Source organism: Chromohalobacter sp. 296-RDG (assembly GCF_029889885.1).
GTDB lineage: Bacteria > Pseudomonadota > Gammaproteobacteria > Pseudomonadales > Halomonadaceae > Chromohalobacter.
Window position 1 is genome coordinate 115,101 of sequence record NZ_JARANY010000002.1, and the last position, 54,892, is coordinate 169,992.

Genomic DNA, 54,892 nt, shown 5'->3' on the forward strand with positions numbered 1-54,892 from the left:
AAGGTTACGATATAACGAAGTTCTGTTAGAGTCATAGTCTGGGCCTTTTCGGGCCTCCTGGGCACGCGATGGATTCACTAAGGTATTCGATGCAAGGGACTTTTTGCCAAGGACTTTTTATCAAGGACTTTTACCAAGAGGCTAGGGAAAGGTGAAGAAAACGACTCTGATTATTGGTTGCGGCGACATTGGTATCCAGCTAGGTAAGCGGCTGATCGACGCTGGCCAACGGGTGATCGGCGTGCGCCGCCAGGTCGCGCCGCTCGCGGAAACCGGCATCGAGGCCTTGGCACTGGACGTTACGGACACTGCGGCGCTGGCACGCTTGCCTGACGCAGATACCGTCGTCTATATCCTAAGCGCTGCGCGCTTCGACGAAAACGCCTATGCCGAAGCGTATCCCAAGGGGCTCAAGGCCGTGCTCGGCGAACTCGAGACGCGAGCCACGTCGCCCAAGCGCGTTTTTTTCGTCTCCTCGACCAGCGTCTATGCCCAGCAAGCGGGCGAAATGGTCGACGAAACCTCCGAGACTGCGCCCACCGGATTCTCGGGGCTGCTGATGCGCGAGGCCGAACAAGCGCTGCTCGATCACTCCATGCCTGGCACCGTGGTACGCTTTTCGGGGATCTACGGCCCGGGGCGCGATCGATTGATTCGCCAGGTCAAGGAAGGGCGCGTCGCGGCAGCGAACCCGCCGATGTATTCCAACCGCATCCATCGCGACGATTGCGCGGGTGTGCTGGCGCATTTGATCGCCTTGAGCCTCGATGACAAGCCGGTGGAGGCGCTTTATCTGGCCAGTGACTGCGAGCCGACGCCTTTGCATGAAGTGATGACATGGATGGCTGGCAAGCTCAAGGTCGAGCTCACCGAGACCATTCAATCACCGTTGCGGCGACGTGCCAGCAAGCGCTGTGACAACTCACGCGTGCGCGACAGTGGCTATCGCTTTCAGTATCCCACTTTCCGTGAGGGCTACGCCGAGGTGATCGAAGCACAGCGGCAGGCGCCCGAGTCCGTTTGAACCTACTCGTTTGCCGGCGTCGCAGAACTCTCGGCCAGCACCCGATAGACGGGCCGCGTGCCGTCGAGAATCGACTCGACTAGCGTCAGTCGCATCAACGGCCAATTCCATTCGGGCGCCTCGAGCATTGCGGGTGGCGCCTTCTTGGTGTGGCGCAGTAGCGTGATGTGAGGTCGGAAGTCATGTGAAGCTGGCAGTGACCGGCCGCTGGCTTGCAAGGCCTCGCCAAGACGTGCGCGCCACAGGTTCAATGTGGGCGTCGGCGGCCCGCCGCGCCATGCCAGGCGCGGTTTATAGAAATAACCGTAGCGGTCGAGCGTCCACTCGCCCGCAGGCAGCGTCAGGCGCTCGGTCAATATCTGCAGGGCCGCAATCTCCGCCGTGGGCACATTCCCTAGAAACCCCAGCGTTAGATGCAGGTTGTCGATAGCCGGCGTGCGCCCCCCGCAATGGCGTTGGAGGCGCGACGCCAGTGACGCCAGACGCTCGCGCAGGGCGGCGTCGGGCCAGGCGGCGAAGAACACACGCCGCGTGGTGCGCCTCTCAATCACCGAGGACCATGACGGCTTCGGCTTCCACCTGGCTGCCTTTGGGCAGTTCCCTGACGCCGACTGCTGCGCGGGCCGGATACGGGGCCTGGAAGTACTCTTCCATGATCTGGTTGACCACGGCAAAGTGGCTCAGATCGGTCAGGTAGATATTGAGCTTGACGATGTCCTGTAGCGAGCCGGCAGCTTCCTGGCAGACGGCCTGCAGATTGGTGAAGACCTGGTGCGCCTGGGTGTCGATATCCTCGGCGACGAGCTCCATGTTACCGGGGTCCAGCGGGATCTGCCCGGATATGTATACCGTGTTGCCGGCCTTGATGGCCTGCGAGTAGGGTCCGATGGCGGCCGGCGCCTGCTCGGTATTGATGACGGCTTTGTTACTCATGGCATGGCTCCTTGTCATTATGCGTGTGCGCATTGCGATGGACAAAAATAACGGCACCGCCGCGTCCGCGTTAGCGGGCGCGCCGGGCATCGTAAAAACGAAACGACCGACCCGCCGCTCTGGTGGGCGGCAGGTCGGTCGCCATGGTGTCAACTGCGAACGCGAGTGATCTTGCCGACGTGGGGCAGGTTGCGCAGTCGTTTCATGATACTTGCTAGATGCACGCGGTCGTGGACGGCCAACGTCAGGTTGACGATCGACAGGCGTGCATCGCGTTCCTCAATGCCGATGCGTTCGATATTGGCACCGGCATCGGTCACCAGGCCGGCCAGTTCGGCGACCAGGCCGCGCCGCGTCTCGACATGCAGGCGCAGCGCCACCGGGAAATCTTGATCGATCTGCTGAGACCACTCCAGAGCGAACAGCTTGTCGGGGTCGCCGCGCAGTTCCTGCAGGTTACCACAATCGTGGCGGTGTACCACGATTCCCTTGCCGACCGAAAGATGACCGACAATGGGATCGCCGGGCAGCGGATAACAGCAGCGCGCGAAGCTGATGATCATGCCCTCGGCACCGTTGATCACGATCGGCATTCCGGAATGCGACGCCGTGGCGACTTCCTCGGCGGTTTCCGGGGCGTTACATTCCAGCAGGCGGCGCGCGATGACGTAGGCCATGCGCGTTCCGAGCCCGATCGATTCGAGCAGATCGTCCTCGTGCCTGAAATCGAGTTCTTCGAGTACCGCCGTCAAGCGATGCTCGGGCAGCTCCTCGAGGCTGGTCTCGAAGGCGCTCAGTGCACGGTTGAGCAAGCGCCGTCCCAACTGCACGGACTCGGTGCGCTGCTGATGCTTGAGGGCGTGACGGATCGCTGAGCGCGCCTTGGCGGTGACCACGAAGTTGAGCCAGGCCAGGTTGGGGCGGGCACCGGGCGCGGTGATGATCTCCAGCGTCTGGCCGCTTTCCAGGGTCGATGACAGCGGCGCCAGATGGCGGTCTATGCGGCAGGCGATGCAACTGTTACCGATATCGGTGTGCACGCTGTAGGCAAAGTCCACGGCCGTGGCGCCGCCAGGGAGCTCCATGATGTCGCCTTTGGGCGTGAATACGTAGATATCGTCGGGGAACAGGTCGTTCTTGACGTGTTCTATGAACTCCAGGGAGTTGCCAGCGTGGCGCTGCATCTCGAGCAGCCCGCGGACCCATTCGCGGGCGCGAGCATGGCTGCCGGCGCCGATGGGGCGCGCGGTCTGACCAGCCTTGTACAGCCAATGCGCGGCGATACCGTTGTTGGCCATCGCTTCCATCTCGCGGGTGCGAATCTGCACCTCGACGGGCATTCCGCTGGGGCCGAACAGCGTCGTATGCAGACTCTGGTAGCCGTTGGCCTTGGGGATGGCGATGTAGTCCTTGAAACGCCCCGGCACGGGCTTGTAGAGATTGTGCACCGCGCCGAGAATGCGGTAACAGGTGTCGACGTCATCGGTGATGATGCGAAACCCGAACACGTCCATGATCTCGGCGAAGGGTTTGCGCTGGTCACGCATCTTGCGATAGATCGACAACAGGTGCTTCTGGCGGCCCACTACGCTGCCGCCCAGCGCGTCGTCATCGAGGCACTTCTGCAGGCTGTCCTGAATCTGGCGCATCATCGAGCGGCGATTGCCGCGCGCCTTGGTGACCGCGCGCTTGATGCGCTCGGCACGCATCGGGTGGATCGCCTGGAAGGAAAGATCCTCGAGTTCGACGCGAATGGTATTGATACCCAGACGCCCGGCAATACGCGCGTAGATTTCCAACGTCTCGCGGGCAATGCGGCGCTTCTTTTCGGGACGCAGTGCCCCGAGGGTGCGCATGTTGTGCAGGCGGTCGGCGAGCTTGACGATGATCACGCGGATGTCCTGGGACATCGCCAGAACCATCTTCTGGAAGTTCTCCGCCTGGGCGACCGCCTTGTCCTCGAAGGTGATCTGGGTAAGCTTGGAGACGCCATCGACCAGTTCGGCCACGGGGCCGCCGAATTGCTGGGTCAACGCCTCCTTGGTCACGCCGGTATCTTCGATGACGTCATGCAGCATGGCGGCCATCAGGCTTTGATGGTCCATGTGCATATTGGCGAGGATATTGGCGACCGCCAGCGGATGCGTGACGTAGGGTTCGCCGGAGCGCCGCCGCTGGCCGTCATGGGCCTGCTCGGCGTAGTAAAAGGCGCGCTTGACGTGCAGAATCTCCTCGGGGGGTAGGTAGCCGCCGAGTCGGTCCGCGAGATCGTCGATGGTGAACATAGTGCGCGCCTTCGAGAATGGAGAGAACTTAGTCGTTGTACTCTCGCTCGGGACGCGGCTTGGGAGCGGGCGGATCGACGACTTCGTCGAGGACGTTGACATCGACCAGGCCAGCCGCGATTTCGCGCAGTGCCATGACCGTGGGCTTGTCGTTTTCCCAGGCCAGTTGGGCATCGCGCGAGCCGCGAGCGAGCTGACGTGACCGCTGCGTGGCGATCATCACCAACTGAAAACGGTTATCGACGTTGTCGAGGCAATCTTCTACGGTAACGCGTGCCATGAGTGTGAACCCTGATCGAGAAATAAAAACGGCGTAAGCCGGACCTGCGGAAGGGCCTCCGAGTCTACTCGACGTCTTCCACGCGTGACAAGAGTGCCGCCAGCAGTGGCGCGTGAGCGGCTCGAACGCGTGTCACGCGGGTGCGTTCGGTATGCACCAGACAGCTCAGCTCGTCGAGCGCGCGGGCGAAGGTGTCGTTGACGATGATATGTTCGTATTCAACGTAGTGCGACATCTCGTCGATCGCATCGCGCATGCGTCGGGCGATGGTTGCCTCGTCATCGGTGCCGCGCCCCGAAAGTCGCGCGTGGAGTGCTTCCCGGGAAGGCGGCAGGATGAACACCGAGACCGCCTCGTCGAAGGCCTCGCGCACTTGGCGGGCACCTTGCCAGTCGATTTCCAGAACCACGTCCTGGCCGGCGTCGAGCAGGGCCTGCACGGCGGCTCGCGAGGTGCCGTAGTAGTTGTCGAAGACCCGCGCATACTCGATGAAATCGCCGCTTTCGATCAGGCGCTCGAAGGTCGTGACGTCGACGAAGTGGTAGTTGACGCCGTTGTGCTCGCCGGGGCGCATGTCGCGCGTGGTGTGCGAGACGCTGACCTGGATGCCCGCGATGCGTTCGAGCAGGGCACGTACCAGGCTGGTCTTGCCCGCGCCTGAAGGCGCCGAGACGATGTAGAGTGTCCCTTTTGACGGAAGCTGAGTGGGCATGGGGCGTGTCCGATTGAGCCGCTTCTGGGGAAACGAGCATTATCGCATACACTTTGTGTCCTGCCGACATCGCGCAGGGCGCGCGCCACCTGACAAGGAACCTTTTACATGTCCCCTACGGGTATGTCACCCAATGAATCGACGACGCGGCTGGGTTTTGCCGGGGTCGCCTTTGCGTTTCTCGTGACCATGCTGGGCACGACGCTGCCGACGCCACTCTATCCGGGCTATCAAGCGACCTTCGGTTTCTCGCAGCTCGTCATCACGGTGATCTTCGCCGCCTATGCCGTAGGCGTCATCGCCGCGCTGTTGATCACCGGACGCTGGTCGGATCAGTTGGGGCGCCGTCCGCTACTGTTTGCGGGTTTGGCGGCAGCGGCGCTTAGCGATGTCATCTTCCTGGCGTCCGAGGGGCTTTCCACGTTGCTGGCCGGGCGCGTGTTATCGGGGATCTCGGCTGGTATCTTTACCGGCACGGCGACAGTGGCCGTGGTCGAGTCGGCGCCCGAGGCTTGGAAGCGCGCGGCGACCTTCGTCGCGACCGCCGCCAACATGGGGGGCCTGGGTTTGGGGCCGGTCGTCGCGGGCGCCTTGGGTGAATACGCCGTGTGGCCGTTGCATCTGGCGTATGCCGTACATCTGGGGCTTTTGGCGATCGCCGTGCTGGGCGTCGCCGTGGCATCGGAAACCGTGACGCCCCCGCCCCGGATTCGCCTGCGCATACAGCGCCTGAAGGTGCCCGCCGAGGTGCGCGGCGTGTTCGTGCCGGCGGTGATCGCTGGGTTCGCCGGCTTTGCGGTGCTGGGATTTTTCACCGCCACCGCACCAGCCTTCATGAGCCAGGTGCTGGGGCATTCGAACCTGCTGGCGATCGGTCTGGTGGCTGGCTGCGTGTTCTTCGCCTCGACCCTGGGACAGCTCGTGCAGGGGCGTCTGCCCGAGGCGCATCGCTTGCCGCTGGGATGTGGCGTGGTGATCGTCGGCGCATTGACCGTCGGGGCCGGATTGGCGTTGGTGACGCTGGCGGTCTTCCTGCTGGGAGCGCTGATCGTCGGGTTGGGTCAGGGCATTGCCTTTCGCGCCGGGCTGGGCGCCGTGGCGGCGGCCTGCCCGCTGAATCAGCGTGGCGCGGTGACCTCGACCTTCTTCGTGATCGCCTATGTGGCGATTTCGATTCCCGTGGTGGGCATCGGGCTAGTGGCGCGACTCGTCGGCCTGCAAGCCACCGGGGTGGGATTCGCCATCGGTGTCGCCGCGCTGGCAGGCGTCGCTTTGGTATCATTGCAGCGTCAGCGTGCCGCCACGGCGGTGCGTTAAGCGTTTTCGTCAGCTTTTCCGTCCGTGCCCAGGAGCCTGAGAATGTCCGAGTCCCCCACCCGTCTTCGCCTCCGCCGTCCCGACGACTGGCATCTTCACTTGCGCGACGACGACGTGATGCGCCTGGTACTGCCCGCCACCAGTCGGGTCTATGGACGGGCCATCGTGATGCCCAATCTGATGCCGCCGATCACTACGCTGGCGGAGGCCGAGGCCTATCGCGCGCGCATTCTCGAAGCAGTGCCGGCGGGTCATGATTTCACGCCGCTGATGACCTGCTACCTCAACGAGAGCGTCTCCGCCGAGACACTCGAGGCGGGTCATGCCAGTGGCTTGCTGACGGCGGCCAAGCTCTACCCGGCCAATGCCACCACCAATTCGCAGCATGGCGTCAAGCAGGTCGCGGACATCTACCCGCTGCTTGAGGTAATGGAGCGAATCGGTATGCCGCTGCTGGTGCATGGCGAAGTCACGCGCGGCGAGATCGATATCTTCGATCGGGAAAAGTTCTTCATCGACGAGGTGATGATCCCGCTGCGCCAGCGCTTTCCGGCGCTCAAGGTGGTGTTCGAGCACATTACCACCGGTGACGCCGCGCAATACGTCTTGGAAGGCGATGCCAACCTGGCCGCAACGCTGACGCCGCAGCATCTGGCGCACAACCGCAACGACATGCTGGTGGGCGGTATTCGTCCGCACCTGTATTGCCTGCCGATTCTCAAGCGGGCCGAGCACCAGCGGGCGTTGCGCGCGGCGGTGGCCAGCGGTCATCCGCGATTCTTCCTGGGCACCGACTCGGCGCCGCACGTGGTCGCCGCCAAGGAAACGGCCTGCGGTTGCGCCGGGGTGTTCAACGCCCAGGCGTCGCTGGCCGTCTATGCCGAAGTGTTCGAAGAGGAAGATGCGCTCGAGCATTTCGCGGCATTCTGCTCGGAGAACGGGCCACGCTTCTATGGTCTGCCGTTCAACGAGGAGGAGATCGAACTCGAACGTCACCCCTGGACGATGCCCGAGCGCACCGCCGGCTATGGGGAGACGCTGATGCCCTTTAAAGCCGGCGAGACGCTGGCGTGGTCGGTCAATGCCGGACGCGAGTGACGCGCATCAGGTTGTCGTCGACAGGTGCGGCAAGTGCGCCATGTCTGGCTCACGCAGTGGGCGGATCTCCCAGCCGCGTGTTCCGTATGGCGCCACCCATTGCGGCACGGCGTTATCGGTGCGCGGCCCTTCCGGCGTGCCGCTGTCGAGATAGCGGATTACTCGGATCAGCCCGGAATGGCCGACGATCAGTGGCGTCTCGTGCTCGACGAGCAGGGCATTGAGCGTGGCGATGATGCGGGTCACGAAATCCGCCCAGCTTTCCCCGCCTTCGGGCGAGAGCAGGTAAGGCATCGTCTCGGGAATGAGCTGCTCTTCGTGCTCGCCCCAATGGCGTTCCTTGAGCCCACCGATCAGACAATGCGGGGCACGCCCGGTGGCGAGTTCGGCCGTGCGTTGGGCACGCTCCAGGGGGCTGGCGACGATCAATGGCCAGGCGACGTCGCTGAGCAGCACAGATGCCTGGCGCGCTTCCTGTTCGCCTTGCGCAGTGAGAGGGACATCGCGCTGGCCGGCGATCCGACGGCTCAGGTTACTGGTGCTCTGGCCATGGCGCAGAAAGACGAAGGGGCGGCGAATCAGCTCGGGCATGGCGATGGCTCCATGGAAATCCTATATCGATCCTATCAGGCCAAACGCGGCGGAGCGCGTGCAATGTAGCATTGTGGTCGATAAACGGAGAAAAGAAGGCTTGTATTTTAGACTTAAGTCTAAATCTGAGATAATTGATCGCTTCGGCCTACAGGTTGCGAATTAGGGCGCGACACGTTGTCTTCGGGGCACGTTCTTCTCGCCACGTTCCTCACGATCAGTACCTTAAAGACAGGAAATTGCCCATGAGCGAATCCACAGACGCGTCGACGCCTTCTGGCGCCGCTCACCCACGCCTGGCGGAGTTGGCCCTGGCGCTGGGCGGCTTCGGTATCGGTACCGGTGAATTCGTCATCATGGGATTGATGAGCCGCGTTGCCGATGATCTTCAGGTGGCGGTTCCCGATGTCGGCTATGCCATCAGCAGTTACGCGCTCGGCGTCGTCGTCGGCGCGCCAATCATCTCGGCCCTGGCGGCACGGCTGCCCAAGCGGGCATTGCTGATCGGGCTTATGCTGCTATTCGCTCTCGGCAACTTTGCCAGCATCATGGCGCCGCATTTCGGTATCTTCGTCGGGTTACGCTTCATCGCCGGCCTGCCGCACGGCGCGTACTTCGGCGTCGCGGCGCTGGTGGCGGCCGCAGCGGTGCCCGTCGATCAACGCGCCCGAGCGGTGGCGCGCGTCATGACCGGGCTGACCGTGGCGATTCTGGTTGGTGCACCGTTGGCTACCTGGGTGGGCAATATGATCGGCTGGCAGGCGGCTTTCGCCGGTGTGGGCGGCATCGCGCTGCTGACGGCGCTGATGGTGCGCCTATGGGTGCCGTATCAGCCCGCCGATCATAAGGCCAGTCCCAAGCGCGAGTTGAGCGCGATGATCAAGCCGCGTGTGCTGTTCACGCTGGGCGTGGCCTGCTTCGGATGCGGCGGTATGTTCGCAGTGTTCAGTTATGTCATGCCCACGCTTACCGAGCAGGCCGGCATGGCTGAGTCGCTGGGGCCGCTGGTGCTGGCGATTTTCGGGGTGGGCACCATCCTGGGTAATTTCGCCGGTGCGCGTATCGCCGACTGGAACCTCCTGCGCGGCATTCCGATCATCCTGCTGTGGGTGGCATGCGTACAAGGTGGCTTTTACTTCGCCGCCAACTCGGTGTGGACAGGCTTCTTGTTCGTAGCGCTGGTCGGGACCAGCATGGCCGTCGCCCCCGCCATGCAGACGCGGTTGATGGACGTCGCTGAAGACGCCCAGACCATGGCCGCCTCGCTCAATCACGCCGCTTTCAACATGGCCAACGCGCTCGGCGCCTGGTTGGCCGGCGTGACCATCAAGGCGGGTCTGGCGTGGTCATCCACCGGCCTGGTGGGCGCCTCGCTCGCCTTGTTGGGCATCGCGATCTTCGCCACCGGCCGCTGGCTGGAAAAGCGCGAGGCGTTGCAGCAGCCCGCTGCCTCGTCATAAGGCAGGCCGCAAGTGGCATGTGTACATTGCTTGCGGTCGCCACACTCCTCGAATTACGGCTTTCTCGATCAGATTAATTTTTCGGTAACACTTAAGTTTTTTCTTATTTTACCGATAATTATTCAGGGGCTGTGTCACCCAGCCGCATAGCAAGGTAACCGTGCTTGAGATACTGCACGAGGCTGGGCCATTGAAACCGCCAGAATGGACGTCGTGGAGAAAGCGCTATGTCGGGGATGGAAGATGGGGGCGGAGTACGGGAAAAGGGTGAATTTGCGGTGCTCGGGTTTGTGTTGTCCTGCCGTTTGCAGGAGGTCGGAACAGAGGATGCGACGCGGGTGCTCGACGCCTTGGAAGCAGAACTCGAATCGCGCGGTTTGATCATGGGTGGTGGGGTCGACACGGATCGGCTGGATGTCTTCGTGTTGCCGCATAAAAACGCCAGCGCTACGGACAAGGACCGCCTTGCGCTGGCCGAGTGGCTCGATCAACAACCGCTTTGCACGGAAGTGGTGGTGGGCGATTGGATGGATGCTTACGGGGTGGAGTGACAAACGCGGCGGCCATGCATGGACCTGTATTAATCGCGGTTCAAGAGCCTTTGCCTCAGCGCAGGGCTCTTGGGCAGTAATCCCACACTCAGCCCGAACGGTCTGAAGGCACTATTCAGGAGCGTGAGCGACTGGCTGCCTTTGTCGGTCTCGATATCCGAGAGCGTGCGGCGGCTGATTCTGGTCAGCGTCGCTTTGGCGTAGAGGTTCAGTATTGACCAACTCATAGATGGCCTCATGTAATTCAAGTAGCGACGGGCTTTGCGTCGTTTTGCTTGAGTCACGACATGTTCTCGGGCGCATCATCCTGCCCCAATTCTACGGCCGTGATCTTCAACTCCTCGGCCAACTCGTCCATGAAGCGCAAGGCGACTTCGAACTCTCTGTCACTGTAGCCCGAGAGTAAAGCCTCGACCCGTTCGGCATGTGCCTCGTAGAGCGTATCGATCTCGGCGATCATTGCCGGGTTCGCGCGCAGATTCCAGCGACGGCGATCGCTTTGATCCTGCTCACGATCGAGAAATCCCCGATTGACCAGTTTGTCGACGATCACGCTCAACGAGGCGCGAGTGAGTCCGGTTTGGTCGGCGAGATAAGTGGCCGTCAAAGGGGCCTCGTGTTGCACCAGCCGTATGCACTCTAGCTCTGTCGCGGTCAGCCCCAGCCTCCGAGCGGCGGCGTCCTGAAAGAGCACGGTGCGTGCGCCGAAGCGTTGTGCCCGTATGAGGTATCGATCGAAACGTTTCTTTGACATCTCTCTATCCATATGCTTAGTTTATCTAAATGTTAGATAAACTAACAAAAATAGTCCAGTGATTTCTGCTGGTCATAACGCTTACTACCTACTCTTGGCAACGTGGAGAGCGCTCGAGGGACCATGCGGTGTCGCCGCTCTTCAGGGTAATCGAAAGGAGAAGTGCCATGGATCTAAATGGAAAAATCGTACTCGTCACTGGTGCAGCAACTGGGATAGGGGCCGCAATAGCCGCCGAATTCAACCAGGCAGGGGCCAGCGTCGTTGGTTTTGATATCGCTTGGCATGACAGGACCGCGTCCGATATCGAACGAATTCATTGCGATGTTACCGATGCCGACAGCGTGAAGCGCTGTGTCGCTGATACCGAATCTCATCATGGCAGGGTGGATATCCTGGTCAACAATGCCGCCATGGCGTCGTCGGTCACGCCCAAACCGTTCGAGGAGATAAGCGCCGAGGAGTGGGAGAAGGTCATGACAGTCAATACCCTGGCCCCGTTTCTATGTAGCCAGGCCGTGACGCCAGGCATGCGTGAGCGCGGATGGGGGCGAATAATCAACCTCACTTCTGCTGTGATATTCCAGGCGGTGCCATTCAACTTGCATTACTTCTCGAGTAAGGGCGCGATCGCCGTAATGACTCGCTCGTTGGCCCGGGAACTCGGTTCCGACGGTATTACCGTCAATGGTGTCGCACCTGGCATGACAGTGACCGAGGGTATCGAGAAGAACGGCGGCTATTCGCAAGAGATGCTTTCGCAGATCGCCAACGCTCGTTGTTTACCACGTGAAGAACGCGCCGAGGATCTCGCTGGTATTTGCACGTTCCTGGCCAGCGAGGATGCGAGCTTCATCACCGGCCAGATCGTGACCGTGGACGGTGGGATGGCGTTTCACTGAGCGATATCGAGACCGGATCACATTACCCCTTATTCAGCTTGAGGAGCATCTAGTGATGGCGCACGACAATCTCTTTGTCCCGCACGGTGTGGGTGATCTCACTGTTCCGAACCGCGTATTCCTCGCCCCGATGGCACGCAACCGTGCACATGATGACGGTACGCCCTGGGCGGATGCGGCAATCTATTACGCCCAGCGCGCCTCGGCTGGCCTCATGATCTCTGAAGCCGTTGATGTGTCACCGCTCGGTAAAGGCTATATCAAGACGCCCGGTATCTATACCGAGAGCCATGTCGAGGGCTGGAAGCCGATCACAGCCGCCGTTCACGCCAATGGTGGGCGCATCTATTGTCAGCTCGGGCATGTCGGGCGCATCCGCAACTCTTCGGTCGAGCCGGAAGGCGAGCCGCCGGTGGCGCCGAGCGCTATTCGCGCCGAGGCCAAGACATTTACGCATGATGGTTTTCAAGACGTTTCACGGCCCAGAGCACTCAACGTCGATGAGCTCCATCAGATCATGGCGAACTACGCGCACGCCACGCGCTGCGCCATGCGGGCAGGGTTCGACGGTGTGGAAATCCATTCGGCCAATGGTTATCTGCTGAACCAGTTCCTGGCGCCGGGCTCCAACACGCGCGACGACGCGTATGGTGGTGGGATAGAACACCGGTGTCGTTTTGTACTGGAAGTCGTCGATCGCGTGATTCAAGAAATTGGCGCCCATAAGGTCGGTATACGCCTGTCGCCGCTCGGCGAGGTCAATGATGTCGACGAGCCGGACCCGGAAGCGCTCTACGGCCATCTGGTCAGCGAGCTCGATAAGCGTGGCCTTGCCTACCTCCACATGGCCGAGAGCTTCAGTGGCATCGCGGGTAATCCGGAAAAGACTGCCACCATAAACGCCATTCGCAAGCACTGGTATGGTTTCTACGTCGCTAATGGTAACTACTCGCTGGCGACCGCCGAGAAATCGATCGCCGAAGGGTGGTGCCACGCCGTCGCTATCGGTCGCCTTTTCCTCTCCACCCCGGACTTGCCGAGCCGCTGGCATCACGACATCGAGCTCAACGAGCCGAACAAGGACACCTTCTACGGCGGTACGCATGCAGGCTATACGGACTACCCATTTGCCACGCTCGGCCGCGACGGCCATAGCTATGTCGGGTAGAAAAAGAAGGCCGATCGGAAAACAGGACGATATGACGATGAAAAACGACGTAAATGCAACGCCCGAGTTGATTGACATGGCGGGCGCGCGATTTGAACTGATCGCTCGCATGGGGCGTGAGGACGCCGATACGGCTCTATATCGTACCGCCATGGCAGCCGGTCGCAGCGTTCCTCTGCATAGTCACATTGATCCCGAATGCTTATACGTGCTGAGCGGACAGATCGAAGTATTCGTCTTCGACGCCAAACCACGTTGGCAAAATCTCGACACTGGCCAAAGTGTGCTTTTAGCCGACGGCGTCAGGCATGCACTACGTAATACGACAAGCCAGCAAGCGGATCTGGTTCTCGTCACGAACAACCGCCTTGGCCGATTTTTCCGCGACGCTGGTCGACCAGTGATGCCCGGCGATGCCTGCCAACCCCCCTCACCTGACGACATCACAAGAATACAGCAAGTGTCAGAAGCGTATGGTTATTGGCAGGCTTCTCCTGATGAGAGTGATGCGGTCACGGGTTAGACGCCCATCCTTGGGCCTCTTTGGGTTTTCGTCGCAAGCGCGCCGGCCAGTCTACGGGCGTGGCAAGCGCTTTAACGAGCATTGTGGGCCTGAAGCGACCGGTGCCTCGTGCGTCGGTGTTCGTATTTGATCGTCTTGCGCATGCAAGGAGACTTTCGATGAATTCACCCCATCAGAGCCGACGCGGATATACTCTCAGCATATGCATCCTTGGCCTAATGACGGCCATAGCACCGCTGTCGATCGATACTTATCTGCCGGCTCTACCCGAGTTGGCGCAGCAGTTTCAAGCCAACCCGGTTGACGTGCAATACACCCTCAGCCTTTTTTTCGTGGGTTTGGGTGTCGGCCCATTGCTTTATGGGCCACTCTCTGACCGGTATGGGCGACAACCCATTCTGTATTTTGGCCTCGTTCTCTACCTGCTGGCGAGTATCGCCTGCGCGACGTCAACATCCATTGCAATGCTGGTGGGCGCGCGCCTGTTACAAGGCTTGGGGGCCTCCGTCGGCCCGGCCATGGCACGTGCCATTGTGCGCGATCGATACCATGGCTCGCAGGCAGCCAGTGTGATGTCGTTCGTGGTAATGGTCATGGGCGTGGCGCCGCTGATCGCGCCGATGATCGGAAGCTTGATGCTATCGGTCGCCGAGTGGCCGCTTATCTTCTGGATGTTGAGCTTCTATGCGATGGTCGCCCTGGCCGCGCTTGCCGTGCTGCTCCCCGAATCGCATCCGCGTCATCTGCAGAATCGCACTCGCAGCCTGGCAGCGCAGTATCTTGATTATTTGTCGCTGCTCAGACGCTTGCCGGTGATACTGCATCTGATCTGCGGTGCACTGATGTTCGGTGTGCTGTTTTCCTACGTGGCCGCCGGCGCGTTTATCTACACCAACGAATATAGTATCGGCCAGTCGGCAGTGGGCTTCTATTTCAGTATCAACGCGGCATCTATGGTGATCGGTACGTTCACCAATGGCCGCATCGTGGAGCGTTTCGGACATCGTGCACTGCTGGGCATTGCCGTCGCCAACACACTTGTCTGGGCATTGCTTTTGCTGGCCACCTCGCTTACCGGATTTGCCGGTTTCTGGGGCATGGTGATCCCGTTGTTTTTCTTGCTCTCTACCATTGGCGTGGCGGGCGCCAACACCATCGCCGGTCTGCTGGATCTGGCGCCGAAGGCCGCCGGTGCGGCGTCGGCGCTGTTCGGAGTCTGCCAGTTTGCCTGTGCGGCCTTGGCGACCTGGGTGCTGGGTATGCTCGGAGGCGACGCCTTGGCCATGGCCCAGGTAATGATCGTGTGTGCCGCTGGCGCGCTGATCGCGTATCTGTCGATACATCGCTGGGCACCGCTGCCAGGCGAAGGGTTTTGAATCCGCTCGGGAGACGGCCACCGCCTTCGCCGTGTCGAGTGACGATCCAGTCATCCTCCAACGGATCATAAAGCAGCCCGAAGATCGTCTCGTCGAAACGGAGCGCCGCCCCATCACTGCGTGCCCTGTGTCGACGCCACCTGACGGTCACGCCCGGCACCCAGCGCCATGACCAGCGCAGTAAGCCCAATCGCGCTCACCAGAAACCCGACTACGTTCCAGCCACCGCTCCAATCGTGCAGCACGCCGATCAGCAGCGGCCCCAGCGCCGCAAGGGTATAGCCAATACCTTGGGCCATCGCCGAGAGACTCGCTGCGGTCGTCGCATCGGGCGCACGCAGAGCCAGCAGGGTCAACGCCATACTGAAAGTACCGCCCTGGCCTAGACCCAGCACCACGATCCACAGCCAGATGCTTTCGATCGGAGCGTAGAGGCAGCTCAGCAGCCCGGTCAGAGTGAGTGTCATCACGCCGATCAGCACCGTGCGTTGATCGCGCATACGGCTGCTGATCCACGGCGCCAGGATCGCGGTAGTCACCTGCAGCAGGATCGACACCGATAGCGCCAGCCCTGCGGTAACCGCCGTTAGCCCGCGGTCCTGGAGGATCGTCGGTAACCAGCCGAACACGATATAGGCCAGCGACGATTGCAGCCCCATGAACAGCGAGACCTGCCACGCCAGTGGATCGTGACGTAACCGCGCGCCGCGACGTGCGGGAACGCGAGTGGGTTTGGTGCCCTTGAGCTGCGGTAGCCAGAACAGCGCGGCGATCACCGCTGGCAGCAACCAGAACGCCAGCGCGCCTTGCCAAGGACCTTGTGCAGCGCCTTGCCAGGCGTCGTCCAATAATTGACGTAGCGGCTCGGTGGTACCCGCGGCAGCGGAGGCGCCGAGATTGAGCGCCACGGTGTAGAGACCGGTCATGATGCTGACACGACGGGGGAAATCCCGTTTGACGATGCCCGGCAGCAACACCCCGATGACTCCGATACAGCCACCGGCGACCGCCGTTCCCAGGAACAGCCCCGCCGTGCCGATATAGGGCCGCACTAGCAACGCCACCGCCAATACCAGAAGCGCAGCGAACACGCTGCGCTCCGGGCCGATGCGTCGAACCATGCGTGGTGCCAGCGGCGCAGCGAGCCCCAGAAACAGCACCGGCAGCGTGGTCAGAATGCCCTGCAGACTGGGTGACAGCGCAAGCGCCTCACCGATGCTGCCGAGGACCGGCGCGACGCTGGTCAGCGCCGGGCGTAGATTGAGCGCTACCAGCAGCAGCGCGACGAGCGTCAGCACGCCCCGGCGGGGTATCGCGGAAGTCGACAAGAGGACCATCCTTGGAAACCGAAAGATATTGCGTCACGGCAGCAAAGCCGAGGACGCAAGGGTAGCCGATTACGGCCAAAATGAGGATGCTTCTACGCCAATCGTCGAAGGTCGGTAGCGATTTCGACTGTATGGATGGGTATTGGCCGCTGCGATGTGTCGCTGATCGGTCTAAGAAGGTGAATAGCGATAAGTGTTTGATAAATGACTTCCTGGCACCTGTCTCGTTGAGGCTGCCATTCAGCTCCTGCTTTAGTACTAGCTTTGGCACCTACCTCTTGAATTCGAGTGCGTCAGCGAACCCCGGCGCGATAGCTTTCGGGCTCCAGCCATAGGTGATCGCGGAGATCGCCCTGTAGGCAGAACATCCTCGGCTTGGCACGGAAGTTGAAGAGTCGATAAAGATGGTAGCGTGCGGCGTGTTTACCTGAACAATCCAACTCGTTGGGCGAGAGGAAGAAAGCACACTCCTTGGCGAATGCCGTGGTCTTAACCTCGATCAGACGTTCATGGCCATCGCTTGAAAACGAGCGAATGTCGAAACCGGCGCCATCGCCCTGGGTCTCAGCGACATGCTCCACCGCCTCGGCGAGTCGGGAAAACCCTTGGGCAATCAGGCGTTGACGTTCGTAAGCGAGTACGAAGCATTCTCCGGCATGGCCCAGCGCACGATTGCGAGCTTCGCGTGCAAGATAGTCACGTTTGACGACGTAGCGGCCGGGCGTTTCCTGCACTTGAGGAAGGGTCGTCGAGGGCGGTGTATCGAGTACATCGCCAAACTTTTCGGGAAAGGTTTCGATGGCAGGACGCTCGGCCGCTGACCGTGCGGCGTGGTCGAAGATTGCGCTCTGCAGTAAGCGTCGCTCGACGCTTTCGGCCAATATCGTCTGATAATTGCTACGCGGTTTGTAGCCCGTGACGTAAGGGCAGTCGGCATCGCGCAGCACTGCGCTGATATTGCAGTGCTTGAATTCGATGGAAGCACGTGAGCGCTTGGGTAATTGTTCCACCAACTGACGGTTGAGTGCTGCCTTGTTGTAGCGCTGGTGGCCCAACTCGGCGATCAGCATCCGATGGTAAGTATCGACGATGGCCTCGATCTCGTCGACGGACCAGGAGTCTTCACGAGGCATTATGTTCACTCGATATTCTGTATTTAAAATAAAGAAATCGTTTTTATCACAATTTATATCGGGGGGGCAGTCAGATCACCAAGACTTCGTCCTTCCTGATCTTGAATACATCCGAGCTGGAAGTCGTATTTCGTCACGCCATCTCTGAGCGCCGTATGATGCCAGGTTATCGTCGTGACAATAGGACTGCCAGGGCTAGAGCCAGGAAACGCCGGTACGCGGATCCATACCGGCGCTCCAGTGTCCGATGGCCTGCGAGGCGGGGGTAAAGGCCCCCACCTGTGGGCATGGTCAGCTAACCGGGTCGTACTGTGCAGATGCCTTCGGGCCCCATACCCAACGCAGCACAAGCACTACCGTCAATAGTGCGGCCACCCCGCTGAGCCCCCCTATCCAGGCTGAGTTTGTCAGCCCGGCGATGAAGAAGGCGATGATGCCGGATGTTCCTGCACTCAGTGCATAGGGTAATTGGGTCCGTACGTGGTCGATGTGGTCACACGAAGAGCCGGCCGAGGAAAGGATGGTAGTGTCCGAAATCGGCGAGCAATGATCGCCGAAGATACCGCCGCTGAGTACGGCGGCAATGGCCAACGATAACGACATGTCCATTGCAGCAGCCACCGGCATGGCGATGGGAATCATGATCGCGAAGGTGCCATAAGAGGTCCCGGTGGTGAACGCGACGAGCGAACCGATCAAGAACAGCAGTACCGGAATCAGGCTCGGTGCAATGCCGGCCTGGGCCAGCGTGACAAGATAATCCGCCGTGCCCAGTTCTGACGTCACGCTACCAATTGACCAGGCCAGGGTGAGGATGATGTAAACCAGCGTCATGCTCTTGATGCCGGTAACCACCAGGTCCATCGCTTCGCGGAAATCGAACAGCCGCTGTTGCAGTCCCATGCCTAGCGCTACGCTGACCGCCAGGAAGGTAGCGATCAGGATCGACAGGCCGCCCTCGGCTTCTCCCATCGCCGTGATCAGATCGTTCTCGGGGAAGTTGCCGGTCCACAGGAAGAGGGGAGGAATCATCCCCACCAGCACCAGGATCGGCACGAGCATGTTGCGCTTGCGTGAGCTCTCTTCGGCAACGCCCATCATTTCGGTTGCTTCGCGGTCGGACGGCGGCTGGGCGCCATCCGCCAGCAGCTTGCCACTTACCCGTGCACGCTGCTCGGCCTTGGCCATGGGACCAAAGTCCCACTGCGTGACGACGATCACCAGAATCAACAGCAGCGCCAGCCAGGCATAGAAATTGAGCGGAATTGACGACAGATATATCAGGTATTCAGAGCCCGTCATGCCCATCTCGCCAAGCTGGGTGCCGATCAGCCCCATCACGAACACCACCCAGGTGGACACGGGCCCCAACAGGCACATTGGCGCCGAGGTCGAATCGACGATGTAGGCGAGCTTTTCTCGTGAGATGCGCATGCGGTCGGTGATCGGCCGCATGACACTTCCCACCGTCAATGCGTTGAAATAGTCCTCGAAGAAGATCAGCACCCCGAATCCCAGTGTGGCGCCTTGGGCTCCACGCGGCGAGGCCACCTTGGAGGCGATGGCGCGGGCGATGGCGTGAGCACCACCGGTTCGCTGCAATACGGTAATTAGCACTCCAAACAGGCCGCAGTAAATGAGAACGGTGGCACTCCACTCATCGCCCACGCTGGGAATGATGAAATCTGCGAAGCTATCGTAAAGTCCGGTCACTGGATTGCCGCCACTGAGCATTGTCGCCCCCAGCCAGACCCCACAGAATAACGCGGGAATCACGTTGCGGGTCACCAGCGCCAGTAGGATCGCGAGCAGCGGAGGGAAAAGGGAAAACAGGCCAAAGGACATAAGGCGTCTCCATCATGTAATTGTTGTGCGTCGTATCAAGGATGGGGCGGTAGGCCCAGCCGTTGGAAGGGGGGCCCCAGTCCGCGTTCGATCGCCACAGCTACACCCAACAGCCGTTTTTCGGCGAATCCAGGCATGGCCAACTGCAACCCTACCGGCATGCCAACGGCATCCAGGCCAACGGGAAGGCTCATGGCACACCACTGAAGATAATTAAGAAACGCCGTGTGGCGTAGTATACGATCGTCCGCCGCAGTGTAAGCGGCTGGTGTTGCGAGCGTATCTCGACGCGGTGGCGATAAGGGTGTGGTCGGCAAGACCAATGCATCGATGTGCGTCTCATCGAGGCGTATTGCCGCTCGGCTTGATAAATGAAGAAATGTGTTTATGCGTTGACGATAGTCGTCATGGGACAACTCACACGCTCGTGTCATGGCACCATCGAGCGGTGGCATCAGTCGCTTGTACCAGGTCGGCAATCGCAATGACAGAAACATCTCTAGCTCTGCGGCCACTACCCCGCCCGAGCGAAACAATGCATCGGCTGCTTCCGCTTCTGGCAAGTCAATATCGACGAGTTGGACGCCAGTTGCCTCAAGTTCCTGCAGCGCTCGATCAAAGGCATCGTCGATGCCGGCATCGGCGTTTTCCCGAGGCGCGCTTCGCAGTACGCCTAGCCGTAACTTCCCTAGTGAAGGAATCGTTGGCGCAACGAGGCGCTCGCCTTCCAATGCTTTGAGCGCATCTGTCAGATCCGCTGCGCTGCGTGCCAATACACCTAGACTGTCCAGCGTATGGCTAAGTGGCACGACACCCTCCATCGGCCAGCGCCCGTGAGTCAGCTTAAGCCCCACGCACCCGGTCATCGCGGCGGGTACGCGTACCGAACCGGCGGTGTCCGACCCCAGGGCCAACCATGCACTCCCCTCGATAACGCTAACTGCCGCGCCACTCGATGAGCCTCCGCAGACCCGCTCGCTATTCCAGGGGTTACGAGGCCCTTCACCGGCTAGGGTGATACCGAGGCTGGTAAAGGCGAACGGTACGGTATGGGTGACCCCCGTGAACAAAGCTCCGGCTTGACGGAATCGTGCGGAGATCGCCGCATCGCGCTGCCAAAGTGACGGGAGCGGTTCATGGCTACCGGCACTCACCGACCAGCCAGCGAGACCGATATTGTCCTTGATTGAGACAGGAAGCCCAAAGCAGGACTTAGGGAGCATGCCTGCACGAGCCTGAGCCGCTAATCGCTGAGCTTGAGCCCGCACCCGGGATGGCATCCATTCGATGTAACCTTGCCAGGCGGGCACATGGGCTTCCAATAAATCTTCGGCCAGATCGGTGATCGATTCCGGTCGGTCACGCAAATCAGCTAGCCGAGCTGCCAAGGGTCGAGAACTTTCTGTCACGGTGCTCACCTAAACGATCAGTTCACTTCCCTCAAGTTAGCCTTGCAGTATCGCAGCGTCGATTGATATGCAGCCCGTTCAATCAGCAGCAGTTTCTGCCGCTCCAAATACGCGCTCTGGATCCGGATAAGCCTCTGGCCTGACGCTCGAGGCATTGGATGATCTACGCCCTAACGAGGTGTACATTGCTTCCGGCAGTTCACTCCACTATGCCCTATGATGTTGGCCTGCAGTACTTGAGAGAGTTCAATAACTGAGACTTTTTCCAGGAGTCTCTAGCTCACATCGGATTATGGTTCCAGTGGCGGATTCCGTCATGTAGAGCGTCCGTCGGTCAGGTCCGCCAAAGGCGAGGTTGGTCAGAGTCCGGCCTTCGGTCGGCGAGCGCAGTCGCCAGAGTGGCTCGCCGTGCTGATTGAAGACCCACACGCAACCGTTGCCCGCGTCACAGACGAACAGATTGCCCGCCTCGTCGAGCGCCAGGCCGTCGGCCCCCGACACGCCGCCTGCGAGCTGAACGAACATGCCTACCTTTCCGGCTGGCCCGTGGTCTTTCAAGGGAATGCGCCAGACCCCGTTGCCCCGCGTCATCGCGACGAAAAGCGCCTTCTCCGACAGGTCGCAGACTAGGCCATTGGGGCTGATGCCGTTGTCGATCAGTCGATCCAACCGCTGCGTTTCCAGGTCGTAGCGATACACTCGGCCACTGGGATCCTGCAGGCCGGTCTGGCCCTGATCGGTGAAATACAGCCGGCCGCGTCGGTCGAAGAAGAGATCGTTGACACCCTTGAAGCGTTCGCTGCCGACATGGGTCAGCACGGGGACCGGTTCGTGTCCCTCTGGGTCCATGGCGAGGATGCCATGCCGATAGTCGGCGATCCACAATCGGCCGTCCGGGCCGAAGCGCATGCCGTTGGGCCAGCCCTGGTAATGGGCCACGCAGGTCCATTGGCCATCCGGGCTCACTCTAAGAATGCGCCCATGCGGAATGTCTGTGACGTACAGGTTTCCCTGGGCATCGAATACCGGGCCTTCCAGAAAGCTGGGAACGCTCTGGCCGGGTTTATTGGCATCGATCCACTCCGACGGGGTGTCGTGGAGCTGTAGGTGTTCCGGAATTTCACTGAAGACCTCGCACCAGCGAGTGTCAGGGGGAGCATAAAGCGTCAATGTAAGGCCTCCCGAGTGGTAGAAGCTTTCTGGCGACTGCGGTAGGCATTTACCAGTAAGGCGGCGATGACAATGGTTGCCAGTACGGAGGGCAACATGCCCTGCGTCAGGGCGATGATGCCGGCAATGCCAACGACGAGCCGTTCGACGATTGTCAGTCGGCGATGGGAATACCCGACGTTAGCCGCGCTGATACCTATGGTGGCGATGACCATCATGGCGATGGTTGCCACCAGCGAGGGCAGGTTCGCCAAGGAGTGCAGTTCGAGATTGATCTCCGGATGGTAGACCCAGGCGAAAGGCAGCAGGAAGGCAACCAGCGAAAGGCGCAGGGCGCTCATGGCAATACTTAGCGTTCGCTCCCCGGTTATTGCGGCAGAGGCGAAGACAGCGAGAGCCACCGGTGGCGTGATGGCGGAGAGCACGGCGTAATAGAAAACGAACAGGTGGGTCTGCAGTTTGTCGACGCCAAGGTCGAGGATTGCGGGCCCGGCCACGAAGATTACCATCAGATAGGAGGCGGCGGTCGGTAGACCCATGCCCAGCAGGATCGAGCAGAATGCCGCGAGGATCAGTGCCAGCAGTAAATGGCCCTCGCCGAGTCCCACGATGGCCTGGTTCAGGGTGACGCCCAGCCCGGTGACGTTGACCGCGCCTATGACGATGCCGATGGCGGCGCAGGACACCAGAACCGCCAGGCCATCACGCCCTCCGTCGACAACGACATTGGCTAGTCCCTTCAAGGAGAGCCGGGTATCTGGAAGCAGGGTGGCCGAGGCTAGCACTGCCGCTGCGGCGGACATGCCGCACCAGGTGGGGGAATAGCCGAGCAACAGAAGGGTGATCAGCGTCGTGAACCCAACTAAAAGTACCACGCCCTGGGATTTCCTACGGCGATTGAAGGGATCGTCGGCGGTGGATTCCGGGGCTAACTGCAGGCGACCCGCCTCGAAGGCCACAGCCGCGGAGAGGGCTAACAGATAGAGAAAGGCTGGGACGATGGCCGCCAGTATGATGGTGGGGTAGGGAATGCCGGTGATCTCTGCCATGATGAAGGCGCCGACCCCCATGATCGGCGGCATGAGCTGACCCGAGCAGGAGGCCACTGCCTCGACGGCCCCCGCGAAACGTCCCTGATATCCGGCCCGCTTCATCATGGGAATCGTCAGCACGCCGGTCGACATCACGTTCGCCGGTGCCGAACCGTTGACCGAGCCGAACATGGCCGAACCAATGATGGCGGCCTGAGCAGCTCCCGAGCGACGGCCGTTGGCGAGGCGCAGCGCGAGGAAGTTAAAGAAATCACCGGCGCCGGTATGCCGTAGTGCTGCGCCGAGAATCACGAACATCAGCACGACATCGACGACCGCCCCGAGGGCAATGCCGTAGATGCCTTGATAGCTGTAACTGACTTCCAGCACCTGGTCGAACCACAGCTTGCGATGGCCCAATTCGCCGGGCAGGAAGTGACCGAAGAAAAGATAGAGCAAGGCACCGCCAGTGATGGCGACGAGTGTCCAGCCCTCGACACGCCTGGCGGCTTCCAGCACCAGCAGAGTCCCGATCGCGTAGCAAATTAGATCCTGGGTGTTAGGCAGCCCCTCGCGAAAGGCGGCGATGTCATCGTACTCGACGAGATAATAGCCGCTGCTGGCCAGGGCCAGCAGGATCAACAGGCAGCTCAGGCCCTGGTCAAGCCGGGGGCAACGCTCGGCAAGCAGGCCCGGTTTCAGGGAGAAGGTAGCGATCAGGCCCAACAGCAGCACGAAGCCGTACATGATCTGGGCAGGGTAGCGCATACCCAGCGTGGTCCAGACGATGAATAGCGTCAGCGCCGCGCAGGCCGTCAGGCCCAGGCCCCGTAGAGCGGGGCCGGGCACATTGGTGGAAGGGGATGACATGGCCGTCTCCGAGGATTATTCAATCAAGCCGATTTCGCGGAAATAGCGCGCGGCGCCGGGATGCAGCTCCGCGGTCAACCCGGTGGTGGCCTCGTCGCGACGAAGCAGGTTGAGAGCGGCGCTGGTCTTCTTGATCGCGTCCAGGTGGTTCCACAAGGCCTTGGTCAATGCATATGCCGTGTCGTCATCCAAGTCGCGGTCGACGACGAACATGTAGGGGAAAGTCCAGAAGTTTACGTCGCCCTCGGCCGCGACACGCCCCTGGTAGGCATTCTCGACATCCTGCTGAGAAACCGACTTCAAGCGATAGTGCTGGCCGGCCGTGATGTGGTCACGGAACGCGTCCACCTTGTCCTCGTCGGGCGAGATGAACCGCAGGTCCATGGTGCGCGAGGCATTGTCGATCGCCGCCTGCGGTAGGCCACCCCAGACGAACGTTCCGTCCAGGCGGCCATTGGACATCTGATTGAAGGCGTCGCTGTAGTCGATGTACTGGGTGTCGACATCATCCTCCGGCGTCAGGCCGTAGGCCTCCAGGAAAGCGCTGCTGACACGTCCCGCATTGCCGCCGGGACGCCCGATGGCGATGCTGTGTCCACTGAGGTCGGCAAAGCTCTTGATGCCCGCGTCGTCGCGAACCACGTACTGACCTGCACTGGTACTAATCGCGAAGAGACTCCGCAGGTTCTTGTAGGAATCGGTGAGACGATCCGGGTCTTTGCTGAAGTTGCCGCGTTTGTTGACGGCATCGAGGTAATGCGGCGCCCCGATCACGGCAATGTCGAGTCGGCCCGCGGCCAACTGACGTAGACCGTTAACGCTGCCGTTGTCGACCACCGTGAGTTGGTGGTTGGCATCGCTCTCGGCCAGTTGGTTCGACCAGGCCACTGCGAGCGCGTAGTCGTCGGACGTTTGCGATGTCGCGCTGACGACCAGGTCATCCGCCTGGGCAGCCATACCCAGACCAAGCGTTGCGGTAGCGAGGAGTGTCGTAAGAATTCGGCGTGAGCTCTTGAGTTGCATCATGTGCCTCCAGTGATTGACTGGTGATCCGTTGTAAACGGCGTTTTTGTGGTTATCGGAAATCGCGCTCGGGTACCGAGCGCTGTGCTGGCCCGTCATAGGGCCATAACCAGCCCTTGGGAATCGGGCCTTTGTTGCGTCCTCCCTGGCATTTCTGTTCCCAGGCGTGCGCGAGGATCCCGACCGAGCGGGACAGGCAGAAAAGCCCGCGCGCCAACGGCGCCGGGAAGTCCAGTTCGGCATAGATGACGGCAGTGGCACCATCGATGTTGAGCGGAATCGGCCGAGGCTTTTCGACGCCTAGCTGCCTTTCGATTTCGCGGGCGATGGCGGCGAAGTGACCTCCCACCTCGCCGTGCTCGGCGGCTTCCTCGACGAGCCCTAGCAGGCGTGGTCCCCGAGGATCGACGGGATGAAAACGATGGCCGAAACCGGGGATATGCTTGCTCCGCGTGCGCTGCCACTCGGCGATTCCGTCGCCAACGGCGTCTTCCAGCGTGCTGCCGGCTTCCTGGTGCGCGTGAATCAGTCGATAGAGTTCCACCGCCTGCTCACCGGCCCCGCCGTGCACATCATCGAGCACATTGACCGCTGACGACATCGCGTTGTTGAGATTGCTGCCGCAGGTCATGGCCATGCGTGCAATTGCGATACTCGGCGCCTGCGGGCCATGATCCACGGCGCTGACCAAGGCGGCTTCCAGCAGGGTGGATTGGGCGCGAGAGGGCAGCTCGCCACGGGTCATCAGCCAGACCATGTCGGCGAAGTTTACCTGGCCGATGAGTTCTTCGATGGGATATCCGCGATAGCGGATCTCGCCGGGTTGCATGTCGATGATGCCGGTTCGCCACCACTGCTGGGCGAGGCGCGGGTCGAGTTCCTGTGAAGTGCCGTCGGATTGAGTCATGTTGGCCTGTCCCGAATGGTCATTCGTCGTTGGCAGCGTGGGCGGGCAGTAGTTCGCTGTTGTCCGCGCCCAAGTTGGGTGGAGGGGTGTCGACGCGGGGCGCATGGCCATCGACACGATAGCCGCCGCTAACGACCTGCAGCGGCCTGCCCAGCGTGCTCTCCTCGAATCGCTCGATCAGGCCCCGGTCGCGCACCTGGGGATGCGCCAGTGCCTCGGCGACGCTGTAGACTGGACCGGCGGGTACGCCTGCCTCGACCAGATTGCGCCACCAGACGTCGGTGGCATCGGCGCTCAACGCTGCCTCGATGTAATCGCTCAGCTCACGGCGATGATCTAGCCGTGCCTGGCGTTCGGCGAAGCGCGGATCCTGGAGCCACTCCGGGTGTCCCAGGACGCGGCAGATGGCTTCGAACTGTTCTTGCTTGTTGGCGGCGATGTTGATCAGCCCATCAGCGGTGCGGAACGTACCCGAGGGGCTCGCCGTGACGTTGTCGTTGCCGAGGGGAGTTGGTGCCTTGCCAGCGATGAGCAGGTTGGAAACGGCCCAGCCCATGGTGGAGAGGACCGATTCCAGCATCGAGATGTCAATGAAATGGGCGCGGCGGGGGCGTTCGGCCAGGGCGGCGTTGATCGCCATGGCCGCCGTCAGCCCGCCCACGGTATCCGCCAGCGGATAGCCGACGCGGTAAGGCGCGTTCTCAGGGGCGCCCGTGATGCTCATGACACCGGCCATGCCTTGGATGATCTGGTCGTAGGCGGGGTAGTTGGCGAGCGGACCGTCTTGCCCAAAGCCCGAGATGGCACAATAGACGAGTGCTGGATTGACCTCGCTCAGAACATCGTAGCCCAGCCCCAGGCGCGGCATGACCCCGGGACGAAAGTTCTCGACGACCACATCGGCTTCCTTGACCATTTCGAGAAAGTGGCGCTTGTCGTCGTCCTTCTTGAGGTCGAGGGTGACGGAGCGCTTCCCGGCGTTCTGCGCCAGGAAGGAAACGCCCATGAAGTCGCGGTTGAGTTGTGGATCCGCTCCCAGCTGTCGTGCCAGGTCACCGCCCTGAGGACGTTCAACCTTAATGACCTCGGCACCTAAGTGTGCCAGCTGATGACAGCAGAAGGGGCCCGCCAGGACATTGGTCAGATCAAGGACGCGGTAGCCGGAGAGTAATGCACTCATTTGTTTCCTTAGATAGAACCTGTTCTTCTTGTGAGAATATGACGTGCAACGGCTTCTTGCAAGTTGGTTGCGTCTGTCAGAACATTCCCCTTTAGTTCAATAGAGAAGGAGAATGTCATGGCGCAGCGACGCGTCGAGGCCGTCGAGAGGGCATTGACCCTGCTGGAAGCGTTCTCCGCCAATCGGCGAGAGTTTTCGCTGACGGGGCTGGCCAATGCCACTGGCTATTACAAGAGCACCATCCTGCGGCTGATGGCGTCGCTGGAGCATTTTGGCTATGTGACGCGGGACGAGCGCGGGGTCTATCGCTTGGGGCCCACCTTCGCCCGCCTGGCGCCGCTTGCCGGTGAGGGACCGCAACTGGAGAACTTGGTCAGGCCGATACTGGAGTCGTTGCGGGATTCCAGCGAAGAGACGGCATCTTTCTACATTCGAGACGATGACGAGCGGATCTGTCGCTTGCGCGAGAACGGCCGGTTGGAGGTACGTCACCATCTTGAGGAAGGCGTGCGTTTGCCGCTGGACCGCGGTGCGGCGGGCCGGATTCTCAACTACGAGACGGCTCGAGGGCAGGTTGCTGTGTCGAGTGGCGAGCGCCAGATTGGATTAGCTGCGGCGGCGATTGGTATCTATAACACTGTCGGTGAACTGATGGGGGCATTAGCTCTATCTGGCCCCAGTGAGCGTTTTGATTCTCTGGTTCGGGACCGCCATATACCTTTGCTTACCCAGTACGCGATGTTATTGGAGCGGCAGTGGCCCAGAGGGCTGCAATCCGCTTGAGGCGACACCGGTAAGTGTAAAAGCCCAAGACCATAAGGCCTTGGGCTTTTTCTGTCTGGAACTTACTAAGACTAACACCGTGGCATTGTATTGCCATTCAGGCTAGGCAGTAGCCTGTTTTTGACTTTAGTTGATATTTCCTTGTGCCTCATTGACGTTGTACGAGCTCACTCACCAGTTTTCTTTAGTGAAATAAGGTGCTATTAATAAAACAACGAATCATTGATGGAGCATACTCATGCATCAGACCCTTCTTGACGTAGCGCTACTCGGCAGCACGGTTGCCTTTGCTCATGTCGCCAGCAAGCGAGCGGGAGATGATGAGGTTCTCGTGGCTGCCTCAACGGCTACCACGACTCGACTGGCGCAAGGGCAGTTTCAGGGCATGAATGCCGATATGGTCAACTGGATCGGCGCGCTGGGTGCCGACTACGGCATCATCGCTGTAGCTGAGGATTCTCCGATCAAGAATTTCGAGGGTTTGCTGAATTCCCTCAAGAAGGATCCCAATGCAATCAGTTTTGCCGGAAGAAGTTCCAAGGGGGATGGGATCATCTCAAGGTTCTGATGATGGCAAATGAAGCCGGTGTTGAAGGGCTGAGCAGCATCAAATACTTGTCGTTCACCGGAGGGGGAGAAGCCATGACTCAGGTGGTCGGCGGTCATATTGATGTCTTTACGGGTGACATCAGTGAAGCTCAAGGCTTCATGGAGTCCGGTGACCTGCGAGTACTGGCGGTACTGGCCGATGAGCGCCTCTCGGGCGAGTTCAGCGATATTCCCACTGCCAAGGAGCAAGGTGTTGATGTGGTTGGGGCCAACTGGCGTGGTTTTTACATGCCGGCGGACATTTCCGATGAGGCCAGGCAGTACTGGATCGATACCCTAGGTCAGTTGTATGCCAGTGACGAATGGAAGCAGGTCATGAAGCAGAATGGACTGATTCCCTTTGATGTACAGGGCGAGGAATTCCGGCAGTTTGTCGAAAGTCAGATCGACGATATCGAGACACTTTCCAAGGATGTTGGGATTATCCAATGATCCAACGCAACGACCGTGTTTGCGGTGTGCTGCTACTCGTCCTGGCCGTCGCATATGGCTGGGGTGCCACGCAGTTTCCGGAACCGTCCCGGTGTACCGTCCTTGATCAGAGCCTGGACCATCCTGGCAGTAAAGCTCCTCATCATTCTTGCCTGCAGCTGTTTATATAAAAAACAATAAGTTATGGAATTTCATGGATGGGCGTAGACATCACTCGATATTTTGTATCTTAATATAGAGCGGGTTAAATTTTTGCTTTATTATCATGATGATAAGTCATTTTATTCGGTTGTGAATGCAATTTTACTCCCCGGTATACTCCCCAATTGGCTGAAGCTGTCAGTCGTTGTCGGGTATAGCCAGCATGGGCTCTCCGGTTACTCGGGACCTACCCGGGCAACTGGAGATGCTAACCAACCATGGAACTGCTACTGACTCGGCTGAGATCGTCATCCTTCGCGAATCGCTCATCCTATCCTCCTGATGACTGCACTATAGCCTGTGCAGCCCTGGAGGGGGTCACTTCGGTAATAGTCAATATATAGATTTATAGGAGGCCGCCTTTAGGGCCGCTCTGATGTTGTTGTGTAACTTTATTAGGTGCGAGATTTTTTAATTCATTCATTTTTTCGTGAAAATTATCGTCATCCCATACGTTACGCCGTAAGTAAGGTGCCTGCTGGCCATTTGGGAGCGTATAAGTGGGGTGTTTATATTCGTTTGTATAGTTAGTGTTCGGATAATGGCTTAGGGTAGAAGTATTGTTTGCTTGAGTAATCAAGCTATGATGTTCCTTGCGGATCAACAGTTCTAATGTGTTTCCGACTGTCAAGCCGTAATATTGAGATAAATTCTTGAGTATCGCATGGCCCTCGTTTGAAATTTTAAATGTGCTTTGTTTCATATTGGGTTGTTTGTCGCTAGACATCTTTTGCCGAAGATTGTTTTTAAGCTTCCTTTCGCAATCTTTAAAATAAAGGTCTCTAGCGTTTGATTTTTCAATTTCTTGCACTTGCTCTCTTGCTTCCAAGTTTGTGTTTTTGCAATAAAATCCCTTGTTGTTTAAATAGTCTAAAGCTTTTTCTTCTGCTTCCCTTCCTCTTTTTTCTAGCCATTTAGATAGCAGTTCCACCTTTCCCTCTCCCGTAGAGCATGTATGATAAGTATTATTATTTATTTATATCATGCGTTAAGGAGGATGTCAAAAAAATGTATAAGATGTAATGTTGCTTTATTTTTTTCGTAATTTTTCATAAACAAGTATGTCATTTTCTATCAAGTGTGACGCTTATGCAGATGTTTATTATGGCGTGAGTGTTCACATGATTCACGCGATGGTGACAAATTATATTAATTTTTATGGCTTTTGCCATCATAGGTACGGTGTCTCCCTTTAGGAGCGCCGCCTACTGCGCCACCCCCACTATGATGGGGTGGCGTAGACAGGGTTAACAAGGGAGCCGATGCAGTATCATTTCGAAGAAGTAGACAAGGTCTTGGACCAGCGGTATGGGGCTTTTTCGATGTTTAAGGCTTACCGCCCACGCATTAGCGGCATCAGCTGAACTTTCCGTAGATCGTGAGCCAAGATCCTAATTGCAATGTCCTCGCGATCTAGTGGGCTTGGGCAATGGATCGTCTAGGGCGTGATAAAAGGCGGCGGCCAGCTTAGTGTCCGTAATAAACACTGGAAAATTTAGTACCTCAGGTGCATCTAGAGTTAATAGAGTAAGGTGTAAAGAAATTAGCCGAGGCAACATGTGGTGCAGAGCAGGTTATTAGAGGCCTTCCTGTGTCTTTGCGGAGGCCAGCCCTTCGTCAATTCTGCTTGGACCCTCTTTCTTTTTCGTGTGCACGGGACAGGGCGGTAAAAAATGGGACATGTGGGAGCTGGGTTTCAAGTCATGTGAGATAGTAAATCAAGGAGGGAGAAGCAAGCCAAGATAATAATTACTAAGCGGCCCCATCTCATGAAGGACTATCAGGAGTTCAACATGAGTATGAAGCTGATCCGCATTAAAGACGTCATGGACCGTACCGGTCTCGCAAGATCCACGATCTATAAGTACATCAGCGAGGGCAAGTTTCCAAAGCCAATAAAGCTTGGCACTCGAGCTGTGGCATGGGTTGAAACCGAGATAGATGGCTGGATTCAGGCCAGCATCGAAGAGAGGAATGAAGAAGCCTTTTAGTGCGCATCAGTGCAGTTTATTGATTTAATTTAAGAGTAAAACCTCGACCGCTTTCCACCCTCGTAATCGCATGCTGTCTGAAGTGTCGGTAACTAAGTCAGTATTTTAGACCCTTGTTTAATTGTTATTTATTTAGCCTCCCTATTCAAGAATAGCATGGGACCTCAAGGCCCGTACCTAACTTAGCAAAGGGCGAAACAGGGGAATACTCACATGGCTCTATGGATCTAGCAGACAACTGGAGGATCCACCGTGCCTAAAATAAACGTCCATGCTTTGCCGGTCATGGCGTTTGCCCATCCCACTGGAGATATGAAATGCCACAGCGACACCCTTCCAACTCCAACCTGCACTTACATTACAACAATTCATATAACGACCTGGAGGTTCAGATGGAGTCTTTGCCTATGGTGGCCGAGTACCTTGAGGCGCTCCACGCTACGCTGCAGAAAGCCATGAGCGATTACTCTCGAGTGATGGCTTTTCGGGTTGACCCGGTTATTCCTACCGTGATCAGCGACAGGATGACGTCGGAAGACCACAAGCTCCTTATCAAGCGGTTCATCGCTTCCCTGAAAGCCATCATCAAGCACGATAGGACACGGAAGTGTCGGAGCGGCTGGGTGCCGGATACCAAGGTCCGCTACGTCTGGTGTCGGGAGGTCGGCACCAATGGCAAGCCGCACTATCACTTCTTCTTGATCCTCAATCGCGATGCCTACCACATGCTCGGGAAGGCATGCTCGCCTAACGAGAACCTCTCCAACCGCATCTCGCGGGCCTGGTACAGCGCGCTGGGGGTGGGATGGAATCCGGAGGATCCATGGATACATGTACCAGCCAACCCGGTGTACTGGGTCGACAGGGGGAATGTGGGCCACTTTCAGAAGGCCTTCTACCGAGCTTCTTACATGTGCAAGGCTGAGACGAAACACTACGGTCTAGGGCTGCGGGCGTTTGATACCAGTCGGGGCTGAGCACTAGAACAAGAAGGCCACCCGCCGCGAGCGGTTCCCGCCTCAGTGATGCCGTGGTGCCATGGCTGCCTGAGCCGTATGTGGAATGGGCAGGGCAGTCAATACAGTTTTCTGCGAACCACGATAAAGCGTGTGGTCCCAGACTACCTTCTCAATGGGATGGTTCAGCGGTTCAAGGGCTATATCGACGTAAAGCGGTTATCAAAGGCGGTTGGGCTTCAGCAAGCCAATGCGTGCCTGGCGTTCAGAGCCTGCCTCCAGGATTGCTGGAGGCTCTCTTTGTCAGCCCATGGCCTTCACGCGCCAACTCTGGTGAGATAGGCGGCTATAATCACGGCCATTCGAGTCAGCCGCTCACCGAATACAGGAAGCAAGCGTTACATGATCCTTACCCTCAACCAGCTGGAACGGCACTTGTTCAAGGCCGCCGACATCCTGCGCGGGCGCATGGACGCCTCGGAGTTCAAGGAATACATCTTCGGCATGCTGTTCCTCAAGCGCTGCTCGGACGTCTTCGAGCAGCGTCAGGAAGAGGTCCGAGAGCAGCTCAGGCAGGCTGGCAAGAGCGATATCGACATCGCTCAGGTCATCGAGATGCCGAGCTGGTACAAGGCCACCTTCTATGTTCCCGAGCAGGCGCGCTGGCCGTACCTGCTGAAGGAGGCCCATCAAGGCGTCGGCAATGCCTTGAACAAGGCGCTCGCCGGCCTGGAAGAGCACAACACCAGCCTCGCCGGAGTGCTCGAGCATATCGACTTCACCCGCAAGGTGGGCTCCACCACGCTGCCGGACAAGAAGCTGCGCGATCTTATCGTCCATTTCAGTGAGTACCGCCTGCGCAACGAGGACTTCGAGTTCCCCGACCTGCTCGGCGCCGCCTACGAGTTCCTGATTCGCGACTTCGCCGACTCCGCCGGCAAGAAAGGCGGTGAGTTCTACACCCCACGCCCGGTGGTCCGCATGATGGTGCGGCTGATGGACCCCCAGGAAGACCACAGCGTTTACGACCCCTGCATGGGATCGGGCGGTATGTTGATCCACGCCAAGGAGTACCTGGAGGAACAGGGCGGCGATCCGCGCCGGCTCAACCTCTTCGGCCAGGAGACCTCCGGCTCGGTGTGGGCCATCGCCAAGATGAACATGCTGCTGCACGGCATCGGCTCCGCCGACTTGCGCAACGACGACACCCTCACCGATCCTCAGCATGTCGAGGGCGGCGAGCTGATGCGCTTCGACCGCATTCTCACCAATCCGCCTTTCTCGATCGGCTACACGCCGAGCCAGAACTTCCCGGAGCGCTTTTATTACGGCAGCGTGCTGGAAGGCGCCAAGAAGGCCGACCTGATGTTCCTGCAGCATATGGTCGCGAGCCTTAATGCCTCCGGTCGGCTGGCCACCGTCATGCCCCACGGTGTGCTGTTTCGCGGTGGCGACGAGAAGCGCATTCGCGCCGGCCTGCTGGAAGACGACCTGGTGGAAGCGGTGATCGGCTTGGCGCCCAACCTGTTCTACGGCACCGGGATTCCGGCCAGCATCTTGGTGCTACGCGCCAAAGGTGCCAAGCCCGCCGAGCGGCAAGGGCAGGTGCTGTTCATCAATGCCGACGACGAATATCACGAAGGCCGCGCCCAGAACCACCTGCTGCCGGAGCACATCGAGAAGATCGCCAGCACCTATGAGGCTTTCGAGGACGTGTCCGGCTTCGCCCGGGCGGTGCCCCTCGCGGAGCTGCGCGACAACGACTACAACCTCAACATCCGCCGCTACGCCGACAACACCCCGCCGCCGGAGCCTCAAGACGTACGCGCCCACCTCAAGGGCGGCGTGCCGCTGGCCGAGATCGACGCCAGGCGCCCGCTCTTCGACGCCCAGGGACTCGACTCTATGGGGCTCTTTACGCCGAAGGCGAACGATCCCGACTATGTGGACTTCGCCGAGTCACTCAACGAGAAACGCGACCTCAAACCGGCCATCGAGGCGGACGCCGGCCTAACCGCCAAGGAAGCCCGGGTGATGGACGCCTTTGAGACCTGGTGGGCCGAGCATGGCGCCAGCATCACCACCCTCTCCGGCAACGGCGGCCGGCTCACTCGGCTGCGCGACGAGCTGCTGGGCAGCTTCACCGCCGCGCTGGAGCCCACCGCCATGCTCAACCGCTTCGCGGTGCGCGGGATCATTGCTGGCTTCTGGTTCGACAATAAGAACGAGTTCCGCACCCTGCAGGCCCGCGGATGCCTGGGCGTGGTGGACGCCTGGCGTACCGCCATCGTGAGTCAGTTGGACGACGAGCAGAGCAAGGCCAACCCCCTCGACCACCGCCTGGTCCACTTCCTGTTGCAGGACTACGTGGCTGAGCTGGAGGAGTTGAGCGCTCGCAGGGCGGAGCTGGACGCTCGCATCAAGGCCGCCGAGGCGATGCCCGAGGGCGACGACGGAGACGAGGCGGAACCGGATGGCGGCGAGGACGACGACGCCCCCACGCCGCAAGAGGTCAAGGCCTGGAAGAGCGAGCGTACCCAGGTCCGCAAGCAACACAAAGCCAAGGTCGCCAATTTCGAGAATCGCCTGAATGCTGCCGTGGATGCCTTGGACGAAACCGCCGCCGCCGAACTGGTCGGCAACATCCTGCACAACGAGCTCAAGGCCATCCTCGAACGCTATATCCGCCAACAGCGCCAGCAGGTAATCGTCGCCTTCGAGACCTGGTGGGACAAGTATCGGGTGACGCTGGCCGACATCGAGGCCGAGCGGGATGCTGCCGCCAAGGAGCTGCAGGGTTATCTGGAGGGGCTTGGGTATGTCTGAAACAACGCTTCGACCTGGCTACGAGAAACCAGAAGAACAGAGTCTCCCTGATGATTGGGCAGTGTTGCGCCTACATGAATCATGCACCTTCCATCAAGGTGGAAAGCTTGGAATAACCAAAAGCTCTGGCTATGTTACCAGCGGAGCTCCTGCTTACAGTGCTGCCGGGCAAGATGGTTACGTTAGTCAGGTAGAGTTCACCAATACGGATGGCGTTGTCCTGTCTGCAATTGGCGCCAACTGTGGCAGGTGCTTCTTCGCTTCAGGCGACTGGACAACACTTGCGAATATACAGGCAATAATCCCTTCGCCGAACAAACTGGATGCAAAATATCTTTACTATAGAGTGAACCGAGAGAGCTACTGGCCTCGTTCCGGCTCCGCGCAACCATTCATAAAGCCGAGTGATATTCGGAGCTGCTGGATTGCGCATCCTCCCGTTAGGCAGCAAAGGCTTATTGCCCGCATCCTCGATACCCTCGACACCCAGATCCAGAAGACCGAGGCACTGATCGCCAAGCTGGAGAAGGTCAAGGAAGGCCTTCTCCACGACCTGCTGACACGCGGCATCGACGATAACGGCCAGCTGCGCCCCAGCGCCGAGCAGGCGCCTGAGCTTTATAAGGAATCCCCGCTGGGGTTGATTCCGAGGGCGTGGGTTGTCAGACCTTTGGAAGATTATACATCCTCAGAAATCACCTATGGAATTGTACAGGCGGGGCCTCATGTCGAAGGAGGCATTCCCTATATAAGAACTGGGGATATGTCAGGTGATTATTTGGACGCCTCCCAGCTCCTCAGGACATCCCCCAGCATCGCTGCCAATTATAAGCGCTCCGAGGTGAGTGCTGGCGATCTGGTTGTTTCCATACGTGCAACGGTAGGTAAAGTACTGCCAGTCCCAGGAGAGCTCGCTGGTGCAAATCTGACACAAGGCACAGCAAAAATAGCCCCATCCAGAAAAGTTGATCGCGACTACTTGATATGGGCAATGCGAAGCAAAGCAGTTAGAGAAGCTATCGACCTTGAGGTGAAAGGTTCTACCTTCAAAGAAATCACTCTCGCTGCACTCAGGCAAGTCCCTCTTGCCTCACCATCCAACCCAAGTGAGCAAGTCCAGATTGGCAAAGCGCTGCAAGATATAGGTGGTGTGCTTAGCAAAGAATATGGTGTGCTGGAAAAACTCAAAGTGCAAAAGCACGGCCTAATGGACGACCTCCTTACCGGCCGCGCCCGCGTCACCCCGCTTCTCGAAAAGGCGCAGGCCACCACCCTGGCATAGACCGGGGCTCTCATAACAAAACATCCCGACACCAAGACCTCATCGCACAGGGAACCGCCATGACCACCTTCGACAGCACCAAGCGCTCGTTGCCCGAGCTACTCAAGGACATCACCAACGGCAAGATCCAGCTCCCTGACTTCCAGCGCGGCTGGGTGTGGGACGACGACCACGTGAAGAGCCTGCTGGTCAGCATCGCCCGCTCCTTCCCCGTGGGTGCGGTGATGCTGATGGAAACAGGCGGCGAGGTGCGCTTCCAGACCCGACCGGTGGAGGGCATCGATCCCAACACCGTGACCGAGAATCCGGACCACCTGATCCTCGACGGCCAGCAGCGCCTTACCAGCCTGACCCAGGCGGTAGGCCTGGATGCCCCGGTGGATACTCGCACCGCCAAGGGCAAGAAGGTCCGGCGCCACTACTACTTCGACATTCGCATGGCACTGGAAGGTGAAGACCGTCTGGAGGATGCCGTGGTGGCGGTGGATGAAAACCGCCAGACGACCAAGAACTTCGGCCGCGACGTGGACTTGGACCTCTCCACCCGCCAGCTCGAGTGCGAGCAGTTGTTCTTCCCCTGCGACAAGATCCTCGATCCCTCGGATTGGCTACAGGACCTCTTCGTTTACCACCAGGAAGTCATGGGGGAGTTTCTGGAGTTCCAGAAGAAGATTCTCGGCGCCTTCTCCGCCTATCAGTTGCCAGTGATCGAACTGAAGAAGGAGACCTCCAAAGAAGCGGTCTGCTTGGTGTTCGAGAAGGTCAACACCGGCGGCGTCCAGCTTTCGGTTTTCGAGCTGATTACTGCCAGCTATGCGGCGGAGGGCTATAATCTGCGCGACGACTGGTTCGGCTCCGATATTCGCAAGGTCCCCTCGCGCAAGGCCCGCCTCGAGAACCACGAGCTACTGGCGGATGTCGAGAGCACTGACCTGCTCCAGGCCATCACCTTGCTGCATACCCATGAACGTAAGCAGGAGGATCTGGCCGCCGGCAACACCGGCAAGCAGGTGCGTCCGGTCAGCGCCAAGCGCGCCTCGGTGCTGGACCTGCCCCTGGATGCCTACAAGCGCTGGGCCGACGCCGTGGAGAAGGGCTTCGTCGAGTCCGCCTACTTCCTCAAGGGGGAGTGCTTCTACAGCCGCCGCGAGCTGCCCTACGCCACCCAGCTGGTGCCCCTCGCCGCCGTGTTCACCTTGCTCGGAAACCGCTGGCGCGAACCCCGTATTCACGCCAAGCTCTCACGCTGGTTCTGGAGCGGCGTGCTGGGCGAGCTCTACGGCGGTTCCGTTGATACTCGTATAGCCCTGGACTTGGAGGAGTTGATGAACTGGTTCGAGGATGACGCCGAATTGCCACGCACAGTGATCGACGCCTCCTTCGATCCCACCCGCCTGGAGTCGCTGCGCAGCCGCAACAGCGCAGCCTACAAGGGCATCAACGTGCTGATCCTGCGCGAGGGTGCGGAGGATTTCTTCTGGAAAGGCGATATCCAGGAGCTGGATCTTCAGGGCGTTGAGCTGGATATCCACCATATTTTTCCGCGTACCTGGTGCGAAGCACAGGCCATTGCACCTAGGATCTACGACGGCATCATCAACAAGACGCCGATCTCCGCCCGCACCAACCGCATGATCGGCGGGGATGCGCCGTCTGAGTATCTGGCCCGCTTGCAGGACCACAAGCAAGTCCAGCTCGATGACGAGGCGATGAACGACATCCTCGAAGGCCACCGTATTCCGACCGAGGCCCTGCGCGCCGACGACTTCCATGCTTTCTACCAGCAGCGCAAGAATCGCCTGCTGGAGATCATTGAGAAGGCCATGGGCAAGAAGCCGCTGGCGGGTGCCGATGAGGAGGGGGAAGACTGAGCCATGGCCAATGACCTCTCGCGCAGCCTGAATCCTCGAAAGGCACTGATCTTTCGCATCACGCATCGAGACAATCTGCCGTGGCTGCTGGCTCATGGGCTCTACTGCAGGTCGGCTGAGGAGCAGGATTCGAACTTCGCTACCATCGGCAAGCAGGAGTTGATCGACAAGCGAATGACGCGAGAGGTGCCGATGCCACCAAGTGGCGTTCTAAGCAATTACATCCCGTTCTATTTCACACCGGCGTCGATGATGCTCTACAACATCGTCACCGGCCATGGCGTGCCGAGGCAGGACCGCGAGGATATCGTCGTACTGGTGAGTTCGTTACCGCATCTGAAGCAGCTCGGTATCAGTTTTCTTTTCACCGATCGGCATGCTTACCTGGCCAATGCCGAGTTCAGCGATCGGCTGGAGGATCTTGCGGATTTCGTTCCCTGGGATCTTCTGCAGGCCAAGGACTTCAAGCGCGACCTCGAGAATCCCGACAAGACGGATCGCTACCAAGCCGAGGCACTGGTACACCACCATCTGCCGGCCTCGGCACTGTTGGGCATTGGTGCGTATACTGACGAGGTGCGCGTCGATATCGAAACACAGGCCATGGCCCATGGCCTTCAACTGAAGGCGGTCACAAGGCCCAACTGGTTCTTCTCATGATCGAATACACTCAAGGAAATCTGCTCGAGGCCGACGTCGATGCTCTGGTCAACACCGTCAACACCGTGGGTGTGATGGGCAAGGGCATCGCCTTGATGTTCAAGGAGGCGTTCCCGGAGAACTACGCCGCCTACATAGAGGCTTGCAAGCAAGAAGAGGTGATAACTGGCAGGATGTTGGTCACCGAGCAGGATGCCCTGCTGGGGCCACGCTGGATCATCAACTTCCCCACTAAGCAGCACTGGCGTGCCAGAACGCGAATGGAGTGGATCGATGCTGGTCTGGAAGATCTTAAGAGGGTGATCCACGAGCGAGGCATTCGCTCTATTGCCCTGCCGCCACTGGGCTGTGGTAACGGCGGACTAAACTGGGACGACGTAAAGCCTCGTATCGAAGTAGCCTTGGGCGAGCTGGATGACGTTCGGGTGTTGGTGTTCGAGCCCACGCCTCAGTATCAGAATGTCGCTAAACGCAGTGGTGTGGAGAAGCTGACGCCGGCGCGTGCACTAATGGCCGAGCTGGTTCGCCGCTATTGGGTGCTGGGCATCGAGTGTTCACTGCTGGAGGTGCAGAAGCTTGCCTGGCTGCTGGAGCATCGCATCCTCGCCCATGGTCTGGAGAATCCCCTTCGACTCGAGTTCCAGCCCCACCGCTATGGCCCTTACTCAGACCGGCTGCGTCATCTCCTCAATGGCCTGGATGGCAGCTATTTACACAGCGAGAAGCGCATCAATGATGCCGCTTCCGACGAAGTCGTATGGTTCGATGAGTCACGGCGCGAGCGCCTCAACACCTATCTGCGCAGCGCCGAGGCCATGCCTTATGCCGAGGTGCTGGAGGAAGTCGACGCCTTGATCGACGGCTTCCAGTCTCCCTTGGGTATGGAGGTGCTGGCGACACTGGACTGGCTGATCAGTCAGGAACGTATCGAGCCCACCGTCGAAGCGATCAAGGAAGGGCTACGACACTGGCCTGATGATGTGGCTGGCAAGCGCAAGCTGCGCCTGTTCTCGGACCGCCTGATCGCGCTGGCACTGGAGCGACTGACGAGTGGGGCCGGTGTTCAGGCACCTTTGATTGCCGAGTCGTAGGACGGTATGACAGCGGACCTCGAACGGTAGGGAGGGGATCGTGGCGGAAGAGGCGCCGGTTACACGTATTGATCGCGAACGGCTATATGAAAAGGTGTGGTCATCGCCCATGAGCCATCTGGCTCGTGAGTATGGGGTGGTGAGCCAACGGCTGAAGGATCTGTGCGACAAGGCCGGAATACCCACGCCTCCCGCAGGCCACTGGTCGCGGGTGGCGGCTGGAAAGGCCGTGACTCGTCCGCCGCTTCCCGAAGCACCCAGCGATGTCAGTAGTACCGTGGTCATAGAGCCTTCCCCATCTCGCCGCAAGACATCCCCCCGAGCTGATACACCAAAGGTGTCTGGTAGAAAGGCCAAGCCATCGGCGACATCGACGCCGGAGTCGAAGAAAGAGGCGCCCGCCAAATCTGGTCCCAGCTTGAGCGTACCGGCGCAGTTGAGAAATCCCCATCGCATCATCGCCGGCTGGCTGGAGAATCATAAAAGACGCAAGGAAAATGCTCGGCGTAGCTATCTACATGGTTCGGTACCGTCTCCTTTTACCTCGATGGATCGCCGCCGGCAGCGGATTCTCGATACCCTTTTCAAGGCCATAGAGAAGGCAGGCGGCAGGGCTATCGAGGACGACCGAAAGAAGTTGACTATCGAGCTTGAAGGGGAGGTGATTCCCATCCAGCTTCGCGAGAAGAACAGGCAGGTTAGTCGCCCCTTGACGGAAGAGGAGAAGCGCTGGAGCTGGAATGAGGGTAAAGACTCGAAGCCCGTACTGCAGCCGATGGGAAAGCTGGTCTTTGAGATCAAGCGCTACTTGCCCAAAGGCTTCAGGCACGACTGGCTGGAAACGGATGAGGTGACGCTGGAAACGCGTCTCCCCGCGATTTTCGATACGCTAATGCAGGCTGCGCCGATCATGGCGCTTGAAACACAGAAACGGCTTGAGCAGGAGCGTCTCGCCAGAATTGCCGAGCATGAACGCCATCTTGCTGAGCAGGCGCGTCAACGAGACGACAATCAGTGGCAGCGGTTTCTCGAGTTTGCGGATACCTGGGAGCGCCATGAACGAGCCCGTCACTTCCTGCTGGCCCTGAAGCAGCTCGATCTCGATCCGGACGCCATGATCGGGGAGACATCGCTGAGCGAATGGCTGGCCTGGGTTGAGCACAGGCTGGAAACCGGGAATCCGCTGAATCAGGGCATCGATGCCCTATTTGCCGATATCGAGAAAGTGACCAGCTACACCTACTCTCATCAGCGAAGGCAGTGGTAACGGCCTTCAGGTTTCCCGCGGCACAATGTGTCCATTAGCATCACTATTCTTTCATCGCGTATTGGAGCCAGGGAATGGCAGGTCCCGAGTACACAGGCGTAGAGAAACCCTTTATCGACCAGCTGGTAGGCCAGGGCTGGGAGCTCCTGGCCGGCTCGGGGGACGATCCTGCCGTCACTCATCGTGAGAACTTCGCCCAGGTGGTGATGGAGCCGCTGCTGCGCGAGCGGCTACGCAATATCAACCTGCGCGACGATGAGCCCTGGCTCGACGAGGCGCGCCTGGACCAGGCGGTGTCGGCCATCACCCGCCTGCCGGCCAACAAGGTGCTGGAGACCAACAAGCTCGCCACCGAGCTACTGCTAAACGGTCTGGCGGTGGAGGGGCTCGAGGGCTGGGACGGCGGCCGCGGCCAGACGCTGCGCTTCATCGACTGGGATGAGCCTGCCAACAATGTCTTCACGGTGGTCAATCAGTTCAAGGTGAAATGTCCGCCCGGCCATGACTCGGCCAAGGGCCACGTGATCCCGGACCTGGTGCTGTTTGTCAACGGCATCCCGCTGGTGGTGGTGGAGTGCAAGAGCCGCACCGTGCCGGAGGGTCTCAGCGAGGCGGTGGATCAGCTGCGACGCTATCACGACCAACGCTTCCTGGAGAACGAGGTCGAGGAGCATGAGGGCGCACCGGCTCTGTTCGCCACCAGCCAGTTCCTGGTGGCCAGCAACTTCGACGAAGCGCGGGTGGGCACCATCGGCGCCCGCTTCGCCCATTACCTGAGCTGGAAGACAGTGGCACCGCAGCGCGAGGCGGAGGTAGCCATTAAGCTTGGTGAGGCCGACCTCTCCGCCCAGCAGCGCCTGATCATCGGTATGCTCATGCCGGCCAACCTGCTGGACATTGTGCGTCACTACACCCTGTTCATGAACAACGGCGGCCAGGAGATAAAGCTGGTATGCCGCTATCAGCAATATCGTGGCGTGACTCGAGCGGTCGAACGGCTGAAACACGGCAAGACGCGCCACGAAGATGGCGAATCCGACCGCCGTGGCGGCATCGTCTGGCACACTCAGGGCAGCGGCAAGAGCCTTTCCATGGTGTTCTTGGTGCGCAAGCTGCGTACCGATCCGACCCTGCGCCGCTTCAAGGTCGTGGTCATCACCGACCGTAAGGACCTACAGGCCCAGCTCTCCGCCACTGGCGAGCTCACCGGCGAGCGCGTCGAGAAGGCCGGCAACACCACCCAGCTCAAGAAACTGCTGGCTCGCGACGGTCCCGGCCTGGTGTTCGGCACCATCCAGAAGTACCGCGATCCGGATACCGAAGACGAGACGCCCGGCGAACACTACGCCATTACGTCGCCGGGCCTGGATAGCGGCCGTCGCGATGCCGCCGAGCCGAATGCTTCCACGATCGATAACTCACCGAAGAAGCCGACCCTCAGCGAGCCCTTCGAGGTACTCAACACCAGCGAGGACATCCTGATCCTGGTGGACGAAGCCCACCGCACCCAGGCCGGCGACCTGCACGGCAACATGATGCGTGCCTTGCCCAACGCCGCACGCATAGGCTTCACTGGTACACCGATCATTATGGGCGACAAGAAGCGTACCCATGACATCTTCGGCGAATACATCGATCGCTACACCATCAGGGAGTCGGAGCAGGACGGTGCGACGGTGCCGATTCTCTACGAGGGACGCACCGCCAAAGGGGCGATCAAGGACGGCGCCAGCCTCGATGGCCTGTTCGAGGACCTGTTCCGCGATCACAGCAAGGAAGAACTGGAAGCGATCAAGCAGAAGTACGCCACCAAGGGGCAGATCTTCGAGGCGCCGCAGCTGGTCCAGGAGAAGGCCCAGGACATCCTGCGCCACTACGTCACCCATATCTTGCCCAATGGCTATAAGGCACAACTGGTGTCCTATAGTCGCCGTGCGGCCCTGCGCTACTTCGAGGCCCTCGAGCAGGCCAAGGCCGAGTTGCTGGAAGAGGCGCTCTCGCTCTCTCCTGAGGACAAGGCGCTGGATGATACCCAGCTGCTGACGCGTCCGCCACGGGTCAAGGCGGCGATCCAGGCCTGGCGCTACCGCAAGGTGCTACGCGAGCTGGAGTTCGCCGTGGTCTTCAGCAGCGGCAACAACGACGACTCAGCCTGGGCCAGGTGGAGCGATCGTGCCGCCGTCGAGAACCACATCCAGCGCTTCAAGAAGCCGCTACCTCCGCTCGACGGCGAGGCACCCAAGGACGCGACCAAGCACGATCCGCTGGCTTTCCTGATCGTCAAGAGCATGCTGCTGACCGGTTTCGACGCCCCCATCGAGGGGGTGATGTACCTAGACCGTTCGCTGCGCGAGGCGGAGCTGCTGCAGGCCATCGCTCGAGTTAACCGCACCGGCCACGGCAAGACCCATGGCATCGTGGTGGACTACTTCGGCGTGGCCAACCACCTCAAGGAGGCCCTGGCCGCCTACAGCGAGGAAGATGTCGAAGGCGCCCTGCAGAGCCTCAAGGACGAGATCCCGCTGCTGCGCGACCGTCACCTGCGCGTGGTCGATGTGCTGCGTGCCCAGGGCGTGGACGAGTTGGACGACGCCGAGGAGGCGGTGCAGGCGTTGAGTGATGAGCGAGTGCGCGCCGAGTTCATGGTCAAGCTCAAGGAGTTCAACCGCGGCCTGGACGATGTATTGCCCCGCCCCGAGGGTCTGGAATTCGTCAACGACGCCAAACGACTCGCCTATATTCATGCCCTGGCGCGCAACCGCTACAAGGACACCCCAGAGCTGGGTCGCGATACCGGCAACAAGGTACGCAAGCTGATCGACGACTACGTGGTCTCGCTGGGCATCGACCCGCAGATCCCGCCGGTTCAGCTCACCGACGCCGAGTTTGATCAGCATGTGGGACGCCAGGCCGGCGACCGCGCCAAGGCCTCGGAGATGGAGCACGCGGTACGCTCTCATGTGCGCAAGCACTTGGATGAGGATCCGGTGAAGTACGGCCGTCTGAGCGAGCGCCTGGAGGAGCTGCTTGACCAGCTCGATGGCCAGTGGGCCGACCAGGTGGAGGCGCTCAAGACGCTGATACAGCAGTTGCGTGACGGTGCCAGCCTCGATGGCGAGGCGATCCCCGAGATGCCCGCCCACGCCGAGCCTTTCTGGCGTGAGCTGGTGGCCAGCGCGGGCCTGGAGCCGAAGAGTCTGGATCCGGCCACCGCTCAGGCGCTGCTCGACGCTACCGAAGAGGTCGTGGCCACGATCCAACCCGAGATCGCCATTCCCGACTTCTGGAAGCCGTCCCACATCCCGGATCAGGAGCGCCTCAAGCAGCACCTGTTCAGTCAGCTGATGATGGGTAGCCTGGTGCCGGTGGACCAGGCCGAGGCCACCGCCGAACGGCTCCTCGACCTGGCTCGCAGCAACCACCATAAGCTAGTGAAAGCGTGATGCAGCTCGCCGTGGACGACCTTACCTTCGAAGTGCGTGAGAGTTCGCGCCGCAAGACACTGGAAATTACCGTGGACCGCGACGGTGAGCTACTCATCGCTGCGCCCGTCGGTACCGATGAGCAGCTCCTGCGTGACTTCGTGATCGAGAGACGCACCTGGATCTACCAGAAGCTGGCGCAGAAAGCCGAACAACGCCGTCGATTGCCGCACAAGGAGTACGTCAACGGCGAAGGATTCCTGTACCTGGGGCGCAGCTACCGTCTGAAGTGCGTACCCCCTGATGCCCAGGACGCCCCACTCAAGCTCGCCGCAGGGCGTTTCCAACTGCGTGAAGATGCCTTGCCCGATGCGCGTAAACACTTCATCCGCTGGTACAACGCCCGTGCTAGCGACTGGCTCACCACCAGGGTCAAGGAGCATGCCCGCCGTATGGGACTGGAACCCGCTGGCGTGAAAGTCCAGGACCTCGGTTACCGCTGGGGCTCCTGCGGCAAGGGCCATCAGCTCTACTTCCACTGGAAGACCATTTTATTGCCGCGCCACATTGCTGAGTATGTGATCGTTCACGAGCTCGTTCACCTGCACGAACCCCATCATACTCCGGCCTTCTGGCGTTGCCTGGAACGCGCCATGCCGGACTATGAGCAGCGCAAAGGCTGGCTCGCGAGGCATGGAATCGAGGTGGAGGGAGTTTAGGTTTGGCGGTCTAAAACTACGATGAATATCTGTCAGAGGACTTCTTTGCAGCGAGTTCGCCGCACGCATGTTCGACCTGGACGGGGCGCTTGAGATGATGCGCAGTATGGCTGTCACGTAGGGCTAGGAGAGCCATGCTATCCTTGTTGGATGAGGCTGCTATCGACCCAAACCAGACCCTCCCGGGTGTTTAACTTATTTACAGACACGATATTAATGATGCATGGCTGGCACGTATATTGACTTGAGCGAGAAGACGCGTACATCCAACGATTAAATCGTTCCGTCTATACCTGTTATGCCCTAGGTGGTACCAATATACGAGAGGATTATTCTTGAGATTACACCTAAGTAACTTGGACGAATTGATTCAGAATGTTCGTAACGTCCATGCGAAAAATTACCTAAACGAAGCTATTGCCGCATACCGAACAGGGGCCTACCGAGCATCCCTGATCGCAACATGGATTGCTGTGTGCGTAGATATAATCGAAAAGCTCCGAGAGCTGAGCCTTAGTGAAGACCCTGCAGCGAAAAAATGGGAACAACAGCTAGATAAAATTCAGCCTAATGATCCAAGAGCTATGCTGGATTTCGAAAGAAACTTACTAAATATTGCATGCGATGAGCTGCAGCTTATTTCAACAATCGAAAAGTCACACTTAGAACGTTTAAAAGATGACAGGAATATATGCGCGCATCCTACATTTTCGGATGATGGTAGCCAATTCTCGCCACCTGCAGAATTAGCTTTAGCATACATCGTTCAGTCAGCAAATTACCTTCTAGTCCATCCGCCAGTCAAGGGTAAAGTAATTGTTAAAAGACTGTACGAGTTGATTAACGAATCCTCATTCCCAGAAGGTGAGGAAAAGGCTTTCACCTTACTTTCGTCGGAGAATAATTTAGGTAGAGTGAAAGATAGCGGCGTAAGAAACCTAGCCATACTCATTTTGAAGAGGATCTTTCGCGACGAGACGGGTGTTTCACAGGAGCTATTAAATCGTTTGTCTGCATCTTTAAGCGCCATACAAAGGTTATATCCTGAGATTTATGAAGAAGTTATCTCTAACAAGCTGGCGGGCATGCTGTCTGAAGCGAATGATACCCGACTCAAACGGATATTTCCGTTCCTAAATTTGAGAAATGAGCTTTGGTCTAAAGTTGAATATGCAGAAAGAGTACGTATCGAAGGCATAATTCATGCAATGGGTTCTGAGGAGATTTCAAAATATCAAGTTACCAGGCTTGTTGAAATAAACGCAGACATAAGAAAGCAAGTATTTGAAAAAATTGATCGCTTAAACGATGTTGAGAAGGCCAAAGCAATAGCAGCTTCCCCATCGGTATTTTTTAAAGATAGATCTATCCACCTGTTTTCTGAATCGCTCAGCTTTAATTCGGCTGAGTTTAGAGGAAATCAGCTGCTGCTACCCATTAGCTCTACCTTCAATGACAAGGATTTAGAAAGTATTTTCAATGGTGCGATAGATAATACTGGGTCTCATGGGATTAACCAGGTGCTGAACGCTGGCGCAATTGGTGCATTCTTTTCTGGCCTCTATACTGAGACTAAAGCGGCACCGTTAAATCATCGAGCGCTTTGGGAAAATTTCTGGGAAAGAGTTTCAGAAAAAGGATTTTCGTATAATGCCTTGCGGGAAAAGTTGATAGAGGACCAGTACATTGCTCCCAATGAAGACGAAGAGGACGATGACGAAATTCCCTTTTAAAAGGCATAAACAATGCCTCAACGGGATCGGGTTCCCGCTCGCACTCCAAATCAATCCGAAACGCGGACGTTTATATCAGGACCTTCTGAACATCCGCTCATGGCCGAAAACTGAAGTAAAGATTGGCTTGAAAAGGAAGCCGATGATTATCAAATCCCCCCTACTCACTCGAATCACTTGCCTCTTCGTGGCCTCCATCAGCTGGCCGCGGCCGGCTTCCACTAGTCTCAGGCAGTTGTGGGTACGGATAACGATATTATAGGGGGCTGCCGACAGCATGCTAAATGAGGGAGTCAGCGGTGCTAACTGTTTTTTCATCGAGGTGTTGAAATGCTGAGTTTTTTGTAAATTTATTTTTTTGTTTATAAGAATATTATTGTCTATTGTTGATGCGTTTGAAAAATCTATTATTAGCAATGAAAGGTTTGATGAGGAATTGAGGAGGGAGGGGGTTAGGAAGAGGTTTAGAAGGTTTGTTGCATACCTTTTTGTAGTTTCTTTTATATGGCAGTTATCACATTTTATTCCTGTTGATGATGTTTTTTCTACTACTAGAGAGGCTGTGTCAGGTTTCCTCTTTGGGAATATTGTTGGTCTTTTTTTATACATTGCTCGCGATAGAAATAAGTATCTCAGTTGGAAGGAGCTTGAGTCTCAAGATAAAATCCTCTTAGTTGGAATGGCGATGCTTGGATTTTTTATGCCAGGAATGTTGTTGTCTGGTCATTTAGGGGTGGCGGCTGCGGCTGGGGGAGTGACTGCTTATACTGTAACTTTACCCTTTTTTTATGAAAGCTGGAGAGGGGCGCGACTTGATAAAATTAATCATGTAAGGATACAAAAAGAAGTCTGTAAACAGGTGTGCTCTAAAATGTGTGATGGTTGTCTTTCATATGAGCGTGGAGAGTAAAGGGCAATTTTATTTTTATATGGCCTTTGAGATGCTCTACAGGAGAAATTATGACTGAACGTTACGCCAAAAGAAGTCTTTGGCTTTGAGCTGAGTCCGGATTCTTAATTCTCCTTTTGGCGAGCTATTGGACCTTTGTAAGTCCGCTTCTGGCCGAAAGAGGAAATCAGTCTCTACTGGACTCAAAAAACATCCAACGCCCCCGAAGCGTCTGGTGCAAGTCATATCTGCTCAGCAATGGCGCTCTTGTCGATAATCGACCAGACGGTCTTGATCTTTCCGTCACCATTGAATTCATAGAAGACATTCTCTTCGAACTGCACGCGCTTGCCGTTGACCGGTAGTTCGAACAGCATGCCGACGGGGGTGCAGTTGAACTGCAGACGACTGGCGACATGCGGGGGCTGTGAGACCAGCAAGGCGACTTCAAAGCAAAGATCCGGAATGGCCTGAAAATCGCGTTCCAGCATGGAGAGGTAGCCCCTCAGCCCTATGCTTTTCCCATTGTGGCTGACGTTCTCGCTGACATAGCGGCCCAGGTTGTCCCAGTCCTGTTGGTTCAGGCACTCGATGTAGCCACGATAGCTTGCAGTCAACTCGTCGCTGTTCATTGCGTTACCTCATTAACTTGCACCCCGCTCAATGTAGCCGGGCGGGGACATCTTGCAAGTCAATGACCCCTTTGTCTGTCGAGGTGCATGGGGTTTCACAGAGGGTCCGCTTCTGGCCGAATGGGGGGCGTCAGGCTAGGCTATTGGGCAGTTGGCGATCCAAGGCGTAAAGACAACAAGCATGATTATAGCTATTAGGTTAGAGGTAAACAATGGAGTGGGTTCAAGAAAATTGGTTGGCAATTTACGGGGCCATCGTTGGTACGATAGCCCTCGCTCTAAATTTCGGGCGGTTTTGGTTAATGCTTCAGCGTGGGAGGAGAACTCTCAAGGTTGAATCAACTGTTTCAGAACAAGCTCAGCGGCATCTTGATCAATTAGCCAAACCAGAGGACCCCTTTGCACGTGGTTCTTTGCTCGGACCAATATTTGATGTGACTGTTATTAATTGCAGTCATGTGTCAATGCATATTCATGATGTGGGCGTAGAAGTTGATGAGGCAGAGGGAAAGAGAGCTGTTCAGGCTTTAGTGCGAAGTGGTAGTCATGGCTTCCTCTCTCCTCTTGCCAAGTCGGGCGGGGATGATTTGCCTGCTGGATCAAGGCGATCATACCCTATCTGGCTGAAACGCAGTTACACACTTCCTAAAGTAATCGGATGCTATGTAATCGACCAAACAGGTAAAAGATATAAAGGTAAGTTTAAGTCTGTGGGTGAAGAGCTTGTTGTCCCAGATAAACCAGAGGAGCCTAAAAAATCAATGCAGCCGACTGGTAACACGTCGGCTGATTGAAAAGTTATGTGAGAGCGGCCTAAGCGACCGCTCTTGGCCGTTAGCAGCCAGTCCCTCAAAAAATAAAGGGTATCCGGATTAAGTGGTTGACGATCCTTGCTGCTCCATCAATACCTTAATCCTCCCAGAAGGTTGATAGATCGACGCCGAAGTTCTTCTCTGGCTCTGGGAGCCCCATGCTGTAGGTAATGGTGGCCTTGCCTAGGAATGGGGATTCCTTGGTCTGCGGTGCCCTTTTCTTGTGCTTGGTGGTGTATAGCATCCGGGCTCGCATCACCTCGAATGAATAGCCTCGCCCATCGCGGTTCTTGTCCTTGGCCAACCGGTTAATCGACTCCGTAAAGGCGTTGGTGATCGGGGTGTCGGTCTCGAAGTAGGTCAGCATCTCTTCACGCCAGCCGCTGACGGCGCTGACGAGATCCTTCCAGACCTCCTTCTGCCCCTGCGGGATATCGTCAATCCAGGCAGCTAGCGCCTTCTCAGCATCACGCCGGCTGGTGCAGTCCCAGATGTGGTAGAACCGCTCCTTGTGCTTGTAGGCTACCAAGAGCTGAGGGAAGGTCCCTGTCCAGGTCTCCATAATGAGCCGTTCACGGTCTGAGATATCGTAAGCGCGCTTCAGCAGGATTTTTCGATCACCCTTGAGGGTTCGACGCTGGTTGGCCTTCAGTTCCTTCCTAAGGTCCTTGCGGACCTTCTCCAAAGCTTCGTTGGCCATGCGCACGACGTGGAACTTATCGACCACGATGCGGGCCTGTGGAAGAACCGCCTGAACAGCGCGGCGGTAGGGCTTCCACATATCCATGCTGACGATCTCCACATTGTGGCGGTCGGTCATGTTCATGAGGCGCTTGGTCACGGCATCCTGCTGACGACCGGGCAGAAGGTCCAGCAGGGTTCGCTCCTCTAGGTTGGTCAGAATACAACGGTAGCGGCGGTTTAAGTACAGCTCGTCGATTCCCAGACAGCGCGGCGTCTCGAAGCGGTGCCAAGCCGCCAGAAACTCGGCTTTCTTCTTGAAGATCTCGCGGACGGTCTTCTCGTCGAGGCCCGTGGTATCGGCAACGTATGCGAAAGGGTGGTTGAACGCTTCCTTCTCGACGTGGCTGTAAAGTCTCCGCGTCATGCGGTGAGTGTCCACCATTTCAAGGAGGGATGGGCGGAACGTCTTTCCACAGGCTCGGCAGGTGTACCGGCGACGGACAACCCAGAGAGTAACCCGCTTTCCGTGGATGGGAAGGTCACGGTAAGCCACGTCTCGCTTCCCGAACCTGACGAACTCACCTTCTACTCCACACTCCTCGCAGGCTATAGGCTCAGGGGCGTCTACCTGGAAATGGAGGTCATGCTCTTCCACCTTGGTGCCTAAGACGAAATACTCCGGCAGGTGGAGGATGTTGTCTGGCAAATTGGTCACACAATTCCCTTACTGGCCCAGCTTGCCAGAAGGCAACAGGGCCTTGATCCCACATGATCATAACCTCCGATGGTTTGCAAGATTACGGAGCCCATCAAATCACTTAAAAGAAAGCTTCATTAATTGGATAATCCCGGTACCGCTGGGATATGTGTTAAATGTGTTCAGACAGGTACTAATCAATGACCCCCGGATAACGCTTTTTAGCTCGGTAGAGACGATAAATCGTTATAGAATTGGTCAAAATCACGAGTGCTTCGGCCAGTGCCCCCCCGACCGAGCCAGCCAGGATATGGCTGAGTGTCCATGCTAGTGCTGCCAGGCCTAGCGAAACACGCATTGGAATACCCCGGAGCAAAAACATGCCCACCGTACCCAGCACCATTGCCACAATGGCGGGCAGGTCTGCCCAGCTCTGCCAGGTAAGCACGGAAGCCACGCCACTTGCCGCCAACACAACTACCATCGCTATCTTACTGCCCGGATAGTGGCGTGCGAGTGCAACGCGCGCGATCACCAGCAGCGACAAGGCAGCGGCAGTCCAGCTCTCAAAAAGCATGAACTGTAAGGCGAAGGCCACGTTGGCGGAGAGCAGCAGCATCAATAGCCGATCGTCCTGCTTGCTGGAAAAGGCCCAGACGCAGAGTGCCAGCGACACCAGACCAAAAAACTGACCGGCCACCGTGCTATAGCTTTCGAACATAGAACTACATACTCCGCATCAACAAGGCAGTTGAAGCTTATCCAACTGCTTGGCAAGCGCCTTTCGGTCTGTTCCTTCAAGCGCTTTAAGTGGCAGCGGTAAGCAGGGAGACGCGGCCAAGCCCTTGAGTTCCGCTGCCGTGGCTACCACACGTAGACTGCCGCCATGTTGGCTGAACAGTGCCCATAGCGGGTTCAAGCTTTCGGAAAGGCGCAAGGCTTCCTGGCTATTGCCTGCTTGGGAAGCACGAGTGATGGCCAGGGCTGTCTGTGGAAACAGGCCGCCAATCACCGAATACCAAGCCTCACATCCCGCATTCAGGCCTGTGGCTGCCAAGGGGTCACCGCTGACCCCGATCGTGACATGAGACGGGATGAGCATTCGCAGATGCTCGACACGCACCCTGGCAGCTTCAGGTTCTGCTGGAACGCCTGGAATCTTGATGGAGCCGACGTTGGGAAGTTGGGCGATGCGCCCATGTAGCTCGTCACTGAATTCGAAATGGGTGGTGCCAGGGTTGTCGTAGACACATAGCGGCACTGACAATTGGCGTGTCACGGTTTCGTAGAGTCCGAAGACTTCATCCTCGGATAGTTTCTGGTACGACATCGGAGCCAGTAGCACAGCGCTCGCCCCCGCCGCCTGTGCATCTTCGGCTAGAGCCAACACCTCTTGGGTACTCAAGGCGCTGATGCCAATGATGACTGGGACATCACCGGCATGCTTCACCGCAAGCTGCGCAATGCATGTCCGCTCCTGCCGAGTGAGATAGGCGTAATTCCCCGTCGACCCCAGCGCACCGATGGAATCGACGCCCGCATCGGCCAGGCGCTCGATCAGTCGTATAAAGGCTATCTCGTCGACTATGCCATGCTTCATGGGAGTCAAGGGAAAGGCACTCAGGCCGGAAAACATGGCTCGATTCTCCTCAGCGAACGGACAATAAATGATGGCCTTGGATGAAAGACTCATGTCCCTCCCGGTCAGGCCTCACGGTTGGCAATCGCCACTAGCACTCCCAAGGTCATCATGGTGGCCCCTGACAGCCGGGACAGGAGGCGCTCCCTGGCTGCCTTGGCAACCCCCGACCCGACGATTCGGCTCGCGGCAAAAACGGCAACCAAGTCCACCGTACTGTTCAGCAGGACGCATATGCTCCCGAGTAGGATAAACTGAGGGGCCATGGCTTGCTGCGCCGATACGAACTGGGGAATAAAAGCCAGAAAGAACATGGCAGTCTTCACGTTCAGCGTCTCGACTATGATGCCATCCCTAAATGCCTTGGCAGGACCGGCTCGCCTGACGGCAAATGACCCTGAGTCATCCGGCTTGGACAAGATCATCTTGATACCCAGATAGATCAGATAAGCTGCTCCGAGGTACTTCACGACCATAAAAGCCATCGCCGACTGGGCAATCAGCAATGACAGGCCCAAGGCTGCGGCTAACACATGCACTAGGCCGCCCAAGGACAAGCCCAGTGTCGAGGCAATGCCTTCCACCCTGCCGCCAGCGACGGTGCGTGCCACCACATAAGCGACACCGGGGCCGGGGATGATAGCCAGCAGCGTGGCTGCCATCAGAAAGCTGATCGTGGGAAGCATGACCTTCTCCTAGGGTGTATTGCCGGGGTCTATGCTGATCAGCCGGGTGTCGATGACGGCATCCGGCATCATATGGCGCAACCCTTGAACGAGACGATCCCCGGCCTCGTCAAGCGCGTCCAGCGGCATCGCAGGTAGGCTTTCCAGAATGAACCACATACGCGTCGCATCAGCACTCAGCCGGGTCCGAATCCCTTGCCGCCAATTCCAGCGTCGACAGGTCACCCCGATATCGTCCCGCCACACAACTTCCCCATTACGGGGAGACTCATAGGCCACCGCGCCATCCTTCATGGTATCGAACGATTCCGTTCCCTTGGCAATAACCAGACTTGGTTCTCCGACATAGGCCGCAATATTCTCGCCACCGACCGGCAAGGCATACTCGATGCTGATCGCATTGTATAAATCAACGACGGGATCAATGCTAGGCAGGCTGCCGTCGCGCAGTACCCGCTTGCGCAGTGCATCGGAGGAGCAGGGGGTGCGCTGTGGTTTGGCGCCGAAGGCACGGAACACCTCGGCCCAAGCCGACGAGTGTGCCTTGGCCCAGGCAACATCCCCCTTGGCTAGCGACCGACAGGCACGGGACAGGGCCTCGGATGCTATATCCGTGTCGACGATCTGCGCTGCCTCTACGCTGATGCTAAGGGCACGAAATCCCGGTGCGATGCGGGATACCCCTGAATCAATTGACGGCAAGACGGAATACACTGGAGAATCTTTTAGTGACCAATTTATTCCATGTTAGTGAACAATGACCAATAAAGTCAATATAACGACCGACCCGGGCGCCGATGCGGAGTCCATCAGCCAGGCCGTCGCCAGTAAGCTCAAAGCGTATAGAAAAGAGCAGAAGCTTTCCCTCGACGAGCTATCCCGACGTGCGGGCATCAGCAAGGGAATGCTGGTCGAGATGGAAAAAGGGCTCGCCAATCCCAGTATCGCCATCCTGTGCAAGGTAGCAGCAGCGCTCGGTGTATCAGTGGCGGACATTGTGAATGTCGCCAGCCCCCCGGCGGTGCACCTGATTGAGGGCCAGGATATCCCGACGCTATGGACTGGCTCCAAGGGAGGCACTGCCCGACTGCTTGCGGGTACAAGCGGACCCAACATGATCGAAATGTGGCGTTGGGAGATGCAACCTGGGGAGCTATTTAAGGCGCTCAGCCATCCGAATGGAACGTATGAGCTGTTTCATGTAGAGCGAGGAGAACTGAGGATAGAAGTCGGTGAAACCGAGCTGATCGTTCCAACTGGCTGTTCAGCCGTGGCAAGGACGGACGTACCCCATCTGTACGCTAATGATGGCGAATCCAGGCTTGTATTTACTATGACTGTTGTCGAGCTACATCAGTAGTTGCCGGTATTTTAAATATTTGGCCATTACATTTTTCTATGGCGCAAGAGCCCGGGCAATCAGCTGCTTGGGACTCCAAGCCTGGTTAGATGCATAACAATAAGCATCAACCATTTTATCCGGCGAGAAGATTTGAAGATCCCTTTGACTCGCAATCTAAAATCAACCAGTTAATCCGGATACCCAAAATAAATAGTGCCGTGAATAGCCGGTGCTGCCCCCATGGAGGCAGCACCGGCGTTATGTCGTGATGAAGTGACTCGCGGTCACAGGTACCCCAGCTCCGCAAAGGACTCACATCCCCCGCTCCCGACCACCACATGGTCGATCACCCGGATCTCTACCAGTCCTAGTGCTTCCTTGAGCCGCTGGGTGATGCGCCGGTCGGCGTCACTGGGCGCAGCATCGCCCGAGGGGTGGTTGTGGACCAGAATGACGGCGGCGGCATTGCAGGCCAGGGCTTGCTTGACCACTTCGCGGGGGTAGACGCTGGCCGAATCGATGGTACCGCGAAAGAGTTCCTCGAAGCGGATGACACGATGCTGGCTGTCGAGGAACAGGGCGCTGAACACCTCGTGCTCATAGTCCTGCATCAGCACCTGGAGATACTCGACGGCCGAGGCTGGCTGGTTGATCTTGCGCCCCTTGGCCAGTCGGCGCCGGGCGAGCCGTTTGGCGATCTGCAGCAGCTCGCCTTCGGTCACCGCCTCGGTGACGTGATAGGTGCCGGCGACTTCGCCGGCAATCAATTTACGGTGGGTCATGGTGTGTCTCCTCAGG

52 protein-coding genes and 1 pseudogene (1 of these 53 running past the window's edge) are annotated in these 54,892 nt (G+C 58.3%); 27 read left to right on the forward strand and 26 right to left on the reverse strand.

What is annotated here, in order from left to right; all coding sequences use genetic code 11:
* Positions 1–35, reverse strand: partial view of a hydrogen peroxide-inducible genes activator gene (locus tag OP495_RS01825; protein ID WP_280562461.1) — the beginning only. It extends 886 nt beyond the left edge of the window; the window shows 35 of its 921 coding nt (coding positions 1–35); the start codon lies at positions 33–35; its stop codon lies off the left edge, out of view.
* A 116-nt stretch (positions 36–151) separates the two neighbouring features.
* Here OP495_RS01825 and OP495_RS01830 point away from each other — a divergent pair, with 116 nt between their 5' ends.
* Positions 152–1,024, forward strand: coding sequence for an SDR family oxidoreductase (locus tag OP495_RS01830; RefSeq protein ID WP_280566770.1), 873 nt, complete (start codon positions 152–154; stop codon positions 1,022–1,024).
* A gap of 2 nt (positions 1,025–1,026) precedes the next feature.
* On the opposite strand, the gene thpR is transcribed toward OP495_RS01830, so the two are convergent.
* The 5 genes from thpR to gmk all read right to left on the reverse strand — a co-directional run bounded on the left by thpR (position 1,027) and on the right by gmk (position 5,234).
* On the reverse strand, positions 1,027–1,575 hold the full coding sequence (thpR, locus tag OP495_RS01835) for an RNA 2',3'-cyclic phosphodiesterase (protein ID WP_280566772.1): 549 nt from the start codon (positions 1,573–1,575) through the stop codon (positions 1,027–1,029).
* Positions 1,568–1,957, reverse strand: coding sequence for a RidA family protein (locus OP495_RS01840; RefSeq protein WP_280566773.1), 390 nt, complete (start codon positions 1,955–1,957; stop codon positions 1,568–1,570). The genes thpR and OP495_RS01840 overlap by 8 nt, the downstream gene beginning before the upstream one ends.
* Before the next feature lie 149 nt (positions 1,958–2,106).
* Entirely contained in the window at positions 2,107–4,242 is a 2,136-nt protein-coding gene (gene spoT / locus OP495_RS01845; RefSeq protein ID WP_280566775.1) for a bifunctional GTP diphosphokinase/guanosine-3',5'-bis pyrophosphate 3'-pyrophosphohydrolase, read from the reverse strand.
* Between the two features lie 28 nt (positions 4,243–4,270).
* Positions 4,271–4,522: a DNA-directed RNA polymerase subunit omega gene (rpoZ, locus tag OP495_RS01850; RefSeq protein WP_040240363.1), complete on the reverse strand. Its 252-nt coding sequence runs from the start codon at positions 4,520–4,522 to the stop codon at positions 4,271–4,273.
* Between the two features lie 64 nt (positions 4,523–4,586).
* On the reverse strand, positions 4,587–5,234 hold the full coding sequence (gene gmk, locus OP495_RS01855) for a guanylate kinase (RefSeq protein WP_280566777.1): 648 nt from the start codon (positions 5,232–5,234) through the stop codon (positions 4,587–4,589).
* A gap of 108 nt (positions 5,235–5,342) precedes the next feature.
* Between gmk and OP495_RS01860 the strand changes: the two genes are divergently transcribed.
* Both OP495_RS01860 and pyrC read left to right on the forward strand, forming a co-directional pair.
* Positions 5,343–6,551 (forward strand): MFS transporter, encoded by a 1,209-nt coding sequence (locus OP495_RS01860; protein WP_280566778.1) that lies wholly within the window; start codon positions 5,343–5,345, stop codon positions 6,549–6,551.
* 42 nt (positions 6,552–6,593) lie between these two features.
* Positions 6,594–7,649, forward strand: coding sequence for a dihydroorotase (pyrC, locus tag OP495_RS01865; RefSeq protein ID WP_280566779.1), 1,056 nt, complete (start codon positions 6,594–6,596; stop codon positions 7,647–7,649).
* A gap of 6 nt (positions 7,650–7,655) precedes the next feature.
* On the opposite strand, the gene OP495_RS01870 is transcribed toward pyrC, so the two are convergent.
* On the reverse strand, positions 7,656–8,240 hold the full coding sequence (locus tag OP495_RS01870; RefSeq protein WP_280566780.1) for a histidine phosphatase family protein: 585 nt from the start codon (positions 8,238–8,240) through the stop codon (positions 7,656–7,658).
* Between the two features lie 245 nt (positions 8,241–8,485).
* Here OP495_RS01870 and OP495_RS01875 point away from each other — a divergent pair, with 245 nt between their 5' ends.
* Both OP495_RS01875 and OP495_RS01880 read left to right on the forward strand, forming a co-directional pair.
* Positions 8,486–9,700, forward strand: coding sequence for an MFS transporter (locus tag OP495_RS01875; protein ID WP_280566781.1), 1,215 nt, complete (start codon positions 8,486–8,488; stop codon positions 9,698–9,700).
* Positions 9,701–9,927: 227 nt separating this feature from the next.
* A complete protein-coding gene (locus tag OP495_RS01880) occupies positions 9,928–10,251 on the forward strand; it encodes a 50S ribosome-binding protein YggL (protein WP_280566784.1) in 324 nt (107 codons plus the stop codon).
* Positions 10,252–10,280: 29 nt separating this feature from the next.
* Here the strand turns inward: OP495_RS01880 and OP495_RS01885 are convergent, their stop codons facing one another.
* On the reverse strand, positions 10,281–10,478 hold the full coding sequence (locus OP495_RS01885; protein WP_280566786.1) for a hypothetical protein: 198 nt from the start codon (positions 10,476–10,478) through the stop codon (positions 10,281–10,283).
* 53 nt (positions 10,479–10,531) lie between these two features.
* Entirely contained in the window at positions 10,532–11,005 is a 474-nt protein-coding gene (locus tag OP495_RS01890) for a MarR family transcriptional regulator (protein ID WP_280564756.1), read from the reverse strand.
* A 167-nt stretch (positions 11,006–11,172) separates the two neighbouring features.
* On the opposite strand from OP495_RS01890, the gene OP495_RS01895 reads away from it, so the two are divergent.
* From OP495_RS01895 to OP495_RS01910, 4 genes are all read left to right on the forward strand, one after another.
* Positions 11,173–11,907 carry an SDR family oxidoreductase gene (locus OP495_RS01895; RefSeq protein ID WP_280566787.1) on the forward strand — a complete coding sequence of 245 codons (735 nt, stop codon included), beginning with the start codon at positions 11,173–11,175 and terminating at the stop codon, positions 11,905–11,907.
* 55 nt (positions 11,908–11,962) lie between these two features.
* The gene (locus OP495_RS01900) at positions 11,963–13,075 is read left to right on the forward strand and encodes an alkene reductase (RefSeq protein ID WP_280566790.1); all 1,113 of its coding nucleotides are present in this window, start codon (positions 11,963–11,965) and stop codon (positions 13,073–13,075) included.
* 37 nt (positions 13,076–13,112) lie between these two features.
* Positions 13,113–13,598: a cupin domain-containing protein gene (locus OP495_RS01905; protein ID WP_280564751.1), complete on the forward strand. Its 486-nt coding sequence runs from the start codon at positions 13,113–13,115 to the stop codon at positions 13,596–13,598.
* A 158-nt stretch (positions 13,599–13,756) separates the two neighbouring features.
* Positions 13,757–14,974 carry a multidrug effflux MFS transporter gene (locus tag OP495_RS01910; protein WP_280566792.1) on the forward strand — a complete coding sequence of 406 codons (1,218 nt, stop codon included), beginning with the start codon at positions 13,757–13,759 and terminating at the stop codon, positions 14,972–14,974.
* Between the two features lie 113 nt (positions 14,975–15,087).
* Here the strand turns inward: OP495_RS01910 and OP495_RS01915 are convergent, their stop codons facing one another.
* From OP495_RS01915 to OP495_RS01955, 9 genes are all read right to left on the reverse strand, one after another.
* On the reverse strand, positions 15,088–16,311 hold the full coding sequence (locus OP495_RS01915; protein WP_280566794.1) for an MFS transporter: 1,224 nt from the start codon (positions 16,309–16,311) through the stop codon (positions 15,088–15,090).
* Between the two features lie 284 nt (positions 16,312–16,595).
* Positions 16,596–17,435, reverse strand: a complete 840-nt coding sequence (locus tag OP495_RS01920) for a DUF3883 domain-containing protein (protein WP_280566795.1) — start codon at positions 17,433–17,435, stop codon at positions 16,596–16,598.
* Positions 17,436–17,726: 291 nt separating this feature from the next.
* Positions 17,727–19,280, reverse strand: coding sequence for a Na+/H+ antiporter NhaC family protein (locus OP495_RS01925; RefSeq protein ID WP_280566797.1), 1,554 nt, complete (start codon positions 19,278–19,280; stop codon positions 17,727–17,729).
* A gap of 35 nt (positions 19,281–19,315) precedes the next feature.
* Positions 19,316–20,689 carry an amidase gene (locus OP495_RS01930; RefSeq protein WP_280566798.1) on the reverse strand — a complete coding sequence of 458 codons (1,374 nt, stop codon included), beginning with the start codon at positions 20,687–20,689 and terminating at the stop codon, positions 19,316–19,318.
* Between the two features lie 246 nt (positions 20,690–20,935).
* Positions 20,936–21,859, reverse strand: a complete 924-nt coding sequence (locus tag OP495_RS01935; RefSeq protein WP_280566799.1) for an SMP-30/gluconolactonase/LRE family protein — start codon at positions 21,857–21,859, stop codon at positions 20,936–20,938.
* Complete coding sequence (locus OP495_RS01940; protein WP_280566800.1) at positions 21,856–23,760, reverse strand: TRAP transporter fused permease subunit; 1,905 nt, start codon at positions 23,758–23,760, stop codon at positions 21,856–21,858. Before OP495_RS01940 ends, OP495_RS01935 begins: the two co-directional genes overlap by 4 nt.
* 15 nt (positions 23,761–23,775) lie before the next feature.
* Positions 23,776–24,786: a TAXI family TRAP transporter solute-binding subunit gene (locus tag OP495_RS01945; RefSeq protein WP_280566802.1), complete on the reverse strand. Its 1,011-nt coding sequence runs from the start codon at positions 24,784–24,786 to the stop codon at positions 23,776–23,778.
* 49 nt (positions 24,787–24,835) lie between these two features.
* Positions 24,836–25,690 (reverse strand): citryl-CoA lyase, encoded by an 855-nt coding sequence (locus tag OP495_RS01950; RefSeq protein WP_280566803.1) that lies wholly within the window; start codon positions 25,688–25,690, stop codon positions 24,836–24,838.
* Between the two features lie 19 nt (positions 25,691–25,709).
* On the reverse strand, positions 25,710–26,870 hold the full coding sequence (locus OP495_RS01955; RefSeq protein WP_280566805.1) for a CoA transferase: 1,161 nt from the start codon (positions 26,868–26,870) through the stop codon (positions 25,710–25,712).
* A gap of 117 nt (positions 26,871–26,987) precedes the next feature.
* Here OP495_RS01955 and OP495_RS01960 point away from each other — a divergent pair, with 117 nt between their 5' ends.
* The 4 genes and pseudogenes from OP495_RS01960 to OP495_RS01970 form a co-directional block, all read left to right on the forward strand.
* The gene (locus tag OP495_RS01960) at positions 26,988–27,653 is read left to right on the forward strand and encodes a helix-turn-helix domain-containing protein (RefSeq protein ID WP_280566807.1); all 666 of its coding nucleotides are present in this window, start codon (positions 26,988–26,990) and stop codon (positions 27,651–27,653) included.
* A gap of 238 nt (positions 27,654–27,891) precedes the next feature.
* Positions 27,892–28,221: a hypothetical protein gene (locus OP495_RS18780; RefSeq protein ID WP_348521285.1), complete on the forward strand. Its 330-nt coding sequence runs from the start codon at positions 27,892–27,894 to the stop codon at positions 28,219–28,221.
* Between the two features lie 2 nt (positions 28,222–28,223).
* Positions 28,224–28,694, forward strand: coding sequence for a tripartite tricarboxylate transporter substrate-binding protein (locus tag OP495_RS18785; protein WP_348521286.1), 471 nt, complete (start codon positions 28,224–28,226; stop codon positions 28,692–28,694).
* Positions 28,694–28,780 (forward strand): annotated as a pseudogene (locus OP495_RS01970) (tripartite tricarboxylate transporter TctB family protein); the annotation flags it as partial. The gene OP495_RS18785 and the pseudogene OP495_RS01970, both read left to right, overlap by 1 nt.
* Before the next feature lie 461 nt (positions 28,781–29,241).
* On the opposite strand, the gene OP495_RS01975 reads toward OP495_RS01970, so the two are convergent.
* Positions 29,242–29,826, reverse strand: coding sequence for a hypothetical protein (locus OP495_RS01975; RefSeq protein WP_280566809.1), 585 nt, complete (start codon positions 29,824–29,826; stop codon positions 29,242–29,244).
* 862 nt (positions 29,827–30,688) lie between these two features.
* Here OP495_RS01975 and OP495_RS01980 point away from each other — a divergent pair.
* From OP495_RS01980 to OP495_RS02035, 12 genes are all read left to right on the forward strand, one after another.
* Positions 30,689–30,886 (forward strand): AlpA family transcriptional regulator, encoded by a 198-nt coding sequence (locus OP495_RS01980; RefSeq protein WP_348521287.1) that lies wholly within the window; start codon positions 30,689–30,691, stop codon positions 30,884–30,886.
* Between the two features lie 317 nt (positions 30,887–31,203).
* On the forward strand, positions 31,204–31,863 hold the full coding sequence (locus tag OP495_RS01985) for an inovirus Gp2 family protein (RefSeq protein WP_280566810.1): 660 nt from the start codon (positions 31,204–31,206) through the stop codon (positions 31,861–31,863).
* A 381-nt stretch (positions 31,864–32,244) separates the two neighbouring features.
* A complete protein-coding gene (locus tag OP495_RS01990; RefSeq protein WP_280566812.1) occupies positions 32,245–34,668 on the forward strand; it encodes a class I SAM-dependent DNA methyltransferase in 2,424 nt (807 codons plus the stop codon).
* Positions 34,661–35,950, forward strand: a complete 1,290-nt coding sequence (locus OP495_RS01995) for a restriction endonuclease subunit S (protein WP_280566813.1) — start codon at positions 34,661–34,663, stop codon at positions 35,948–35,950. Before OP495_RS01990 ends, OP495_RS01995 begins: the two co-directional genes overlap by 8 nt.
* A 59-nt stretch (positions 35,951–36,009) precedes the next feature.
* Positions 36,010–37,821 (forward strand): DUF262 domain-containing protein, encoded by a 1,812-nt coding sequence (locus OP495_RS02000; RefSeq protein WP_280566814.1) that lies wholly within the window; start codon positions 36,010–36,012, stop codon positions 37,819–37,821.
* A gap of 3 nt (positions 37,822–37,824) precedes the next feature.
* The gene (locus OP495_RS02005) at positions 37,825–38,481 is read left to right on the forward strand and encodes a DUF4433 domain-containing protein (protein ID WP_280566815.1); all 657 of its coding nucleotides are present in this window, start codon (positions 37,825–37,827) and stop codon (positions 38,479–38,481) included.
* Positions 38,478–39,572, forward strand: coding sequence for a macro domain-containing protein (locus OP495_RS02010; protein WP_280566816.1), 1,095 nt, complete (start codon positions 38,478–38,480; stop codon positions 39,570–39,572). The genes OP495_RS02005 and OP495_RS02010 overlap by 4 nt, the downstream gene beginning before the upstream one ends.
* A gap of 40 nt (positions 39,573–39,612) precedes the next feature.
* Positions 39,613–40,839 (forward strand): hypothetical protein, encoded by a 1,227-nt coding sequence (locus OP495_RS02015; RefSeq protein WP_280566818.1) that lies wholly within the window; start codon positions 39,613–39,615, stop codon positions 40,837–40,839.
* A gap of 74 nt (positions 40,840–40,913) precedes the next feature.
* The gene (locus OP495_RS02020; RefSeq protein WP_280566819.1) at positions 40,914–44,282 is read left to right on the forward strand and encodes a type I restriction endonuclease subunit R; all 3,369 of its coding nucleotides are present in this window, start codon (positions 40,914–40,916) and stop codon (positions 44,280–44,282) included.
* A complete protein-coding gene (locus tag OP495_RS02025) occupies positions 44,282–44,980 on the forward strand; it encodes a SprT family zinc-dependent metalloprotease (RefSeq protein WP_280566822.1) in 699 nt (232 codons plus the stop codon). The genes OP495_RS02020 and OP495_RS02025 overlap by 1 nt, the downstream gene beginning before the upstream one ends.
* A 356-nt stretch (positions 44,981–45,336) precedes the next feature.
* Positions 45,337–46,713: a hypothetical protein gene (locus OP495_RS02030; protein WP_280566824.1), complete on the forward strand. Its 1,377-nt coding sequence runs from the start codon at positions 45,337–45,339 to the stop codon at positions 46,711–46,713.
* 376 nt (positions 46,714–47,089) lie between these two features.
* Positions 47,090–47,623, forward strand: coding sequence for a hypothetical protein (locus OP495_RS02035; protein WP_280566827.1), 534 nt, complete (start codon positions 47,090–47,092; stop codon positions 47,621–47,623).
* 221 nt (positions 47,624–47,844) lie between these two features.
* On the opposite strand, the gene OP495_RS02040 is transcribed toward OP495_RS02035, so the two are convergent.
* Positions 47,845–48,234, reverse strand: coding sequence for an ester cyclase (locus OP495_RS02040; protein ID WP_280566860.1), 390 nt, complete (start codon positions 48,232–48,234; stop codon positions 47,845–47,847).
* Between the two features lie 212 nt (positions 48,235–48,446).
* On the opposite strand from OP495_RS02040, the gene OP495_RS02045 reads away from it, so the two are divergent.
* Positions 48,447–49,028: a hypothetical protein gene (locus tag OP495_RS02045; protein ID WP_280566863.1), complete on the forward strand. Its 582-nt coding sequence runs from the start codon at positions 48,447–48,449 to the stop codon at positions 49,026–49,028.
* Between the two features lie 115 nt (positions 49,029–49,143).
* Here OP495_RS02045 and OP495_RS02050 read toward each other — a convergent pair whose 3' ends face one another.
* The 5 genes from OP495_RS02050 to OP495_RS02070 form a co-directional block, all read right to left on the reverse strand.
* Complete coding sequence (locus tag OP495_RS02050; protein WP_280566866.1) at positions 49,144–50,445, reverse strand: ISL3 family transposase; 1,302 nt, start codon at positions 50,443–50,445, stop codon at positions 49,144–49,146.
* A 175-nt stretch (positions 50,446–50,620) separates the two neighbouring features.
* Complete coding sequence (locus OP495_RS02055; RefSeq protein WP_280566869.1) at positions 50,621–51,148, reverse strand: YgjV family protein; 528 nt, start codon at positions 51,146–51,148, stop codon at positions 50,621–50,623.
* Between the two features lie 18 nt (positions 51,149–51,166).
* Positions 51,167–52,063, reverse strand: a complete 897-nt coding sequence (locus OP495_RS02060; protein ID WP_280566888.1) for a dihydrodipicolinate synthase family protein — start codon at positions 52,061–52,063, stop codon at positions 51,167–51,169.
* A 68-nt stretch (positions 52,064–52,131) separates the two neighbouring features.
* On the reverse strand, positions 52,132–52,752 hold the full coding sequence (locus OP495_RS02065) for a LysE family translocator (protein ID WP_280566872.1): 621 nt from the start codon (positions 52,750–52,752) through the stop codon (positions 52,132–52,134).
* Between the two features lie 9 nt (positions 52,753–52,761).
* Positions 52,762–53,466, reverse strand: coding sequence for a B3/4 domain-containing protein (locus OP495_RS02070; RefSeq protein ID WP_280566875.1), 705 nt, complete (start codon positions 53,464–53,466; stop codon positions 52,762–52,764).
* A gap of 43 nt (positions 53,467–53,509) precedes the next feature.
* On the opposite strand from OP495_RS02070, the gene OP495_RS02075 reads away from it, so the two are divergent.
* Complete coding sequence (locus tag OP495_RS02075; protein ID WP_280566877.1) at positions 53,510–54,112, forward strand: helix-turn-helix domain-containing protein; 603 nt, start codon at positions 53,510–53,512, stop codon at positions 54,110–54,112.
* Positions 54,113–54,378: 266 nt separating this feature from the next.
* Here the strand turns inward: OP495_RS02075 and radC are convergent, their stop codons facing one another.
* Complete coding sequence (gene radC, locus OP495_RS02080; protein WP_280566878.1) at positions 54,379–54,876, reverse strand: DNA repair protein RadC; 498 nt, start codon at positions 54,874–54,876, stop codon at positions 54,379–54,381.
* Between the last annotated feature and the right edge of the window lie 16 nt (positions 54,877–54,892).

Coding starts and splice junctions, on each gene's coding strand:
- OP495_RS01840 (WP_280566773.1), bottom strand. CDS start 1,957: ATGAGTAACAAAGCCGTCATCAATACCGAGCAGGCGCCGGCCGCCATC.
- spoT (WP_280566775.1), bottom strand. CDS start 4,242: ATGTTCACCATCGACGATCTCGCGGACCGACTCGGCGGCTACCTACCC.
- rpoZ (WP_040240363.1), bottom strand. CDS start 4,522: ATGGCACGCGTTACCGTAGAAGATTGCCTCGACAACGTCGATAACCGT.
- gmk (WP_280566777.1), bottom strand. CDS start 5,234: ATGCCCACTCAGCTTCCGTCAAAAGGGACACTCTACATCGTCTCGGCG.
- OP495_RS01860 (WP_280566778.1), top strand. CDS start 5,343: ATGTCCCCTACGGGTATGTCACCCAATGAATCGACGACGCGGCTGGGT.
- pyrC (WP_280566779.1), top strand. CDS start 6,594: ATGTCCGAGTCCCCCACCCGTCTTCGCCTCCGCCGTCCCGACGACTGG.
- OP495_RS01870 (WP_280566780.1), bottom strand. CDS start 8,240: ATGCCCGAGCTGATTCGCCGCCCCTTCGTCTTTCTGCGCCATGGCCAG.
- OP495_RS01875 (WP_280566781.1), top strand. CDS start 8,486: ATGAGCGAATCCACAGACGCGTCGACGCCTTCTGGCGCCGCTCACCCA.
- OP495_RS01880 (WP_280566784.1), top strand. CDS start 9,928: ATGTCGGGGATGGAAGATGGGGGCGGAGTACGGGAAAAGGGTGAATTT.
- OP495_RS01885 (WP_280566786.1), bottom strand. CDS start 10,478: ATGAGTTGGTCAATACTGAACCTCTACGCCAAAGCGACGCTGACCAGA.
- OP495_RS01890 (WP_280564756.1), bottom strand. CDS start 11,005: ATGTCAAAGAAACGTTTCGATCGATACCTCATACGGGCACAACGCTTC.
- OP495_RS01895 (WP_280566787.1), top strand. CDS start 11,173: ATGGATCTAAATGGAAAAATCGTACTCGTCACTGGTGCAGCAACTGGG.
- OP495_RS01900 (WP_280566790.1), top strand. CDS start 11,963: ATGGCGCACGACAATCTCTTTGTCCCGCACGGTGTGGGTGATCTCACT.
- OP495_RS01905 (WP_280564751.1), top strand. CDS start 13,113: ATGAAAAACGACGTAAATGCAACGCCCGAGTTGATTGACATGGCGGGC.
- OP495_RS01910 (WP_280566792.1), top strand. CDS start 13,757: ATGAATTCACCCCATCAGAGCCGACGCGGATATACTCTCAGCATATGC.
- OP495_RS01915 (WP_280566794.1), bottom strand. CDS start 16,311: ATGGTCCTCTTGTCGACTTCCGCGATACCCCGCCGGGGCGTGCTGACG.
- OP495_RS01920 (WP_280566795.1), bottom strand. CDS start 17,435: ATGCCTCGTGAAGACTCCTGGTCCGTCGACGAGATCGAGGCCATCGTC.
- OP495_RS01925 (WP_280566797.1), bottom strand. CDS start 19,280: ATGTCCTTTGGCCTGTTTTCCCTTTTCCCTCCGCTGCTCGCGATCCTA.
- OP495_RS01940 (WP_280566800.1), bottom strand. CDS start 23,760: ATGTCATCCCCTTCCACCAATGTGCCCGGCCCCGCTCTACGGGGCCTG.
- OP495_RS01945 (WP_280566802.1), bottom strand. CDS start 24,786: ATGATGCAACTCAAGAGCTCACGCCGAATTCTTACGACACTCCTCGCT.
- OP495_RS01950 (WP_280566803.1), bottom strand. CDS start 25,690: ATGACTCAATCCGACGGCACTTCACAGGAACTCGACCCGCGCCTCGCC.
- OP495_RS01955 (WP_280566805.1), bottom strand. CDS start 26,870: ATGAGTGCATTACTCTCCGGCTACCGCGTCCTTGATCTGACCAATGTC.
- OP495_RS01960 (WP_280566807.1), top strand. CDS start 26,988: ATGGCGCAGCGACGCGTCGAGGCCGTCGAGAGGGCATTGACCCTGCTG.
- OP495_RS18780 (WP_348521285.1), top strand. CDS start 27,892: ATGCATCAGACCCTTCTTGACGTAGCGCTACTCGGCAGCACGGTTGCC.
- OP495_RS18785 (WP_348521286.1), top strand. CDS start 28,224: ATGGCAAATGAAGCCGGTGTTGAAGGGCTGAGCAGCATCAAATACTTG.
- OP495_RS01980 (WP_348521287.1), top strand. CDS start 30,689: ATGAGTATGAAGCTGATCCGCATTAAAGACGTCATGGACCGTACCGGT.
- OP495_RS01985 (WP_280566810.1), top strand. CDS start 31,204: ATGCCACAGCGACACCCTTCCAACTCCAACCTGCACTTACATTACAAC.
- OP495_RS01990 (WP_280566812.1), top strand. CDS start 32,245: ATGATCCTTACCCTCAACCAGCTGGAACGGCACTTGTTCAAGGCCGCC.
- OP495_RS01995 (WP_280566813.1), top strand. CDS start 34,661: ATGTCTGAAACAACGCTTCGACCTGGCTACGAGAAACCAGAAGAACAG.
- OP495_RS02000 (WP_280566814.1), top strand. CDS start 36,010: ATGACCACCTTCGACAGCACCAAGCGCTCGTTGCCCGAGCTACTCAAG.
- OP495_RS02005 (WP_280566815.1), top strand. CDS start 37,825: ATGGCCAATGACCTCTCGCGCAGCCTGAATCCTCGAAAGGCACTGATC.
- OP495_RS02010 (WP_280566816.1), top strand. CDS start 38,478: ATGATCGAATACACTCAAGGAAATCTGCTCGAGGCCGACGTCGATGCT.
- OP495_RS02020 (WP_280566819.1), top strand. CDS start 40,914: ATGGCAGGTCCCGAGTACACAGGCGTAGAGAAACCCTTTATCGACCAG.
- OP495_RS02025 (WP_280566822.1), top strand. CDS start 44,282: ATGCAGCTCGCCGTGGACGACCTTACCTTCGAAGTGCGTGAGAGTTCG.
- OP495_RS02040 (WP_280566860.1), bottom strand. CDS start 48,234: ATGAACAGCGACGAGTTGACTGCAAGCTATCGTGGCTACATCGAGTGC.
- OP495_RS02045 (WP_280566863.1), top strand. CDS start 48,447: ATGGAGTGGGTTCAAGAAAATTGGTTGGCAATTTACGGGGCCATCGTT.
- OP495_RS02055 (WP_280566869.1), bottom strand. CDS start 51,148: ATGTTCGAAAGCTATAGCACGGTGGCCGGTCAGTTTTTTGGTCTGGTG.
- OP495_RS02060 (WP_280566888.1), bottom strand. CDS start 52,063: ATGTTTTCCGGCCTGAGTGCCTTTCCCTTGACTCCCATGAAGCATGGC.
- OP495_RS02065 (WP_280566872.1), bottom strand. CDS start 52,752: ATGCTTCCCACGATCAGCTTTCTGATGGCAGCCACGCTGCTGGCTATC.
- OP495_RS02075 (WP_280566877.1), top strand. CDS start 53,510: ATGACCAATAAAGTCAATATAACGACCGACCCGGGCGCCGATGCGGAG.
- radC (WP_280566878.1), bottom strand. CDS start 54,876: ATGACCCACCGTAAATTGATTGCCGGCGAAGTCGCCGGCACCTATCAC.